Source organism: Pedococcus sp. P3_C7 (assembly GCF_056402615.1).
On sequence record NZ_JBFUHC010000008.1, the window covers coordinates 54792 to 112462 of the forward strand.

51 protein-coding genes and 1 pseudogene (2 of these 52 cut by a window edge) are annotated in these 57671 nt (G+C 70.5%); 37 read left to right on the plus strand and 15 right to left on the minus strand.

The features are described from left to right. A protein-coding gene (locus tag AC1DS4_RS12105) for a PGAP1-like alpha/beta domain-containing protein (RefSeq protein WP_477633235.1) crosses the window boundary here: on the plus strand, positions 1-949 show its 3' portion. Its footprint begins 629 nt before the window's first position; only the last 949 of its 1578 coding nucleotides appear in the window; its start codon lies off the left edge, out of view; the stop codon is at positions 947-949. A 40-nt stretch (positions 950-989) separates the two neighbouring features. Further along, the gene (menD, locus tag AC1DS4_RS12110; RefSeq protein ID WP_477633234.1) at positions 990-2762 is read left to right on the plus strand and encodes a 2-succinyl-5-enolpyruvyl-6-hydroxy-3-cyclohexene-1-carboxylic-acid synthase; all 1773 of its coding nucleotides are present in this window, start codon (positions 990-992) and stop codon (positions 2760-2762) included. Positions 2763-2979: 217 nt separating this feature from the next. Here menD and AC1DS4_RS12115 read toward each other — a convergent pair whose 3' ends face one another. Together AC1DS4_RS12115 and AC1DS4_RS12120 are read right to left on the minus strand one after the other, a co-directional pair. After that, the gene (locus AC1DS4_RS12115; RefSeq protein ID WP_477623834.1) at positions 2980-3636 is read right to left on the minus strand and encodes an HAD family hydrolase; all 657 of its coding nucleotides are present in this window, start codon (positions 3634-3636) and stop codon (positions 2980-2982) included. Continuing rightward, positions 3633-4925, minus strand: coding sequence for an isochorismate synthase (locus tag AC1DS4_RS12120; protein ID WP_477623835.1), 1293 nt, complete (start codon positions 4923-4925; stop codon positions 3633-3635). Before AC1DS4_RS12120 ends, AC1DS4_RS12115 begins: the two co-directional genes overlap by 4 nt. Before the next feature lie 120 nt (positions 4926-5045). Between AC1DS4_RS12120 and AC1DS4_RS12125 the strand changes: the two genes are divergently transcribed. The 17 genes from AC1DS4_RS12125 to AC1DS4_RS12205 all read left to right on the plus strand — a co-directional run bounded on the left by AC1DS4_RS12125 (position 5046) and on the right by AC1DS4_RS12205 (position 24443). Continuing rightward, positions 5046-5741, plus strand: a complete 696-nt coding sequence (locus AC1DS4_RS12125) for a demethylmenaquinone methyltransferase (RefSeq protein WP_477623836.1) — start codon at positions 5046-5048, stop codon at positions 5739-5741. A 103-nt stretch (positions 5742-5844) separates the two neighbouring features. Further along, entirely contained in the window at positions 5845-7179 is a 1335-nt protein-coding gene (locus AC1DS4_RS12130; RefSeq protein ID WP_477633233.1) for a geranylgeranyl reductase family protein, read from the plus strand. Between the two features lie 133 nt (positions 7180-7312). Then, positions 7313-7675 (plus strand): NADH-quinone oxidoreductase subunit A, encoded by a 363-nt coding sequence (locus tag AC1DS4_RS12135; RefSeq protein ID WP_477613719.1) that lies wholly within the window; start codon positions 7313-7315, stop codon positions 7673-7675. 20 nt (positions 7676-7695) lie between these two features. Further along, a complete protein-coding gene (locus AC1DS4_RS12140; RefSeq protein WP_477633232.1) occupies positions 7696-8325 on the plus strand; it encodes a NuoB/complex I 20 kDa subunit family protein in 630 nt (209 codons plus the stop codon). After that, positions 8322-9122 (plus strand): NADH-quinone oxidoreductase subunit C, encoded by an 801-nt coding sequence (locus tag AC1DS4_RS12145; RefSeq protein WP_477623839.1) that lies wholly within the window; start codon positions 8322-8324, stop codon positions 9120-9122. Before AC1DS4_RS12140 ends, AC1DS4_RS12145 begins: the two co-directional genes overlap by 4 nt. Continuing rightward, a complete protein-coding gene (locus AC1DS4_RS12150) occupies positions 9122-10483 on the plus strand; it encodes an NADH-quinone oxidoreductase subunit D (RefSeq protein ID WP_477613716.1) in 1362 nt (453 codons plus the stop codon). The genes AC1DS4_RS12145 and AC1DS4_RS12150 overlap by 1 nt, the downstream gene beginning before the upstream one ends. Beyond that, complete coding sequence (gene nuoE, locus AC1DS4_RS12155) at positions 10483-11400, plus strand: NADH-quinone oxidoreductase subunit NuoE (RefSeq protein ID WP_477623840.1); 918 nt, start codon at positions 10483-10485, stop codon at positions 11398-11400. The genes AC1DS4_RS12150 and nuoE overlap by 1 nt, the downstream gene beginning before the upstream one ends. Then, a complete protein-coding gene (gene nuoF / locus AC1DS4_RS12160) occupies positions 11397-12710 on the plus strand; it encodes an NADH-quinone oxidoreductase subunit NuoF (RefSeq protein WP_477613714.1) in 1314 nt (437 codons plus the stop codon). The genes nuoE and nuoF overlap by 4 nt, the downstream gene beginning before the upstream one ends. Next, positions 12707-15202 (plus strand): NADH-quinone oxidoreductase subunit G, encoded by a 2496-nt coding sequence (locus AC1DS4_RS12165; RefSeq protein ID WP_477623841.1) that lies wholly within the window; start codon positions 12707-12709, stop codon positions 15200-15202. The genes nuoF and AC1DS4_RS12165 overlap by 4 nt, the downstream gene beginning before the upstream one ends. Positions 15203-15237: 35 nt before the next feature. Next, positions 15238-16605: an NADH-quinone oxidoreductase subunit NuoH gene (gene nuoH / locus AC1DS4_RS12170; RefSeq protein ID WP_477613911.1), complete on the plus strand. Its 1368-nt coding sequence runs from the start codon at positions 15238-15240 to the stop codon at positions 16603-16605. Further along, positions 16598-17206 (plus strand): NADH-quinone oxidoreductase subunit NuoI, encoded by a 609-nt coding sequence (gene nuoI, locus AC1DS4_RS12175; protein ID WP_477613712.1) that lies wholly within the window; start codon positions 16598-16600, stop codon positions 17204-17206. The genes nuoH and nuoI overlap by 8 nt, the downstream gene beginning before the upstream one ends. Positions 17207-17282: 76 nt before the next feature. Then, positions 17283-18053 (plus strand): NADH-quinone oxidoreductase subunit J, encoded by a 771-nt coding sequence (locus AC1DS4_RS12180; RefSeq protein ID WP_477633231.1) that lies wholly within the window; start codon positions 17283-17285, stop codon positions 18051-18053. Continuing rightward, positions 18050-18349, plus strand: coding sequence for an NADH-quinone oxidoreductase subunit NuoK (nuoK, locus tag AC1DS4_RS12185; protein ID WP_140741957.1), 300 nt, complete (start codon positions 18050-18052; stop codon positions 18347-18349). Before AC1DS4_RS12180 ends, nuoK begins: the two co-directional genes overlap by 4 nt. Before the next feature lie 13 nt (positions 18350-18362). Next, on the plus strand, positions 18363-20300 hold the full coding sequence (gene nuoL, locus AC1DS4_RS12190; protein ID WP_477633230.1) for an NADH-quinone oxidoreductase subunit L: 1938 nt from the start codon (positions 18363-18365) through the stop codon (positions 20298-20300). Beyond that, positions 20300-21829, plus strand: a complete 1530-nt coding sequence (locus AC1DS4_RS12195) for an NADH-quinone oxidoreductase subunit M (RefSeq protein ID WP_477623844.1) — start codon at positions 20300-20302, stop codon at positions 21827-21829. The genes nuoL and AC1DS4_RS12195 overlap by 1 nt, the downstream gene beginning before the upstream one ends. Beyond that, on the plus strand, positions 21829-23427 hold the full coding sequence (gene nuoN / locus AC1DS4_RS12200; RefSeq protein ID WP_477633229.1) for an NADH-quinone oxidoreductase subunit NuoN: 1599 nt from the start codon (positions 21829-21831) through the stop codon (positions 23425-23427). Before AC1DS4_RS12195 ends, nuoN begins: the two co-directional genes overlap by 1 nt. Beyond that, the gene (locus AC1DS4_RS12205; RefSeq protein ID WP_477633228.1) at positions 23424-24443 is read left to right on the plus strand and encodes a polyprenyl synthetase family protein; all 1020 of its coding nucleotides are present in this window, start codon (positions 23424-23426) and stop codon (positions 24441-24443) included. The genes nuoN and AC1DS4_RS12205 overlap by 4 nt, the downstream gene beginning before the upstream one ends. Before the next feature lie 18 nt (positions 24444-24461). On the opposite strand, the pseudogene AC1DS4_RS12210 reads toward AC1DS4_RS12205, so the two are convergent. Further along, a pseudogene (locus AC1DS4_RS12210) lies at positions 24462-26480 on the minus strand (PhoX family protein); the annotation flags it as partial. A gap of 163 nt (positions 26481-26643) precedes the next feature. Between AC1DS4_RS12210 and AC1DS4_RS12215 the strand changes: the two are divergent. The 13 genes from AC1DS4_RS12215 (at position 26644) to AC1DS4_RS12275 (ending at position 43452) form a co-directional block, all read left to right on the plus strand. Beyond that, positions 26644-27789 (plus strand): amino acid deaminase/aldolase, encoded by a 1146-nt coding sequence (locus AC1DS4_RS12215; RefSeq protein WP_477633226.1) that lies wholly within the window; start codon positions 26644-26646, stop codon positions 27787-27789. After that, entirely contained in the window at positions 27786-29087 is a 1302-nt protein-coding gene (locus AC1DS4_RS12220; protein ID WP_477623849.1) for a D-arabinono-1,4-lactone oxidase, read from the plus strand. The genes AC1DS4_RS12215 and AC1DS4_RS12220 overlap by 4 nt, the downstream gene beginning before the upstream one ends. A 91-nt stretch (positions 29088-29178) precedes the next feature. Further along, positions 29179-29538, plus strand: a complete 360-nt coding sequence (locus AC1DS4_RS12225; protein WP_477613703.1) for a response regulator — start codon at positions 29179-29181, stop codon at positions 29536-29538. Beyond that, positions 29508-32720: a hypothetical protein gene (locus AC1DS4_RS12230; protein ID WP_477633225.1), complete on the plus strand. Its 3213-nt coding sequence runs from the start codon at positions 29508-29510 to the stop codon at positions 32718-32720. The genes AC1DS4_RS12225 and AC1DS4_RS12230 overlap by 31 nt, the downstream gene beginning before the upstream one ends. 66 nt (positions 32721-32786) lie before the next feature. Further along, positions 32787-34376, plus strand: a complete 1590-nt coding sequence (locus AC1DS4_RS12235; protein WP_477633224.1) for a histidine kinase — start codon at positions 32787-32789, stop codon at positions 34374-34376. Beyond that, positions 34364-35032, plus strand: a complete 669-nt coding sequence (locus AC1DS4_RS12240) for a response regulator transcription factor (protein ID WP_477633223.1) — start codon at positions 34364-34366, stop codon at positions 35030-35032. The genes AC1DS4_RS12235 and AC1DS4_RS12240 overlap by 13 nt, the downstream gene beginning before the upstream one ends. Before the next feature lie 25 nt (positions 35033-35057). Beyond that, positions 35058-35570, plus strand: coding sequence for a DinB family protein (locus AC1DS4_RS12245; protein WP_477633222.1), 513 nt, complete (start codon positions 35058-35060; stop codon positions 35568-35570). Between the two features lie 100 nt (positions 35571-35670). Continuing rightward, entirely contained in the window at positions 35671-36885 is a 1215-nt protein-coding gene (locus AC1DS4_RS12250; RefSeq protein WP_477613698.1) for an ROK family protein, read from the plus strand. Continuing rightward, on the plus strand, positions 36882-37763 hold the full coding sequence (locus AC1DS4_RS12255; RefSeq protein ID WP_477633221.1) for a carbohydrate ABC transporter permease: 882 nt from the start codon (positions 36882-36884) through the stop codon (positions 37761-37763). Before AC1DS4_RS12250 ends, AC1DS4_RS12255 begins: the two co-directional genes overlap by 4 nt. Then, positions 37756-38637, plus strand: coding sequence for a carbohydrate ABC transporter permease (locus AC1DS4_RS12260; RefSeq protein WP_477633220.1), 882 nt, complete (start codon positions 37756-37758; stop codon positions 38635-38637). The genes AC1DS4_RS12255 and AC1DS4_RS12260 overlap by 8 nt, the downstream gene beginning before the upstream one ends. 68 nt (positions 38638-38705) lie before the next feature. Further along, on the plus strand, positions 38706-39971 hold the full coding sequence (locus AC1DS4_RS12265) for an ABC transporter substrate-binding protein (protein WP_477633219.1): 1266 nt from the start codon (positions 38706-38708) through the stop codon (positions 39969-39971). A 68-nt stretch (positions 39972-40039) separates the two neighbouring features. Beyond that, the gene (locus tag AC1DS4_RS12270; RefSeq protein WP_477633218.1) at positions 40040-41191 is read left to right on the plus strand and encodes a glycoside hydrolase family 15 protein; all 1152 of its coding nucleotides are present in this window, start codon (positions 40040-40042) and stop codon (positions 41189-41191) included. Then, complete coding sequence (locus tag AC1DS4_RS12275; RefSeq protein ID WP_477633217.1) at positions 41188-43452, plus strand: glycoside hydrolase family 31 protein; 2265 nt, start codon at positions 41188-41190, stop codon at positions 43450-43452. Before AC1DS4_RS12270 ends, AC1DS4_RS12275 begins: the two co-directional genes overlap by 4 nt. Positions 43453-43492: 40 nt before the next feature. Here AC1DS4_RS12275 and rarD read toward each other — a convergent pair whose 3' ends face one another. From rarD to AC1DS4_RS12320, 9 genes are all read right to left on the minus strand, one after another. After that, positions 43493-44413 (minus strand): EamA family transporter RarD, encoded by a 921-nt coding sequence (rarD, locus tag AC1DS4_RS12280; protein WP_477633216.1) that lies wholly within the window; start codon positions 44411-44413, stop codon positions 43493-43495. A 1-nt stretch (position 44414) separates the two neighbouring features. Next, a complete protein-coding gene (locus AC1DS4_RS12285) occupies positions 44415-45449 on the minus strand; it encodes a 2-oxoacid:ferredoxin oxidoreductase subunit beta (RefSeq protein WP_477646045.1) in 1035 nt (344 codons plus the stop codon). Continuing rightward, entirely contained in the window at positions 45446-47374 is a 1929-nt protein-coding gene (locus AC1DS4_RS12290) for a 2-oxoacid:acceptor oxidoreductase subunit alpha (RefSeq protein WP_477633215.1), read from the minus strand. Before AC1DS4_RS12290 ends, AC1DS4_RS12285 begins: the two co-directional genes overlap by 4 nt. A 159-nt stretch (positions 47375-47533) precedes the next feature. After that, positions 47534-48244 carry an urease accessory protein UreD gene (locus AC1DS4_RS12295; RefSeq protein WP_477623863.1) on the minus strand — a complete coding sequence of 237 codons (711 nt, stop codon included), beginning with the start codon at positions 48242-48244 and terminating at the stop codon, positions 47534-47536. After that, the gene (ureG, locus tag AC1DS4_RS12300) at positions 48228-49013 is read right to left on the minus strand and encodes an urease accessory protein UreG (RefSeq protein WP_477633214.1); all 786 of its coding nucleotides are present in this window, start codon (positions 49011-49013) and stop codon (positions 48228-48230) included. The genes AC1DS4_RS12295 and ureG overlap by 17 nt, the downstream gene beginning before the upstream one ends. Next, positions 49006-49674 (minus strand): urease accessory protein UreF, encoded by a 669-nt coding sequence (locus tag AC1DS4_RS12305; protein WP_477623865.1) that lies wholly within the window; start codon positions 49672-49674, stop codon positions 49006-49008. Before AC1DS4_RS12305 ends, ureG begins: the two co-directional genes overlap by 8 nt. Before the next feature lie 13 nt (positions 49675-49687). Next, entirely contained in the window at positions 49688-51397 is a 1710-nt protein-coding gene (locus AC1DS4_RS12310) for an urease subunit alpha (RefSeq protein ID WP_477633213.1), read from the minus strand. Further along, entirely contained in the window at positions 51390-51698 is a 309-nt protein-coding gene (gene ureB, locus AC1DS4_RS12315; protein ID WP_477623867.1) for an urease subunit beta, read from the minus strand. The genes AC1DS4_RS12310 and ureB overlap by 8 nt, the downstream gene beginning before the upstream one ends. A 66-nt stretch (positions 51699-51764) precedes the next feature. Continuing rightward, positions 51765-52067, minus strand: coding sequence for an urease subunit gamma (locus AC1DS4_RS12320; protein ID WP_477613684.1), 303 nt, complete (start codon positions 52065-52067; stop codon positions 51765-51767). Positions 52068-52203: 136 nt separating this feature from the next. Here AC1DS4_RS12320 and AC1DS4_RS12325 point away from each other — a divergent pair, with 136 nt between their 5' ends. Continuing rightward, positions 52204-52887, plus strand: a complete 684-nt coding sequence (locus AC1DS4_RS12325; protein WP_477623868.1) for an alpha/beta hydrolase — start codon at positions 52204-52206, stop codon at positions 52885-52887. Positions 52888-52916: 29 nt separating this feature from the next. Here the strand turns inward: AC1DS4_RS12325 and AC1DS4_RS12330 are convergent, their stop codons facing one another. After that, positions 52917-54464, minus strand: coding sequence for an HNH endonuclease signature motif containing protein (locus AC1DS4_RS12330; RefSeq protein ID WP_477633212.1), 1548 nt, complete (start codon positions 54462-54464; stop codon positions 52917-52919). A gap of 122 nt (positions 54465-54586) precedes the next feature. Here AC1DS4_RS12330 and AC1DS4_RS12335 point away from each other — a divergent pair, with 122 nt between their 5' ends. Both AC1DS4_RS12335 and AC1DS4_RS12340 read left to right on the plus strand, forming a co-directional pair. Next, the gene (locus AC1DS4_RS12335; RefSeq protein WP_477623870.1) at positions 54587-54898 is read left to right on the plus strand and encodes a DUF2087 domain-containing protein; all 312 of its coding nucleotides are present in this window, start codon (positions 54587-54589) and stop codon (positions 54896-54898) included. 101 nt (positions 54899-54999) lie between these two features. After that, on the plus strand, positions 55000-55983 hold the full coding sequence (locus AC1DS4_RS12340) for a glycosyl hydrolase (protein WP_477633211.1): 984 nt from the start codon (positions 55000-55002) through the stop codon (positions 55981-55983). A gap of 45 nt (positions 55984-56028) precedes the next feature. On the opposite strand, the gene AC1DS4_RS12345 is transcribed toward AC1DS4_RS12340, so the two are convergent. Together AC1DS4_RS12345 and AC1DS4_RS12350 are read right to left on the minus strand one after the other, a co-directional pair. Continuing rightward, complete coding sequence (locus tag AC1DS4_RS12345; protein WP_477613679.1) at positions 56029-56532, minus strand: DinB family protein; 504 nt, start codon at positions 56530-56532, stop codon at positions 56029-56031. A 40-nt stretch (positions 56533-56572) separates the two neighbouring features. Continuing rightward, on the minus strand, positions 56573-57220 hold the full coding sequence (locus AC1DS4_RS12350) for an LON peptidase substrate-binding domain-containing protein (RefSeq protein ID WP_477633210.1): 648 nt from the start codon (positions 57218-57220) through the stop codon (positions 56573-56575). A gap of 70 nt (positions 57221-57290) precedes the next feature. On the opposite strand from AC1DS4_RS12350, the gene AC1DS4_RS12355 reads away from it, so the two are divergent. After that, positions 57291-57647, plus strand: coding sequence for an NADH-quinone oxidoreductase subunit A (locus AC1DS4_RS12355; protein WP_477623873.1), 357 nt, complete (start codon positions 57291-57293; stop codon positions 57645-57647). Further along, positions 57647-57671, plus strand: the 5' portion of a protein-coding gene (locus AC1DS4_RS12360) for an NADH-quinone oxidoreductase subunit B (RefSeq protein ID WP_477633209.1). 572 nt of this gene lie beyond the right edge of the window; 25 of the gene's 597 nt are visible here — the first part of the coding sequence; the start codon lies at positions 57647-57649; its stop codon lies off the right edge, out of view. Before AC1DS4_RS12355 ends, AC1DS4_RS12360 begins: the two co-directional genes overlap by 1 nt.

Genomic DNA, 57671 nt, shown 5'->3' on the forward strand with positions numbered 1-57671 from the left:
CGGTTCCGAGCAGGACCACGAGGCGGACCTGGACTACGAGGTGGCTCTGCGCCTTCTCGCGGACTCAGCCGCCCTGTGGGGGTTGCTGTCCGACGGTGGTCGCGCGCGGGTCACCGCAGAAGCCCGGCCGCGCCCCGGAGCCCGCGTCCCTCGCACCCTCCGGGACCTGGCGGTGGACCAACGCAACGTGGGCGACGGCGAGGACTACGCCGGGCACGTTCGGGTGATCGAGGTCCCGCAGCCCCAAGGCTCTGCCTGGATCGTCGAGATCAGTGGCACCCAGGTGTGGGATCCCACGGCCGGCGCCAACCCGTTCGACGTCACGACCGACGTCCGTTCGATGGCCCAGGACGCGACGGTTCTCGCCGACGGTGTCCACCGGGCACTGGAGCAGGCGCAGGCCGCATCGGCGGCGACGGCCACCGGGACGGGCGGTCGCGACCGGAGCGATGGACCGGTCATGCTGGTCGGGCACAGCCTCGGCGGGATCGCCGCGGCCGGGCTCGCCTCGTCGCCACGGTTCACCGAGGCCCACCCGGTGACCCACGTCGTGACGATGGGCTCACCCGTGGGACGGATGCCCGTGCCGGACGACATCGCCGTCCTCTCCCTCGAACACTCGCAGGACGCCGTGCCTCGCCTTGACGGTGCGCCCAACCCCGATCGCTCGACGTGGGTCACCGTGTCGCGCGACCTGGGCGCCACTGACTCGGGTCGGACGCAGCTGGACCGGGCTGAGCTGGACCGGGCTGAGCTGGACCGGGCTGAGCTGGACCGGGCGAGCGAGGCCCACGACGCCCGGTTGTATGCCGCCACCGCAGCGCTCGTCGACGACTCCACCGATCCGTCGGTGTCCACCTGGCGGGCCGGCAGCGCACGCTTCTTCGCCGGTGACGCGCATGGCGATCCGGTCGTCCGCGACTACGCGATCGAGCGGGTCGTGCCATGAGGCGCGGTCCGGCCGGACAGCGGGTGGCACAATCCGACCCGTGAACCCGTCCACCGCGCTCGCGACGGTCCTGGTGGACGAGCTGGTCCGACAAGGGGTCCGCCACGCCGTGCTCTGCCCAGGCTCCCGCTCGGCTCCCTTGGCCTATGCCTTGCGCGAGGCCGAGCGCGCCGGCCTGATCGAGTTGCACGTGCGCGTCGACGAGCGGTCGGCAGGCTTCGTGGCGTTGGGACTGGCCAAGCTCACCCGGGTGCCGGCGGTCGTCGTGACCACCTCGGGCACGGCGGTCGCGAACCTCCACCCCGCCGTCCTCGAGGCGCACCACGGGGTCGTCCCGCTTGTCGTTCTCTCGGCCGACCGGCCGGTCGAGCTGCGCGGCACTGGTGCCAACCAGACCACCGTGCAGCCGGGCATCTTCGCCGGGGCCGTCCGCTGGTCCGTGGACGCCGCCGCCCCGCAGCGCGCCCCAGGCGAGGTCGCGCGCTGGCGGCGGATCGCTGCCGACGCAGTCCGGCATGCCACCGGCGCCACCGACGTCGGCGAGCCCGGACCGGTCCACGTCAACGTCCAGCTGCGCGAACCGCTGGTCCCGACCGGCGACGACGGACCCTGGCCGGAGTCCCTCGATGGCGTGCTGCCCGAAGCTGCCGACGGCTCCATGGCGGCGACGCCGACAGCGACTCCGGTGGCGACTGCGCCCTCGACCTCCACGCCGTCTTCCGGGGAGCCCGGGCCGGACGCGGCGTACGACGTCGCGCGTCAGCCTGCACGGACCCTGGTCGTGGTGGGCGACCTCCCTGAGCCCGACCAGTTCGACCGCGCCGTCCGTTGGGCAACGGCCAGGGGCTGGCCGGTCCTCGCCGAACCGTTCGGCACCCACCCGCGGGGCGACGCGCTGCCGCACGGCCCGCTGGTCCTGTCCGACCCGCGATGGCTCGACGAGCACACCCCGGACCGCGTGATCGCGGTCGGACGGCTGACCCTGTCGCGGCCGGTCGCGGCTCTCCTGCGCCGACCCGGCGTCCGGGTGGAGGCCGTGGGTGCCCACGCCTGGATCGTGTCGCGTCCCGATGTCCAGGTCGTCCACCCGGTCTCGGTGCTCGAGGCTCCCGTCGCTCCCGCCGACGACCTCGACGGCGAAGCCGACGAGGCGTGGAGCGACGCGTGGCGCTCAGCGGGCAAGCGTGTGGCCAGCGCCCTGGCCGGCGAGAAGTCGCCCTGGCCCAGTGGCGCGGCCGTGGCCAACGCAGTCATGGAGGGTCTACCGGCTGGTGCCACCCTCTTCCTCGGCTCGTCGAACACCGCTCGCGACGTCGACCTCGCGGCCCCTCGGTCCGAATCGCTGCGTGTGGTGGCCGGTCGCGGGCTCGCGGGCATCGACGGCTGCGTGTCCACCGCGAGCGGCCTGGCCCTGGCCGACGGGACGCCGACCTACGCCCTGATGGGTGACCTGACGTTCCTCCACGACGCCAACGGGTTGCTCGTCGGACCACTGGAGCGTCGACCGGACCTCACCGTGGTCGTCACGAACGACGACGGGGGCGGCATCTTCACCCTGCTCGAGCCGGGCGAGCCGGCGCGGGCCGCCGAGTTCGAGCGCCTCTTCGGCACTCCGACCGGCGCCGACCTGGCCGCACTGTGCGCCGCACACCACGTCAGGCACCAGCAGGTCTCGACCCGTGACGAGCTCGTCACGGCCCTCGGAGCACGGCCGTCCGGCCTCAGCGTCCTCGAGGTGAGGGTCGACCGCGACGGCCATCGCGACCTCCATGCCCGGCTGCGCGAGCGCGCCGCCGCCGCCATCGCGACCTGAGCTATCGGCGCGGTTCGGGCCTACCGCAGCTCCTACAGCCGACCGCTCAAGGCGAATCGCGACAGGAGTGGCGCGGATCGACTCCGCCGAGGGGGATCAGGGGCGATCTGTGCCACTTCTGCCACGAGTCATCGTGGTCAGATGCCGACTCATCGCGGTCAGGTCCGGTGAGGAGCGGGGCGCAGGTGCGGTCAGGGCCACGTGCGGCACGTGGCGCTCAGGGGTGGCGGCGCAGCGGCATACCGCGGGCGATGAGGTCCTCGCGGAGGTGGTCGGGACCCGTGAAGTGGACCGCGTCCATCCCGGTCTCGGCCGCGGCGACGACGTTGGCGAGGCTGTCGTCGATGAAGATGCAGTCGTCGAGGCCGGCGCGGTGGCTGACGCGTTCCTCCAGGACCTCGAAGATCTCGGGGTCGGGCTTGGCCACGCCCTCCTCGCCCGACACGACGATGTCCTCGAACAGCTCGAGGAAGTCGAACCGGTCCAGGGCCACCGGGAACAGGTCGGCGGACCAGTTCGTCAGCGCGAACAGGGGCACCTCGGCCGCGTGCAGCTCGCGCAGGATCTGCACGCTGCCTGCTATCTCGCCGACGAGCGAGGCGCCGAAGTGCTCGCGGTAGGCGACGATCTCCTCGGCGTACTGCGGGTGTGACGCCAGCGCGACCTGCTCCGCCTCGTCGAGCCCCCGCCCGGCGTCGTTGGCGTGGTTCCAGGCGGCGAAGTCGAAGTCATGGTCCGCCACGAAGGCGCGAGCCCTCTCGGGACCGACCGCGACCTCGACGGCCCGCACCGGGTCCCAGGAGATCAGGACGTTGCCCAGGTCGAACACGACCGCGTCGGCGGGTCGGGGGACGAGGTCGGAGGACATGGTCATTCGGCGGTGAGTGCGTCGCGCATCGGGACGAGCTTGGCGTCGGACTCGGCGACCTCGGACTCCGGGTCCGAACCCGCGACGATCCCGCAGCCGGCGAACAGCCGCATGGCCGAGGCGTCCTCGCGCTCGAAGGCACCGCACCGCAGGGCGATACCCCATTCCCCGTCGCCGGTCGCGTCCATCCAGCCGACCGGACCGGCATAGCGTCCGCGGTCCATCTCCTCGAGCTCGGTGATGAGGGCGTCGGCAGCGGCCGAGGGCGTGCCGCAGACGGCGGCGCTCGGGTGCAGCGACGCGGCGAGGGTCAGCGACGTCGCGTGGTCGGCGAGCACACCGGCGACATCGGTCGCCAGGTGCATGACGTTCGACAGGTGGAGGACGAACGGCGCCTCGGGCACGTTCATCGACGAGCAGTGCGGGCGCAGGGCGTCGGCGACGGACCGGACGGCGTACTCGTGCTCCTCGAGGTCCTTGCTCGAGCGCGCCAGCGACGCCGCCAGGGCGAGGTCGTGCTCGTCGTCACCGGTGCGGCGGATGGTCCCGGCGAGGACCCGCGACGTGACCAGGCCCTTCTCGAGGCGAACGAGCATCTCGGGCGTCGCGCCCACGAGCCCGTCGACGGCAAAGACCCAGGTCGTGTCGTAGCGCTCGGCCAGCCGGGTCAGCAGCCAGCGCGGGTCGATCGGCGCCTCGGCGCTGACCCTGAGGTCACGCGCCAGAACCACCTTGTCGAGGCTGCCGCCGGTGATGCGCTCGACCGCGCGCTCCACGGCGCCGGCCCACTGCGCCGGAGGCAGCGCACCGTCCGCGAACGCCACCCCGGACGGCTCACGAGGCTGTGACTGCTGCGGTATGACGGGCGTGGGCAGCTCGTCGCCGGTCCCGATGGTGGTCACCCACCATCGACCGTCCCGCGCACCCACGACCACCTCGGGGACGACGAGGGTGGCGCCGGACGGTGAGTCCGCGGCATACGAGATGGACCCGAAGGCGACCGGTCCGGTGCCGGGCAGGGCGACGTCGTTGCGCACGACCGCTCCGTCGACGACGTCGCGCCACCACGCCTCGGCCAGCTCGAACCGGTCGGGGCCCACAGCGGTGAACTCCAGCGCGCGACCCCACCCGACCAGACCCTCACCGCGGCGCACCCAGCTGAACAGCTCGGTCGGGTCGACGCGGTCGGGCAGGAGGGAGAGCAGCATGCCGGGGTCGTGCAGTGCCACGGTTCGGGCGACCACGGGCGAGCCGTGGGGTCGGCTCGCAGGCTGGGGCGTGGGAAGGCTGGTCATGTCGGGGAAAGCCTACGGCGCACCCACCTCCACCCGGCGGGAGGTGGGCGTGAGCCCGCGCGGGATGGGCGACAGCAGCCGCGGGGAGAGGGCGCCGGGCCGGATGGGAGGATGGCGACCATGACCCGCGCCAGCCTCGACAAGGATCCCCGCGACGTCGCCGCGATGTTCGACGACGTGGCCGGCAAGTACGACCTCACCAACGACGTCCTCTCCCTGGGCCAGGACCGGCTGTGGCGACGGGCAGTCCTCAAGGCGGTGGCCGCCCAGCCCGGCGAGACCGTGCTGGACATCGCCGCGGGCACGGGCACGAGCAGCGAGCCGTTCGCCGACCACGGTGTCAACGTCGTGCCGGCCGACTTCTCCCTCGGCATGCTGAGGGTGGGCAACCGGCGGCGTCCCGACCTGGGCTTCACGGCGGCCGACGCGATGCGGCTTCCCTTCGCGGACAACAGCTTCGACGCGGTGACGATGTCGTTCGGCCTGCGCAACGTCTCAGGGGTCGAGGGGGCGCTGGCGGAGTTCCTGCGGGTGACCAGGCCCGGTGGCAGGCTCGTGGTCTGCGAGTTCAGCCAGCCGGTCAACGGCGCGTTCCGCAAGGTCTACAGCGAGTACCTCATGCGGTCGCTGCCCCCCATCGCGCGCAAGGTCAGCAGCAACCCCGAGTCCTACGTCTACCTGGCCGAGTCGATCCAGGCCTGGCCCGCGCAGCGCGAGCTGGGGGAGCGCATCGCCGCGGCCGGGTGGAGCGAGGTCGGCTGGCGCAACCTGACGGGCGGCATCGTCGCGCTGCACCGAGCGACGAAGCCGGCGTGACGGGCGAGGGGTAAGGGTCGCCTTACTGGTGACCGGACGGCGGGTCGGGAATAGACTCCGCAGTTGAAGTTCGTGAAGACGTTCACAAGCGGGTGAGGCAGGCGTGACAGACACCATCAGCGAGGCCGCCGGAGGCATCTCTGCGAGCCGGGCTCCCACGGAGACGGCCGACGTCATCGTCGTCGGTGCCGGTCCTGCGGGGTCGGCCACCGCGGCATACCTCGCCATGGCGGGGCTCGACGTCCTCGTCCTCGAGAAGACGAGCTTCCCCCGCGAGAAGGTGTGTGGCGACGGGCTCACTCCGCGCGCCGTGAAGGAGCTGATCACCCTCGGCATCCCCACGCCCGAGGACGACGGCTGGATCAAGAACCACGGCCTGCGGATCATCGGCGGCGGCATGCGGCTGTCCCTGCCCTGGCCCGACCTCGCGAGCTTCCCGCCCTACGGCCTGGTGCGCACGCGGCAGGACTTCGACGACATCCTCGCCAAGCACGCGGTGAAGCACGGTGCGCGGCTGCGCGAGTCCACGAACGTGACCGGTCCCATTCTCGACTCCAAGGGCGCGATCGTGGGCGTGACCGCCAAGGCGGTCGACGAGAAGGGCCGGTCGACCGGCCCCGAGCTCCGGTATGCCGCGCCGCTGGTCGTCGCTGCCGATGGCAACTCCTCGAGGTTGTCCCTGTCGATGGGCCGCGAGAAGCGCGAGGACCGTCCGATGGGCGTGGCCGTGCGCACCTACTACACGAGCCCCCGCCACGACGACGACTACCTCGAGTCCTGGCTCGAGCTGTGGTCCACCGACGACAACGGCAAGAAGGTGCTGCTGCCCGGGTACGGCTGGATCTTCGGCGTCGGCGACGGGACCTCCAACGTCGGCCTCGGGATCCTTAACACCTCCAGCGCCTTCGGCAAGACCGACTACAAGGACGTCATGCGTCGTTGGGTCGCGACGATGCCCGAGGACTGGACCTACAACGACGCGACGATGGTCGGCCCGATCCGCGGCGCAGCCTTGCCGATGGGCTTCAACCGGCAGCCGCACTACGACAACGGGCTGCTGCTCGTCGGTGACGCCGGCGGCATGGTCAACCCGTTCAACGGCGAGGGCATCGCCTACGCGATGGAGTCCGGGCGCCTGGCCGCCGAGGTGATCGCGCAGGCGTTCGCGCGCGGCACCGACGCCCAGCGCGAGCGCGTCCTCCAGTCCTACCCCAAGGTCATGGCTGACGCGCTGGGCGGCTACTACACGCTCGGCCGCTACTTCGCGAAGATGATCGGCAACCCCGAGATCATGCGTCTGGCCACCAAGTACGGGCTGCCCCGCACCACCTTGATGAAGTTCCTCCTGAAGGTGATGGCCAACCTCGCCGAGCCGCACGGCGGCGACGCGAGCGACCGCCTGATCACCGCCCTGTCCAAGATGGCGCCGGACGCATGACCCGGCGTGCATTCTCTGGCGGCGCCCCTAGGATTGGGCCGCACCGCAAGGATGTGACCGGTGCCACAGTCGGCAGGGACGACGACGGCAGCACCCACGGCAGTAGCAACCACAGAAAGGGAGTGGCACGGCGATGAGCAACCCCTACGTCCCGTTGCTTTTCCTGTTGGCCATCGGTGGCGGCTTCGCCGTCTTCTCGGTCGGCGCCGCGGCCGTCTCGGGCCCCAAGCGCTACAACCGCGCCAAGCTGGACGCCTACGAGTGCGGCATCGAGCCGACCCCCCACGCCGTCGGCGGTGGACGCGTGCCGATCAAGTACTACCTGACCGCAATGCTCTTCATCATCTTCGACATCGAGTCGGTGTTCCTCTACCCGTTCGCGGTGGCCTTCAACCAGCTCGGCCTGTTCGCGCTCGTGGAGATGGTGCTGTTCATCCTGACCGTGTTCGTGGCCTACGCGTACGTGTGGCGCCGCGGCGGCCTCGAGTGGGACTGACGAGGGACTAGGACCAACCAATGGGAATCGAAGATAAGCTGCCCGCCGGCTTCCTGCTGACCACGGTCGAGCAGGTCGCCGGCTACATGCGCAAGAGCTCGGTCTGGCCGGCCACGTTCGGCCTCGCCTGCTGCGCCATCGAGATGATGGCCGTCGGCACACCCGACTACGACATCGCCCGGTTCGGGATGGAGCGGTTCTCCGCGACGCCGCGCCAGGCCGACCTGATGATCGTCGCCGGTCGCGTGAGCCAGAAGATGGCACCCGTCGTCCGCCAGGTCTACGACCAGATGCCCGAGCCCAAGTGGGTCATCTCGATGGGCGTCTGCGCGAGCTCCGGCGGCATGTTCAACAACTACGCGATCGTGCAGGGCGTCGACCACATCATCCCCGTCGACGTCTACCTGCCCGGCTGTCCGCCCCGCCCCGAGATGCTGCTCAACGCGATCATCACGCTGCACGATCAGATCCAGAACTCCAAGCTGGGCGTCAACCGCGTGGCCGCCGCGCGTGCTGCTGAGGCGGCTGCGCTGTCCGCTACGCCGACCCACCAGATGACCGGCCTGCTCGCCCAGGGCGCCGGCAGCGGCCACACCCACGCGCACGGCCACTTGCACGGGACCGACGTGACGCAGGGCGGTGTCGCATGAGCGAAGAGAAGAAGGACGCTCCCGACCAGCCGGCCCCCGAAGCGGCTGCGGCCACGATCGGCGTCCAGCCCGGCGAGGTTGTCGACCGCGCGGACGACGAGCGCCTGCCTGCCGCCCCCGGCACCACTCCCGACCCCGTCGTCGTCGGCGAGCGCCGCGGCATGTTCGGCGCGACCGACACCGGTGACACCACCGGCTACGGCGGCATGGTCAGCCCGATCCTGTTCCCCGGTGCGGCGGTCCGTCCCTACGGCAGCTACTTCGACACCATCGCCGACCAGCTCGAGCGTGGCCTGAACGGCGGCACCGCCTCCTATGCCGAGGCCGTCGAGCGGGTCGTCGTCGACCGCGGCGAGATGACCCTCTTCGTCCGACGCGAGCACCTGCCGGCCGTCGCCCGCTCCCTGCGCGACGACCCGTCGCTGCGCTTCGAGATGTGCACGGGCGTCTCCGGTGTGCACTACCCGCACGAGTCCGGTCGCGAGCTGCACGCCGTCTACCACTTCCTGTCCATCACCCACGGCGGTCGCCGGGTCCGCGTCGAGGTCACCGCACCCGACGACGACCCGCACATCCCGTCGATCGTCGAGATCTACCCGGCGAACGACTGGCACGAGCGCGAGACCTGGGACATGTTCGGCATCAAGTTCGACGGTCACCCGTCACTCACCCGCATCCTCATGCCCGACGACTGGCCGGGCCACCCGCAGCGGAAGGACTACCCCCTCGGCGGCATCCCCGTCGAGTACAAGGGCGCCACCGTCCCGCCGCCGGACCAGCGGAGGTCTTACAGCTGATGACTGCCAACTCACTCAAGGACAAGGACATCTACGCCACCTCGGGCGCGGACGCGGCGGCCTCAGCGGGTGCGCACGTCTTCAACGCCACCGGTGGCGACTGGGACCAGCTGGTCGACGAGGCGGCGGCCCTCCACGAGGAGCGGATCGTCGTCAACATGGGTCCGCAGCACCCGTCGACGCACGGCGTGCTCCGCCTCATCCTCGAGCTCGACGGCGAGACGGTGACCGAGACCCGCGCGGGGATCGGCTACCTGCACACCGGCATCGAGAAGAACATGGAGTTCCGCACCTGGACCCAGGGCGTGACGTTCTGCACCCGCATGGACTACCTCACGCCGTTCTTCAACGAGGCCGTGTTCTGCCTCGGGGTCGAGAAGCTGCTCGGCATCACCGACCAGATCCCCGAGCGCGCCAGCGTCATCCGGGTCCTCATGATGGAGCTCAACCGGATCACCTCCCACCTCGTCGCCCTGGCGACCGGTGGCATGGAGATGGGTGCCACCACCGTCATGACGGTCGGGTTCCGCGAGCGCGAGCGGATCCTGTCGATCTTCGAGATGGTCACCGGCCTGCGCATGAACAACGCGTTCATCCGTCCCGGCGGTGTCGCCCAAGACCTGCCGCCTGGCGCCATCGACAAGGTGCGCGACACGATTCCGTTGGTGCGCAAGGGACTTGGCGAGCTGGAGCTCCTGCTCAACGAGAACCCCATCCTCAAGGGCCGCACCGTCGACGTCGGCTACCTCGACCTGTCGGGCTGCATGGCGCTGGGCATCACGGGCCCGATGCTGCGTTCGACCGGTCTGCCCCACGACCTGCGCAAGCTGGACCCCTACTGCGGCTACGAGACCTACGACTTCGAGGTCATCACGCGCACGGAGTCCGACGCCTACGCCCGGCTGCGGATCCGCATCGACGAGATGTACGAGTCCCTCAAGATCGCCGAGCAGTGCATCGACCGGCTCCAGTCCGAGGCCGGCCCGGTCATGGTCGAGGACAAGAAGATCGCCTGGCCCGCACAGCTGGCCATCGGCGGCGACGGCATGGGCAACAGCCTCGACCACATCCGCGAGATCATGGGCACCTCGATGGAGTCCCTCATTCACCACTTCAAGCTGGTGACCGAGGGCTTCCGGGTCCCCCCGGGCCAGGCGTATGCCGCGGTGGAGAGCCCCAAGGGCGAGCTCGGCTGCCACGTGGTGTCCGACGGCGGCACGCGCCCCTACCGCGCGCACTTCCGCGACCCGTCGTTCAACAACCTTCAGGCCACGGCCGTGATGTGCGAAGGCAGCCAGATCGCCGACGTCATCGTCGCCGTCGCCTCGATCGACCCCGTCATGGGAGGCGTGGACCGCTGATGGAGCACTACGGGATCCAGACGGCGGCAGGGCACCTGACCGTCGCTCCAGAGTCCAAGGAGCCGTATGCCGCCGACGTGCTGGCCGGTCTCCACGAGGACGCTGCGCTGGTCGTCGCGAAGTACCCGCAGAAGCGTTCGGCGCTGCTGCCGCTGCTGCACCTCGTGCAGTCGGTCGACGGCTACGTCACGGGTCGGGGCATCGACTTCTGCGCCGAGGTCCTCGACCTGAGCACCGCCGAGGTCTCGGGTGTCGCGACGTTCTACACGCAGTACAAGCGGCACCCCAACGGCGAGTACACCGTCGGCATCTGCACCAACACCCTCTGCGCGATCATGGGCGGTGACCAGATCTGGGACGAGGTCTCCGAGCACCTCGGCATCGGCCATGACGAGACGACGCCGGACGGCAAAGTCACCCTCGAGCGGGTCGAGTGCAACGCGGCCTGCGACTTCGCCCCGGTGGTGATGGCCAACTGGGAGTTCTTCGACAACCAGACTCCCGAGTCGACCAAGCAGCTGGTGGACGACCTGCGCTCCGGCAAGGACGTCAAGCCCAGCCGCGGCCCCGACAAAGTGTGTTCCTTCAAGCAGGTCTCGCGCGTCCTCGCCGGTTTCCACGACGGGCTCGCGGATGAGGGCGTGGGCGCCGGGCCCGCATCGCTGGAGGGCCTGAGGATCGCCAACGAGCGCGGCTGGACCGCGCCGGACGGTGACGCCGGCGAGGCCGGCGAGGCCGGCGAGGCCCGAGAGGCGCCCAAGGAGGAGCACGCCCCCGAGGCGACGTCCGACGAGGTGGCGCCGGGACGGCATACCTCCACCGACTCGACGGCCAACGAGCCCGACGAGGTGGTCGACGACAAGCCGGCCACCCTCTTCGACGAGACCACCAAGGCAGATGGAAAGGACGAGGCATGAGCACCACGCTGACCCCGATCCTCACGAAGTTCTGGGATGACCCCCAGTCGTGGACGCTCGAGACCTACGAGCGCAACGAGGGCTACCAGGCGCTGAAGAAGGCGCTCGGCATGAAGCCCGCCGACCTCGTCCAGATGACCAAGGACTCCGGCCTGCGCGGCCGTGGCGGCGCAGGCTTCCCGACCGGCATGAAGTGGGGCTTCCTGCCCCCGCCGGACGGCGGCCCCCGCTACCTCGTGGTCAACGCCGACGAGTCCGAGCCGGGCACCTGCAAGGACATCCCGCTGATGATGGCGGCGCCGCAGTTCCTCATCGAGGGCGTGGCGATCACGTCGTTCGCGATCGGCTGCAACCACGCCTTCATCTACCTGCGCGGCGAGGTCGTGCACGTCTACCGCCGCCTGCTGCGCGCGGTGGAGGAGGCGTATGCCGCGGGCTACCTCGGCAAGAACATCCAGGGTTCGGGGTTCGACCTCGACGTGACCGTGCACGCCGGTGCCGGTGCCTACATCTGTGGCGAGGAGACTGCGCTGCTCGACAGCCTCGAGGGCCGTCGCGGCCAACCGCGCCTCAAGCCGCCGTTCCCGGCCGTGGCGGGTCTCTACGCCCGCCCGACCGTGGTCAACAACGTCGAGTCGATCGCCTCGGTGCCGCCGATCCTGCTCCACGGCGCGGACTGGTTCTCGGGCATGGGCACGGAGAAGTCGCAGGGCTTCGGCATCTTCAGCCTCTCCGGCCACGTCAAGCGTCCCGGCCAGTACGAAGCACCGCTCGGCATCACGCTGCGCGAGCTGCTCGACCTGGCCGGTGGCATGCGCGACCCCAACAAGAAGCTCAAGTTCTGGACGCCGGGTGGTTCGTCCACGCCGTTGTTCACCGACGAGCACCTCGACACCCCGCTCGACTTCGAGTCAGTGGCCGCCGCCGGCTCGATGCTCGGCACCAGGGCCCTGCAGATCTTCGACGAGACGACCTGCGTGGTCCGGGCGGTCGACCGCTGGACCGACTTCTACAAGCACGAGTCCTGTGGCAAGTGCACCCCGTGCCGTGAGGGCACCTGGTGGCTCAAGCAGATCCTCGGCCGGCTCGAGCACGGACAGGGGTCCGAGGAGGACCTCGAGAAGCTGCTCGACATCTGTGACAACATCCTCGGCCGCAGCTTCTGCGCGCTGGGTGACGGCGCGACCAGCCCGATCACCAGCAGCATCCAGTACTTCCGCGAGGAGTACCTCGCCCACCTGACGCACGGCGGCTGCCCGTTCGACCCACGAGACTCCACCCTGTTCGCAAAGGATGCGGTGTCCGCATGAGCGTGACCACGAGCCCCAGCGCCGGCGGCAACGCCGTCAGCACCGGGGGCAACGCCTCGGCACCCCCGGCCGCCGACCTGGTGACCCTCACCATCGACGGTGTCTCGGTGTCGGTCCCCAAGAACACGCTGGTGATCCGGGCCGCCGAGGAGGTCGGCGTCGAGATCCCGCGGTTCTGCGACCACCCGCTCCTCGAGCCGGTCGGCGCCTGCCGCCAGTGCCTCGTCGACATCGCCACCCCCGGTCCGGACGGCACCCTCCGACCGATGCCCAAGCCGCAGGCCTCCTGCACCATCACGGCCACCGAGGGCATGGAGGTCAAGACCCAGATGACCTCCCCGGTCGCCGACAAGGCGCAGCAGGGCGTGATGGAGCTGCTGCTCATCAACCACCCGCTCGACTGCCCGGTCTGCGACAAGGGTGGCGAGTGCCCCCTGCAGAACCAGGCCATGAGCAACGGTCGCGCGAAGTCCCGTTTCGAGGACGTCAAGCGCACCTATCCCAAGCCGATCAACATCTCCTCGCAGGTGCTGCTCGACCGCGAACGCTGTGTCCTGTGCGCCCGCTGCACCCGCTTCTCCGACCAGATCGCGGGTGACCCGTTCATCGCCCTGGTCGAACGCGGTGCCCTCCAGCAGGTCGGCATCTACGAGGAGCAGCCGTTCGAGTCCTACTTCTCGGGCAACACCGTCCAGATCTGCCCCGTGGGCGCGCTGACCGGTGCTGCCTACCGCTTCCGCAGCCGCCCGTTCGACCTGATGTCGACCAAGAGCGTCTGTGAGCACTGCGCGTCCGGCTGCTCGATCCGCACCGACCACCGCCGCGGTGCGGTGCTGCGGCGGATGGCCATCAACGACGTGGCGGTCAACGAGGAGTGGAACTGCGACAAGGGTCGCTGGGCCTTCCAGTACGCCAGCACCGGCGACAGGTTCGACTACCCGATGGTGCGCGACCAGGACGGCGAGCTGCAGGTCGCCTCGTGGCCCGAGGCGCTGGCCGCCGCTGCCGCAGGACTGCGCGCCTCCAAGGGTGTCGGGGTGCTGACCGGTGGACGCCTGTCCGTCGAGGACGCCTACGCCTACGGCAAGTTCGCCCGCGCCGTGCTCGCGACCAACGACATCGACTTCCGTGCCCGCCCGCACTCGGCGGAGGAGGCCGACTTCCTCGCGTCCACGGTGGTCGCCACCGGTCCGGAGGGCGACGCGGTCACCTACGCCGACCTCGAGGCCGCCAAGACCGTCGTCCTGGTCGGCTTCGAGCCCGAGGAGGAGAGCCCGATCGTCTTCCTGCGGCTGCGCAAGGCAGTGCGCCGCACCAAGACGGCCGTGTATGCCGTGGCGCCCTTCGAGACGCGCGGCCTCACCAAGCTGAACGGCACCCTCATCCCGGCCGCACCGGGCACCGAGGCCGAGGTGCTGCGTGCCCTGGCCGACGGGGTCACCGGTGACGGGGCAGCCGCACGCGCGGCCCAGGCCCTCGAGCAGCCGGGCGCCATCGTGATCGTGGGCGAGCGCCTCGCCACCGTCCCCGGCGCACTGTCAGCGGCAGCCGCGCTGGCCACGTCGGACAACGTCCGCCTGGCCTGGGTGCCGCGTCGGGCCGGTGAGCGCGGCGCGCTCGAGGCCGGCGCGTTGCCGACCATGCTGCCCGGCGGCCGCCTGGTCGCCGACGCAGCCGCTCGTGAGCGGGTCGCCGAACTGTGGGACGTCGTCGGCCTCCCGGACGTGCCCGGCCGCGACGGTGCCGGCATCCTCCGAGCCGCCACGACCGGCTCGGTCAACGCCTTGGTCGTCGGTGGCGTGGATGCAGCCGACCTGGCCAGCCCGCACACCGAGGAAGCCCTCGCCAAGACCTTCGTGGTCTCGCTCGACTTCCGGCCCTCGTCGGTGACCGCCGTGGCCGACGTCGTGCTCCCGGTCGCTCCGCACGCGGAGAAGGGCGGGACGTTCGTCGACTGGGAGGGACGTCCGCGGGCCTTCGAGGCTGCGCTGGACAGCGCCGCCCAGTCCGACTTCCGCGTCCTGGACATGCTCGCCTCCGAGATGGGTGCCTTCCTGGGCACCCGCACGCTCGGGGAGATCCGCCGCGAGATGACGGCACTCGGCCCGGCGACGGGCGAGCGCGCCGCTGCCCCGTCGGTGCAGGTCGGCGACCTGCCGAGTGCAGGGGCGGGCGAGCTCGTGCTGGCGACCTGGCACCACCTGCTCGACCGTGGTTCGCTGCAGGACGGCGAGCCGTTCCTCGCAGGCACGGCTGCCAAGGCGTTCGCCCGCGTGTCCGCCGCGACCGCCGAGTCCTTCGACCTCGTCGACGGCGACACGGTCACCGTGTCCACCGCCGCCGGCTCGGTGTCGGCGCCGGTCGCGGTCACCGCAGGCATGGTCGACCACGTCGTCTGGCTGCCGACCAACTCCGACGGCTCCACCGTCCGTGCCGCCCTGGGGGCGGTCGCCGGTGACGTCGTGACCCTCACGAAGGGAGGCGCCCAGTGAGCACCCTGACGTATGCCGCGGACGCCGTCGCCGGCATACCGCACCTCGCGGTCGGGCTCGGGGCCTCGGCGCCCTTCGCCGACAACCCGAGCGCGGACTTCAGCGACACCCCGTGGTGGCTGCACCTGGTGAAGGCGCTGCTCGTCTTCGTCTTCCTGCTGGTCAACACCCTCGTCGTCATCTGGTTCGAGCGCCGCGTGATCGGCCGGATGCAACAGCGTCCGGGCCCCAACCGCACCGGGCCGTTCGGCCTGCTGCAGACCCTCGCCGACGGCGTGAAGCTGGCCCTCAAGGAGGACCTCACGCCCAAGAACGCCGACAAGGTCGTCTTCGCGCTGGCCCCCGCCATCGCGGGTGCGATGGCCTTCGTGTCGTTCGCGATCATCCCCATGGGGCCGACCGTCTCGATGTTCGGTCACCGGACTCCGTTGCAGCTGACCGACATCCCCGTTGCCGTGCTGCTGGTGCTCGCGGTGGCCGGTGTCGGGGTCTACGGCATCGTGCTGGCCGGCTGGTCCTCGGGCTCGACCTACCCGCTGCTCGGTGGGCTGCGCTCCACGGCCCAGGTCATCTCCTACGAGATCGCCATGGGCCTGTCGCTCGTCGCGGTCTTCCTCTACAGCGGGTCGATGTCGACCTCGCAGATCGTCGGTGCCCAGAAGAGCCTCTGGTACATCCTGCCGCTGGTGCCCAGCTTCCTGGTCTACGTCGTCACCATGGTCGGCGAGACCAACCGTCTGCCGTTCGACCTCGCCGAGGGCGAGGGCGAGCTGACCGGTGGCTTCCACACCGAGTACTCGTCGCTGAAGTTCGCCATGTTCTTCCTCGGTGAGTACGTCAACATGTTCACCGTCTCGGCCCTGGCCACGACGATGTTCCTCGGGGGCTGGATGGCCCCTCCCGGCATCGCCGCCATCAACGACGGCATGTTCAACCACGGCTGGTGGGGCCTGCTCTGGTTCGTCATCAAGCTCTGGCTCTTCATGTTCTTCTTCGTCTGGCTGCGCGGCTCGCTGCCCCGTGTCCGCTACGACCAGTTCATGCGGTTCGGCTGGAAGTTCCTCATCCCCGTCACGCTCACCTGGGTGGTGGTCGCTTCGTTCATGAAGGCCAGCCAGCTCGGCTTCATCCACGGGCCGAGCGTCACCTTCCGCGGCCGGGAGTTCCCCGTCCTCAGCATCGCCTTCGTCGTCATCCTCGCCGGGGCGGTCCTGGTCATCGCCTGGCTGCGTGACAACCGCAAGATCGAACAGGACGCCATCCGCAACATGCCCCCGCCGGAGGAGATCGACCCCTTCGCCGGCGGCTACCCGGTGCCCCCGCTGCCCGGGCAGCGGCTCAAGGAGCCGTCGCTCGCGATCGGCGAGCGCGCCACCGACAAGGAGGAGGCCACTCGTGGCTGACGACCAGAAGAAGCCCGGGTTCCTCGCGGACCTCTTCGCTCCCGTCGGCGGGTTCGGCGTCACGTTCGCCACGATGTTCCGCAAGCTGGAGACCGAGGAGTACCCCGAGGAGAAGCGGCCGACCCAGCCGCGGTTCCACGGACGTCACCAGCTCAACCGGCACGCCGACGGGCTCGAGAAGTGCGTCGGGTGCGAGCTGTGCGCCTGGGCCTGCCCGGCTGACGCGATCCTCGTCGAAGGCGCCTCGAACGACGACTCCGAAGGCGGCTCCGGCCGGTTCTCTCCCGGTGAGCGTTACGGCCGCGTCTACCAGATCAACTACCTGCGCTGCATCTTCTGCGGGCTGTGCATCGAGGCCTGCCCGACCCGGGCGCTGACGATGACCAACTTCTACGAGCTGGCCGACAACAACCGTGCCGACCTCATCTTCACCAAGGAGCAGCTGCTCGCGCCGCTCTCCGAGGGCATGCTCCCGGCTCCGCACCCGATGGTCGAGGGCCTCGAGGAGCGCGACTACTACCTGGGCAAGGTGGCCCGCGCCACGCCCGACCAGGAGGAGTGGGCGGCAGCACACGCCGCCGAGGGTGGTGAGTCCGCATGACCACGTTCACTTGGCCATGCTCGTCGTCCTTCCGGGCCTCGCTCGTTCCTCGCTCGTGTCCTCAGGAGGTCCTCGCATGACCAGCCTCGGTGAGCAGATCATGTTCTGGATCCTCGCGCCGATCAGCGTGCTCGGCGCACTCGGCCTGATCTTTGCCAAGAAGGCCGTCCACGCCGCGCTCGGCATGGCCCTGGTGATGATCAACCTGGGCATCTTCTACATCGCGGAGGAGGCTGAGTTCCTCGGCATCATCCAGATCTTCGTCTACACCGGCGCGGTCATGATGCTGTTCCTCTTCGTGCTGATGCTCGTCGGCGTCGACTCCTCGGACTCCCTCGTCGAGACCCTCAAGGGCCAGAAGTGGGCGAGCCTCCTGCTCGCGTTCGGACTGGCCGGCCTGCTCTTCACCGCCATCGGCCGGGCCGAGTTCGGACCGATGAAGGGCCTGTCGGGCGTCAACGACAGCACGGGCAACGTCTCGGGCGTCGCGGACCTGATCTTCGGCAAGTACGTCTGGACGTTCGAGATCACGTCGGCCCTGCTCATCACGGCCGCCCTGGGTGCCATGGTGCTGGCCCACCGCGAGCGCATCGGCACCAAGCCCAGCCAGCGCGCGTGGTCCGAGCGCCGCGTCCTCGAGAACCGCAACGTCGCAGGCCTTCCTGCTCCCGGTGTCTACGCCCGCAGCAACGCGGTCGACACCCCGGCGCTGCTGCCCGACGGGTCGCCCAGCGAGCTGTCCGTGTCGCGGGTGCTCACCGCCCGTGAGCAGAACGTCGCGCCTGCACGCCACATCGAGTTCGAACACGACACGGAGCACGAGATCGAGGAGGGCTCGCAGCGATGAACCTCGTCAACTACATCTACCTCGCGACCCTGCTGTTCGCGATCGGTGGTGCGGCAGTCCTCATGCGGCGCAACGCCATCATCGTGTTCATGGGTGTCGAGCTGATGCTCAACTCGACCAACCTGATGTTCGTGACGTTCTCCCGGATGCGCGGCAACCTCGACGGCCAGGTGATCGCCCTGTTCGTCATGGTGGTCGCCGCTGCCGAGGTCGTCGTGGGCCTGGCCATCATCATGGCCATCTTCCGTGCCCGCCGGTCGGCCTCGGTCGACGACGCCAACCTGCTGAAGCTGTAGAAGGAGCCACCAGTTGACCTCCCTCGCCCACCTCGCCGCCGCTGATGGGGCCGCAACAGCGGCCACCGGCGTCACGGCATACGCCTGGCTCTTGGTAGCCCTCCCGCTGCTCGGTGCTGCCGTGCTGCTGTTCGGTGGCCGCGCCACCGACAAGTGGGGGCCGCTGTTCGCCGTCGCGATGTCATGGGCGGCCTTCGTCGTCGGCCTCGTCGTCTGGATCTCGATGCTCGGTCGCGGCGCCGAGGAGCGTGCCGCGCACCTGCACCTGTTCAACTGGGTGCCGGCGGGGTCGTTCAACCTCGACGCAGGGATGCTCGTCGACCAGCTGTCGGTGACCTTCGTGCTGCTGGTGACCTTCGTCGGGTCGCTGATCCACGTGTACTCGCTCGGCTACATGGATCACGACCCCGACAAGCGCCGGTTCTTCGCCTACCTCAACCTGTTCGTGGCCGCGATGCTGCTGCTGGTGCTGGCCGACTCCTATCTGCTGCTCTACGTCGGCTGGGAAGGCGTGGGTCTGGCGTCCTACCTGCTCATCGGGTTCTGGAACCACAACCCCACCTACGCCACCGCCGCCAACAAGGCGTTCGTCGTCAACCGCGTCGGTGACTTCGGCCTGTCCGTCGGGATCATGGTCATGTTCGCGGCCTTCGGCACGGTCACCTTCGCGGGCGTCCAGGAGGCCGCCAAGGGCGGTGCGGGCGAGGGCGTGCTCACGGCGATCGGCCTGCTGCTGCTGCTCGGTGCCTGCGGCAAGTCTGCTCAGTTCCCGCTGCAGAGCTGGCTCGGCGACGCCATGGCCGGCCCGACCCCGGTGTCCGCGCTGATCCACGCGGCGACCATGGTCACCGCCGGCGTCTACCTCGTGGTGCGCAGCAGCTTCATCTTCGACAACGCGCCCAACGCCCAGCTGGCGGTCGTCGCCGTGGGTGCCGTGACGCTGATCTTCGGAGCCATCGTCGGCTGCGCCAAGGACGACATCAAGAAGGCACTGGCTGCTTCGACCATGTCGCAGATCGGCTACATGATGCTCGCCGCCGGCCTCGGCCCGGTCGGCTACGCCTTCGCGATCTTCCACCTGCTGACCCACGGCTTCTTCAAGGCCGGCATGTTCCTCGGCGCAGGCTCGGTCATGCACGGCATGAACGACCAGGTCGACATGCGCCGCTTCGGTGGGCTCTCCGGCGCGATGAAGATCACCTGGCTGACCTTCGGGCTCGGCTGGCTCGCGATCCTCGGGGTGCCGCCGTTCTCGGGCTTCTGGTCCAAGGACAAGATCATCGAGGCGGCCTTCATCGGCGAGGGCTGGCGGCCGTGGGTGTTCGGCGGTGCCGCCCTCATCGGTGCCGGCATCACGGCCTTCTACATGTCCCGCCTGTTCTTCATGACCTTCCACGGCAAGAAGCGCTGGACCGACGACGTGCACCCCCACGAGTCGCCCCTCACCATCACCGTCCCGATGATCGTGCTCGCGGTGGGCTCGGCCCTGCTCGGCCTCGTCCTGTCGATCGGCGGGACGTTCACCTCCTGGCTCGAGCCGGTGGTGGGGGCACACGAGGGGGAGGAGCCGGTCCTGCCGGTGTGGCTGCTCATGACGCTGACCCTGCTGCTGGTCGCCGGCGGCATCGCCCTCGCGTGGATGCGCTACTGGCGCGACGAGGTGCCGCACGCCCAGCCCGCGGGCTCGCTCGTCACCCGTGCCGCGCGCCGTGACCTCTACCAGGACGACGTCAACGAAGGAGTCTTCATGCGACCCGGTGTCCACCTGACCCGGGCGCTGGTCTTCGCCGACAACCGCGGCGTCGACGGCGCGGTCGGTGGTCTGGCCGCCCTCGTCGGTGGCACGTCCAGCCGCCTGCGTCGCCTCCAGAACGGCTTTGCACGCTCGTACGCCCTGACGATGCTCGCCGGCGTCGTCGTGATCCTCGGTGCCATGTGGGTGATCCAGTGATGACGAACTTCCCCTGGCTGACCGTGATCGGGCTGATCCCGCTCATCGGTGCTGCCGTCGTGGCCGGCCTTCCGGCCGGGCTGACCGACCGGGCCAAGCACGTCGCCCTGGGCTTCTCGCTGGTCACGCTGGTGTTCGGCATCGCCGCCGCGCTCCAGTTCGACAACGGTTCGGGCGCGCAGTTCCAGCTCACCGAGCAGCACGAGTGGATCCCTCAGTTCGGGGTGTCCTACGCGCTGGGCGTCGACGGCATCGCGCTCGTCATGATCCTGATGGCCCTGGTGCTGACCCCCGTCTGCATCCTGGCCGCCTGGCACGACGTGCCCGAGGGCGGCAAGCGCGAGAAGAACTACTTCGCGCTGATGCTGGTGCTGGCCACGTTCATGGTCGGCGTCTTCGCCGCCACCGACGTCTTCCTCTTCTACGTCTTCTTCGAGGCGATGCTCATACCGGTGTACTTCCTGATCGGCTCCTTCGGGGGATCGCGCAGGCAGTATGCCGCGGTCAAGTTCCTGCTCTTCTCGCTCGCGGGTGGGCTGGTCATGCTGGTGGGCGTCATCGCGCTCTACCACTACGGGCCGGGTGGGTCCGACGGCTTCCTCGTGTCCAAGCTCACCGGCCTGTCGCTGGGTGCGACGCCGGAGCGGCTGATGTTCGTGGCGTTCTTCATCGCGTTCGCCGTCAAGGCTCCGATGTGGCCCGTCCACACCTGGCTGCCCGACGCCGCCACCGAGGCGCGCCCCGCGACAGCAGTGCTGCTCGTCGGCGTGCTCGACAAGGTCGGCACCTACGGGATGATCCGGTTCTGCCTCCAGCTGTTCCCTGAGGCGTCCAAGTGGGCGACCCCGGTGGTGCTGACGCTGGCGGTCATCTCGATCCTCTACGGTGCGCTGCTGGCGATCGGCCAGACCGACATCATGCGACTGATCGCCTACACCTCGATCAGCCACTTCGGCTTCATCGTCCTCGGCATCTTCGCCCTGACGAAGACCGGCGGGGCGGGTTCGACGCTCTACATGCTGAACCACGGGTTCTCGACGGCCGCCCTGTTCCTCATCGGAGCCATGCTGGTCGCCCGTCGGGGCAGCAAGCGGATCCCCGACTTCGGTGGCTGGCAACGGATCACGCCCGGACTGGCCGGTGTCTTCCTGGTGGCCGGCCTGTCGGGCCTGGCCCTGCCCGGACTGAGCTCGTTCATCTCCGAGATCATGGTGCTCGTCGGGACGTTCCAGCGTTACCCGGTCCCCGCGGTCATCGCGACGGCAGGCATCGTGCTGGCGGCGCTCTACATCCTGCTCATGTACAAGCGGATGATGACCGGTCCCCGGCCGGAGCTCGATGCGCCGGTCCGCGACATCACGGTGCGGGAGAAGCTCGTCGTGGCCCCACTCATCGCGGCGTTCCTGGTGCTCGGGTTCTACCCCAAGCCCGCCCTCGACATGCTCAACCCGGCGGTGACCGCCACGTTGAAGCACGTCGGCGTGACCGACCCGAACCCCACCTCCGCTGCTGACGGGAGCACGAAGTAATGCCCGCCATGACGGTCCTGTCGCCGCCGATGCTCACGTCCGCCTTCAAGGCTGCCGACGTCGACTACGGCGCCATCGCGCCGATGCTCATCGTGGTCGCGGGAGCCATGATCGGCGTGCTCGTCGAGGCCTTCGCCCCGCGTCGGCTGCGGCACGCGATCCAGGTCAGCCTGGCCCTCGTGACGCTCGTCGCGGCCTTCGTCGTCCTCGTGGCGGTGTCGACCCAGGCGAGCCACCGCGGGGGCACGCTGGCCCAGGCGGTCATCATCGACGGCCCCGCGCTGTTCCTCCAGGGCGCGATCCTGGCGATGGCTGCCCTCGGCATCCTCACGATGGCCGAGAAGTTCGGCGGCCAGGGTGCGGATGCGTTCACCCCCATGGGTGCGGCCGTCCCCGGGTCGCCCCACGAGGCAGCAGCACTGCGCGCCGGGCTGGCGACCAGCGAGGTCTTCCCGCTGACCCTGTTCTCGGTCGTCGGCATGCTGCTGTTCCCTGCCGCGGGCGACCTCCTGACGATGTTCGTGGCGCTCGAGGTCCTGTCCCTCCCGCTCTACCTGCTGTGCGGGTTGGCCCGTCGTCGCCGGCTCCTGTCCCAGGAGGCCTCGCTCAAGTACTTCCTGCTCGGCGCCTTCAGCTCCGCGTTCTTCCTCTTCGGTGCGGCACTGCTCTACGGCTACGCCGGATCGCTCTACCTCGCCGACATCGCGACCGCGGTCAGCGCGGCCAACGGAGCGCTCGAGGGCCTGCTGCTGCCCGGGGTGCTTCTCGTACTGATCGGCCTGCTGTTCAAGGTCGGCGCGGTGCCGTTCCACTCGTGGACCCCCGACGTCTACCAGGGTGCGCCAACCCCGGTGACCGGCTTCATGGCGGCGTGCACCAAGGTCGCCGCCTTCGGCGCGATCCTGCGCGTCGTCTACGTGGGCATCGAGGCCAACCGCTGGGACTGGCGTGGTGGAGTCATCGCCGTCGCCGCCCTGACGATGGTCGTGGGCGCGGTCCTGTCGGTCACCCAGACCGACGTCAAGCGGCTGCTCGCCTATTCCTCCATCGCGCACGCGGGCTTCATCCTCGTCGCCGTGCTGTCCTTCGACCGCACCGGCGTCTCGGGCACGATGTTCTACCTCGTCGCCTACGGCTTCATGACGATCGCCGGTTTCGCCGTGGTGTCCCTCGTGCGCCAGGGCGGCTCCGAGGCCTCCCACCTCTCGCAGTGGGCGGGTCTGGGTCGCAACCACCCCGTGGTCGCCGGGGTCTTCGCCTTCCTGCTGCTGGCGTTCGCGGGGATCCCCCTGACCTCCGGCTTCGCCGCGAAGTATGCCGCCTTCTCGCCGGCGATCAGCTTCGGCGGGCGTTCGGGGCTGGCCCTGGTCATCATCGGTGTCCTGTGCAGCGTGATCACGGCGTTCGTCTACGTCCGCCTGATCGTGCTCATGTACTTCACCGACCCGCCGGCAGGTGAGGCAGTGGTGGCCGAGACGGCCTCGCCGTTCACCACGATCGCGATCACGATCGGCACGCTCGTGACGCTCGCCCTCGGGGTGCTCCCGTCGCAGGCCCTCGACCTCGCCGAGCGGTCGTCGCAGTTCTTGGTGAAATGACACAACCTCGCCGGGCGAGCTCGACTCCTCCCGTCATCGTCCTGCCCGGCACGTCGGAACGGCTTTCAGCGCGCCTGCAGGTCGGCCTCGACGAGGTCGACGCGCTGTTGCGCCGCGAGGTCGACCACGACGACGACTTCATCGCCGAGGCGAACACCCACCTCATCGAGGCCGGGGGCAAGCGGTTCCGTCCGCTGCTGACCCTGCTGGCCTCCGAGCTGGGGACCGGTATCAACGCGGACGTCGTCGCGGCCGCGGCCGGGGTGGAGCTGACCCACGTCGCTTCGCTGTGCCACGACGACGTGATGGACGAGGCCGAGGTCCGTCGCGGCGCCCCCAGCGCCAATGCGAAGTACGGCAACTCCACCGCGATCCTCGTCGGCGACATGCTCTTCGGCACCGCGTCGTCGATCATCGCCGACCTCGGCGCCGACGCTGTGAAGATCCAGGCCGAGACCTTCGTGCGCCTGTGCGCCGGACAGATCCGGGACGACCGCCCCAGCCCCAGCGGGCAGGACCCCGTCGACTACTACCTCGGGGTGCTGGCCGACAAGACCGGCGTCCTGATCGCGACGGCCGCACGCTATGGCGCCATGTTCTCGGGGTGTGACGAGCAGACCGTCGAGATCATGCGCGAGTACGGCGAACGGCTCGGCATGGCCTTCCAGCTCGCCGACGACCTCATCGACGTCTCGTCGGAGGCCGAGGACCTGGGCAAGACCCCCGGCACGGACCTGCGCGAAGGCAAGCGGACCCTTCCGGTGCTCTATGCCCTCGCCTCGACAGACCCCGCGGACGACCGGCTCCGCGAGCTGGTGCGGACCGAGCTGCGCGACCAGGCGCTGCTCGACGAGGCGCTCGGGCTGTTGCGCGTGCACCCGGCCATGGAGCAGGCCCGCGAACACACCGCCGCCGTGGCCAGAGCCGCCCAGGACGTCCTCGACCCGTTGCCCGACAGCGAGGCCAAGGCGGCGCTGCGGGCCCTGGCGACGAGCGTCGTCTCCCGCGTCGGCTGAGGTATGCCGCGGACCTGAGTCTCGGTGGATCTGGATGACTGCCGGGCGGGGCTGGCCGCCACCGAGGTAGGGGAACTGGCTGCGCGGCGCGGCGGGTGAGGCGCCGGTCGTCTCACCCGGGTGCTGGATGGCGGCCAGCACCGTCTGCTGGTCCCAGGTGACGAGTGGCCCGCAGCACTCGGAGTAGGCCGGCACCGACAGGAACTGCTGCAGGTGACCCTGGTGCGGGCCCGACAGCGGGAAGAGGTACATGGCGTCGCACGCGCCGAGGGCGTTGCCGTCCGTGGCGATCCACATGTTGCCGTCGTGGTCGAAGGCGATGTTGTCGGGGCAGGAGATGGGCGAGACCTCGGACCGGTCGTAGCCGTTGAAGTAGGTCGTCGGGTCGTTCGGGTCACCGGCGATGAGGACGATCTTCCAGGTGAACGTGGTCGTCGTGTCGTCGCCCAGGGCCGGCGTGATCTCGATGATGTGGCCGTGCTTGTTGTTGGCGCGCGGGTTGGCCTCGTCGATCTGGCTCGGCTGGCGGCTGGTGTTGTTCGTGCAGACGACATACGTGCGGCCGTTGACCAGGTTGGGCTCGACGTCCTCGGGCCGGTCCATCTTCGTGGGGCCCACCTTGTCTGCGGCGAGCCGCGTCCAGATGAGCACCTCCTCGGCAGTGAACCCGGCGACCTGGCTCTGGTTGTCGACGACCAGGGGCAGCCACTGGCCGGAGCCGTCGCTGATGCCGTCCTCGAAACCGTCCCCGGTGAACTTCGCGACGTAGAGGTCGCCCGAGGACAGCAGCGTCAGGTTGTGCGCCCGTGCCTTCGGGGAGCTGCCGGGGCGGAACCGGCCGTGCGAGACGAACTTGTAGAGGTAGTCGAACCGCTCGTCGTCGCCCAGGTAGGCGACCACGCGGCCGTCGGGAGCAACGGTGACGTTGGCTCCCTCGTGCTTGAGCCGGCCGAGCGCGGTGTGCTTGACCGGGGTGGAGGACGGATCCGACGGGTCGAGCTCGACGATCCAGCCAAACCTGTTGACCTCATTGGGTTCCTGGGTCGCATCGAATCGGCCGTCCACCCGCTCCCAGCCGCGGCCCTTGGAACCCGTGAGGCCGTAGCGCTTGTAGGCGTCCGCCTGGTCGGCGGGGGCAGCTGCCGCGGAGAAGTAGCCGTTGAAGTTCTCCTCGCCGGACAGGACGGTTCCCCACGGGGTGAGGCCTCCCGAGCAGTTGCCGAACGTGCCGAGCACCTTGGTGCCGGAGACGTCCTTGCTGGTCCGGAGGAGCCGGTGGCCGGCAGCAGGGCCGTCGAAGTGGAACGGCGTGGTGGCGGTGACGCGACGGTTCGCCGCGGCGCCCTTCACGTGGCTCCACGGTGCGGTGGCGTTCGTGCGGCGCAGCTCGACGACCGACATCCCGTGCGCGGCCATGGTGATGCGGATCTGTTCGGGGGTGAGGGAGGCAGACCCGGTGTAGCCCCGGAACATGAGCTCGTCGTTGGTGTACTCGTTGTTGCACACCAGGGTCGCGTGGTTCTCGTCGCGGCCGCGAACCAACGTCGTGTAGTCGTTGTTGTAGCCGAACTGCCCCTCCTGCGCGGCCGCGCTCTGGTGCTCGAAGTCGAAGTCGGGAGCATCGGCCAGGATCGGGTCGCCCCACGCGATGATCGTCGACCACTCGAAGCCGTCGGGGATGACGACCTTGTCGGTGCCCGCGGGCTGGGGCGCGATGGCCGTGAAGCCGAAGGGGGACTTGGTGCCGCCGGCGGTGGACGGCGCCGGGGGAGTCGACGCGGGCGCGGCGGCGGCGGACTGCACTCCGGCCAGGGTGCCGAGGCCGACGACCGCTGCGATCACGCCGCTGCCCTTGAGGACCGCTCGCCGAGAGGCTCCGGCCGCGACGAGGTCGCCGAAGTAGCCGTTGCGGGTCTCGTTCGGGACGGGCTTGCTGCACGCGTCGTCGCACTTGAAGTGGCAGGTCATCGCGCTGCGGCCGCCCTGGTGGACAGTCAGGAGGGGGAGGGTGCTGCGCTCGGGCGAAACTGCTGACATTGAGGGTTCCTCCGGGTCTCGGGTCGCGCACTGGGCGCGGGCTCGCGCGGGAGGCGCGGTCACCGGCCAACCTAGGAACACGCGGCCGACTGTCGGGGGCGCCAAGGTGAAGGTCCGGTGACTTTCGGTGAACAGGAGGTACGCCGTCGATAGGGTCGCGTGTGTGACCCTCCTGTGGGACGCGGCGACCGCGGCCGTGCAACCTCCGTTCGCCGTCGTCGACCTCGACGCCTTCGACGCCAACGCGTCCGACCTCGTGCGGCGTGCTGCGGGGACGCCGATCCGCGTGGCGTCCAAGTCGGTGCGTTGTCGAAGCCTCTTGTCCCGGGCGCTGGCGCAACCCGGCTTCGCCGGTGTGATGGCGTATGCCGTGCCGGAAGCCCGCTGGCTGGTCGCCGCAGGCTTCGAGGACGTCTTCGTGGCCTACCCCAGCGTCGACCGCGCTGCACTCGCGGCGGTGGCATCCGACGAGCGGGAGGCTGCGCAGGTCACCGTGACCGCGGACTCGCTCGAGCACGTGGACTTCCTCGCCGGGCTCGACCGGCCGCACGGGCTGCGGGTGGCCCTCGACGTCGACGCCTCGCTCCGGGTCGGGCGCGTGCACCTCGGTGTCCGGCGGTCGCCCTTGCGGGAGCCCTCTGACGCCGTTGCCGTGGCGCGAGCCGCTGCGGCTGCTGGCCTTTCGGTGGTGGGGCTGATGTTCTACGACGCCCAGATCGCGGGGCTGCCCGACTCCTCGCCTGTCGTGCGGCTCGTGAAGAAGCGCTCGGCCGAGTCCCTCCTCCAACGCCGCGGCGAGGTCGTCGCTGCCGTGCGCGAAGTGGCGGACCTCGAGTTCGTCAACGGTGGCGGTACCGGGTCGCTGCACATCACGGGCCAGGACCCTGCGGTGACCGAGCTCGCGGCCGGGTCAGGGTTGTACGGCCCGACCTTGTTCGACGGCTACGACGACTTCACCCCGCGACCCGCGGCGGCCTTTGCCCTCCCCGTCGTGCGACACCCCGGCGCGGGGTTCGTCACGGCGTTCGGCGGCGGCTACGTGGCGTCGGGGCCGCCGGGGTGGGCGCGGGTGCCCTCGCCGTTCGGCCGTCGGGGCGTCAAGCTGGTCAGGTCAGAGGGCGTTGGTGAGGTGCAGACCCCCTTGCAGGGCAACGGAGTTCGTGGCCTCAAGCTGGGCGACCGGGTGTGGTTCCGGTATGCCAAGGCAGGGGAGATGTGTGAGCGGTTCGACGCCCTCCACCTGGTGAGGGGGGACCAGCTGGTCGAGACGGTCCCGACCTACCGCGGTGAGGGAAAGAACTTCGGATGACGGCCTGGACCAACTGGGCCGGCAACCAGACGAGCAACCCGGCGGAGGTTGCCACCCCTCGACGTCCGGACGAGGTGTCGGCGGCGATCCTGCGGGCGCAGGCACGCGGCATACCGGTGAGGGCGGTGGGGGCGGGGCACTCGTTCACGGCCGTTGCGGCCACGGACGGCCTCCAGCTGCGCCTCGACCTGCTGAGCGGGATCACCCACGTGGACCGGGATCGCCGCCGGGTCCGGGTGCTCGCAGGGACTCCTCTGCACGTCCTGAACCCGGCGCTGCAGGCGCTCGGGCTGGCGCTCCCCAACCTCGGCGACATCGACCGGCAGTCGATCGCGGGGGCGATCTCGACGGGTACGCACGGCACCGGCCTGCGACTGCAGGGCATCGCCGCGGCGGTCTCGGGGCTGGTGCTGGCGCTGGCCGACGGTTCGTTGCTGGAGTGCTCGATCGAGGTCGAGCCAGAGGTGTTCCAGGCTGCGCGGGTGGGCCTGGGGGCCCTGGGGGTGATCACCGAGGTGGAGCTCCAGTGCGTGCCGGCCTTTCGCTTGCACGCCAAGGAGTTCGGCGCCCACCTGTTCGAGGTCCTGGAACGCATCGAGGAGGACGTCGAGCGCCACGACCACGTCGACATGCACTGGTTCCCGTTGACCGACCGGGTCCTCGTCAAGCACAACGACCGCATCGACGACGACCACCCTGGCAGCCCCCTGCCGCGGTGGCGCGCGGTCCTGGACGACGACTTGCTCTCCAACCGCCTCTTCGAGCTCACCAACCGCGGCGCGAGGCGCTGGCCGGGGATCGTCCCGCGGCTCAACGCGGTGAGCGCGCGACTGCTCGGCGCACGTGAGTACACCGACGACTCGTGGCGCGTCTTCGTCGCCGAGCGTACGGTGCGCTTCAGGGAGAGCGAGTATGCCGTGCCCCGGGCCGCCGTCGCGGATGTCGTTGTGGCCGTGCGCAACTGGCTCGAGAAGCACAGGGCGCCACTGACCTTTCCGTTGGAGATCCGGTTCATCGGCGCCGACGACATCTGGTTGTCGACCGCTTACGAGCGGGAGAACGCCTACCTCGCGATCCACCAGTACCACCGGATGGACGACTACGGTGCCTTCGCCGCATTCGAGGCGATCGTGGCCGAGCATGCCGGTCGCCCCCACTGGGGCAAGCTGCACACCCTCGACGCCGACCGGCTGGCGGAGCTCTATCCGCGGTTCGGTGACTTCCTCGCGGTGCGAGACCGCCTGGACCCGCAGCGCCTGTTCGCCAACGCACACCTGGACCACGTCCTGGGGAGGTGAGCACCCGGCATACCGCGGGATCGCAAAGGGGCAAAGGCGACTAAGGGGAAACCCCGAGGTGAGGGTGTCTCCGCGCGCGTAGCGTTGGCCCATGACGGGCCACCGCGTCCTCCTGGTCGACGACCACGCCCAGTTCCGGGCGTCGGCGAGTGCGTGGCTGAGTCGTGAGGGGTTCACGGTCGTGGGGGCCGCCGCCAGCAGCGCAGAGGCCTTGGAACAGGCCCGGGAGCTGGACCCCGAGGTGGTTCTGCTCGACCTCAACCTGCCCGACTCCGAGGCTGGTCTGAGGCTCGCGGGCGCCTTGGCCGAGGCCAACCCCCGCCGAATCCTGATCATCATCTCGAGCGACGCCGATGCGGCCTCCGATCCCCGGGTCGTCGCAGCGCCAGTGGCGGGCTTCATCGCCAAGCAGGACCTGGCATGCGACGCGATCACGGCCTTGCTGGGCTGACCGCACCGCTCGTCGCGAGCGGTGTGGTCGGCGTGGTCGCCCTGGCGGGATGGCTGGCACCGGGAGTCGCCCAAGCGCCGCAGCCGTTGTTCGGCGATCGTTTCGCCGGGTGGGCCCTCCTCGCCGCAGGGGCCGGTGCTGCCTGGCGTGGTCGGCTGCGGGTGGCCTGGCTGCTGCTGGTGGCGGGTCTCCTGTGGGTCGTCGTCGGGCTCGCGGGTCTGCTCCCGACTCCCCTCGAGGAACCGGTGCTGCGCCTCGGCCTCCTGCCCGGAGGCCTCGTGGTCGTGGCGGCCCTCCTCGGACTGTCGAGGGCCGCCGGGCTGTCGACCGCCGCCGGGCTCTCGACTGCCGCCACGCAGGTGCCCTCTCGCTGGGTGCGCTGGGCGCCGGGACTGGTGCTGCTGCCGGCCTGCGTGGCGGCCCTCGGCTACGGCCGGTGGGCGCACACGGCCACCGGCGCGGCGGGGGTGGCCTTCGTCCTGCTCGTCCTTCGTCAGCGGACAGCCCCCCACGGCACAGTCCCCCCTCACGGCACAGACCTTCGTCACGGCGCAGTCGTGCGTCGTCCCGGGCAGGACGCCCTCCGGGGCGCCGCCGTCATCGCCGTGGGGGTCGCCGGCGCCCTGGCGTTGGCGGGTCTGGTGACCGCTGGGGTCGGGGATGCCGCAGCGGCCACGGCAAGCACCCTGCTGGAGGGAGCGCTGGGGCTCGGAGCGCTCGTGGTGGCCGCCGGCCCGGAGCCGCGGGAGTGGCGACCAGGTCAGGAAGGGGAGGCGCCACACGGCCTGGAGGACGCCCTGGCCAGGACGTTGGGGTGGGACCAGGTGCAGGTGGCCTTTCCCTTGGCCGGCGCCTTCGTCGACTCCGGTGGTTCGCCGACGACTCCGCCCGCCGACGGTGAGGAGGTGGTGGACCCTGACGGCCGGCTGGTGGCCGTCCTCGCCCCCGGACTCGGCGGTGACCCCGGTGTCGCCGACTCGGTCCGGGAGGTGCTCCGGCTGGCCCGACGTGGCGCCCTGCTGCAGGCCGAGCTCAGGGACCGGGCCACCGAGCTCGCCGCCTCGAGGGAGCGGTTGGTGCGGGCGGCGGAGGCGGAGCGGGAGCGATTCGTGGCCAGCCTGGCTCGGGGACCGGTCGCGCGGATGGACCAGGTGGTTGCCGCCCTGGAGGGGTGTGGGCGATCCGTACCCGAGCTGCCCGATGCGCCGTCAGGGCTGTCTGCGCGTGCGGCCGGCGCGCGCGACGAGCTGCTGCGGGTCGCCCGCGGTGTCGACCCGGTGGGCGCGGAAAGCCTGGAGGATGCGCTGACCGGACTCGTCGCGCGCAGCGGCACCGGTGCGCGACTGGCCTGCGACCTGCCCCATGGCTGGCGGCCGCGGGCCTCGGTGGCTCGCGCTGCCTGGTTCACGTGCGCCGAGGGACTGGCCAATGCGACCAAGCACGCTCCGGGTGCCGCGGTCGTCATCAGCGCCCGGCTCAGCGGTGACCAGCTCTGGTTGCTGGTCCGCGACGACGGGCCGGGTGGGGTCGACGTGGGCGGTCACGGGCTGGGCGGCCTGGTGGAGCGCGCGACCGCCCTGGGGGGAACCCTCACCGCGCGGTCCGGAGCGAGCGGCGGCTCGGAGCTCGAGCTCCGGCTCCCCGTCACGTCGAACGGATCGGGTCCGACGTCGCACGACCGGCGATCGGACCGTGACGCGCAGGCGCGCGCAACGCGCCGCGCCCAGTCAGGAGTCGTCGCACTGCTGGGTCTGTGCCTTGCCCTGGTGCTGTCGGCGTGCGCGGGTCCGCCCGCCCGCAGCGGGCGCGATGCCGACCCGGTCCTGCTGCGGACCATGTACGGCAACGGACCCGGCGGGATCGGCGCCGACGTGCTCGAGGAGCTGGTCCGGGCCTCCGCCGGCTCGTCGGTGGTCCTGGGCGCGGGGACGCAGCTTCCCTCGGCCGCCCAGTCAGAGGACGAGGAAGGCGGCACGCTGGCCGCCCTCCGGGCGGGGCGGGCGGACATCAGCGTGATCCGGGCCGACCGTCTCGTCGGGGCCGGGGTTGCGTCACTGACACCGCTCCAGCTCCCGCTGCTCGTCGAGGCCCCGGAACACGCGGCTCGCGTCGCCGCGGATCCGGTCGCCGCGGCCCTGATGGCCGACCTTGACCGCATCGGGCTCGTCGGGCTCGCGCTGGTGCCGGGTGGCGCGCGGCATCCGTTCACGCACGGCGCCAAGGCGTTCCGCACTCCGGCCGACTACCGCGGAGAGGTCGTGAACACTCGCGTCGGCCCCGGGGTCGAAGCCATGGTCACGGCCCTGGGCGCCAGGAGCGACCACAGCGTGGGCGAGGTCCGGACCCGGAAGGTGGAGAAGCGCGCGGTGACGGGAATCGAGACGTCACTGCAACAGGTGGGAGCAGTGACCCTCCCCGCCGTGCTCACCTCGAACCTCACGCTCTACGCCAAGTTCGACGTCGTGGTCATTCGTCGTAGCGCGCACGCCGCCCTCTCCGCCGAGCAACGGCGACGGCTGGGCGCAGTCGTGCGCGACGGCATACGTGCTGGGGTGGCGCGACGGGACACCGAGGCGCGTGGCCTGCAGCGCTGGTGCAACACACCCTCGGCGGCGTCCGTGCAGCTCACGCCGACCGAGCTCGAGGCTTTCGGTGCCGCGCTCGCGCCCGTCGTCGCGGCGGCCCGCCGGGACACCACGGTCGCGAAGCTGGTGGACCGGATCGTGGCCCTCAGAGGATCGGAACCCGCACCGGTGGGGGCCACCTGCGACAACCTCCATACTGCCGGCACCGACGTCTACTCCCTTGCGCCGCAAGGGCCTCAGACCCTGCTCGATGGCACCTGGCGGGTCGACGCCGACATCGAGGTCCTCCGGGCGGCGGGGGTTTCGGACGCCGAAGCCGTCAGCAACGCCGGGGTGTGGACCTTCGTGGTCCGCAACGGTCAGGTGGCCGTCGACCAGCCCCATGGCGCCGACTGCACCGCCGTGTTCGTCACCGCGGGTGAGAAGGTGACCCTGCACTTCGGGGTCGACGGCAACACCGAGTGCTACGGCTTGATCGCCGGCACCTACCACCGTCACGGAGACGTCGTGTCGTTCACGTGGCTGGCCGAGAGGTTCTACGACGTCGCGCTCGACCAGGCGTTCTTCGCCGGAGGGATGCACCGTGTCACCCCGTAGCGCCATCGACCACGGGTCCAACCGCTCGGCCGGTCGACCGTGGCCAGCCCTCGCCGGACGTGGCTGATGGCTGACTTCGCGATGACCGTGGGACTGGGCGTGGCCGTCGTGGTGGCCGGCGCCCTCGGCCTCGTCGTCGGACGGCAGCGGCGCCGGTATGCCGTCCTCGTCCTGGGCGGCGTTGCCCTCGTTGCTCTTTCGGCGGTCGACGACCCCACGACGGCCCTGCGGGCGCGTGACCTCGGCATCGCCCTGGGCCCGATGGCGGGGCTGTTGGGGGCGACTGCCGTGCTCGTGCCGCGGCGGGGCGCGTGGGCCGCCGTGTCGGGGGCCCTGCTCGCTGGACCCGTGCGCGCGCTCGTCTACGACCCCTTCCTGCAGCTGGGCTGTGTCGATTGCCGTAGGAGCGGAGTCGTCCTCGCACCACACCCGGTCGTGGCGGCATGGTTGTCGGCCGTCGGTCCGGTCCTGGGGGTCGTGGCCCTGGGGGTCCACGCCGCGAGACCAGACCTGGCCGGAAGATGGGCCGGAAGATGGGCCGGAGCATGGACCGGAGCGTGGGCCAGGAGGTGGCAGAGGGGATCGGCGGCGGGAGCCGGCCTCGTGGCCGCGGGCCTGCTTGCCGTCCTCGTCAGCGCCGAGGTCGGGGGCGCCACGGCCCTCGTGGCAGCCACCGGTGTGGTCGCCGTCGAGGACTATCGCGGCGCGATCGCCCAGCGCCGGCTGAGGGGCCTCGTGGACACCCTTCGCTCAGGGCGCCCCTTTGCGGACGTCCTTCGGGAGGCCTGGGGCGACGAGGATGTCGAGGTGTCCTACTGGGTGCCCGACGAGGGTGGCTGGGTCACGCCGGCGGGGGTGGCCCGGCGCCCGCCGACCCCGGGAGCGACGCGGTTGCGCTGGGCCGGCGCGGTCACCGCAGCCGTCGAACAGGGTTCGCGCGATGCCCTCCCCGACCTCGAGCACGCACTCGACGTGCCCGCTCGGCTCACCCTGGACAACGAGCGGCTGTCCGCGGCGCTGGCAGCGCGCGTCCGCCGGGTGTCGAGGTCCCGCTCGCTGGTGGTCGAGCTGGGCGACCGCGAGCGCCGCCGCCTCGAGCGGGACCTTCACGACGGAGTCCAGCAACAGCTCCTCGCCCTCGGCCTCGATCTGCGCGGCGCGCTCGCGGACCTGCCGCCCGGGCATCCCGAACGGCCCGTCCTCGAGAGCTGCCTGGGTCAGGCCAAGCAGGCACTGGAGGACCTGCGCGAGCTGTCGCACGGGCTGTACCCCCCGCTGCTGGCCACCAGCGGGCTGGGCCCCGCGCTGCGCAGCCTGGCCCGCCGGTCGGCTGTGCCGCTCGTGGTCGGCACAGTGCCTGAGGGGCTTCCCCACGGACGCCTCCCAGCGCCGGTCGAGCGTGCCGCGTATGCCGTGGTGTCCGACTCGGTCTCACGGGGGGATCCCGCGGGGGTCGCCGTGGAGGTCGAGGTGACTTTCGCTGGGGCGGTGGAGGTGGCGAGCCAAGCGCGGGGTGGTGCCACCGCGATGACGCTGCGCGTCACGGGGGGTCCCCCGGACCTCGCCGGGGTGCTCCCCGACATGGTGGAGGCGCTCGGTGGACGGGTCGGCCATGCTGACGGGGTGCTGACCGTGGTGCTGCCGTGCGCGTCGTAGTCGTGGAGGACCAGCTGCTGACACGCGAGGGGATCGTGCGCACCCTCGAGCGTGCGGGCGTCGACGTGGTGGCCGAGGTGGGTGACCTCGAGGGGCTGATGGCCGTCGTGGCGGTGGACCGGCCGGACGTCGCCCTGCTCGACATCCGGTTGCCCCCGACGTTCACCGACGAGGGACTTCGGGCCGCTGCCACGATCCGTTCGCTGTACCCCTCGACGGGGGTGCTCGTCCTGTCCCAGCACGTCGAGGTGGAGTTCGTCCTGCCCCTGCTCGAGGGTGCGTCCGGAGGCGTGGGCTACCTCCTCAAGGACCGGGTGCTCGAGGCGAGCACGCTGGTCGACGCCCTGAGGCGCATCGCCGCCGGCGAGTGCGTCGTCGACCCCTCGATCGTCGCCGACCTGCTGCCGGGCGGGCCGGACCAAGGGCCGAGCGGGCTCACGGATCGTGAGCGCGAGGTCCTCGGCCTGATTGCCGAGGGCATGACCAACGCTGGCATCGCCCGACGACTCGACATCAGTGAGCGCACCGTCGAGGTGCACGCCCAGCACGTCTTCACCAAGCTGGAGCTGCCGGACGGCCAGTTCGCCAACCGTCGGGTCCTGTCTGCGCTCGCCTGGCTCGGCTCGGGCGACAACAGCCGTCGCCGGCTCGGGTGACACCAGCCGTCGCTAGCCTCGGGGGATGACGCCAGAATCCGCGGAGACCTCTCCGTTCGTCGCCGACGAGAAGGCCGTCCTCCTGGCGGCGCTGCAGAGCCACCGCGACGTGATGGTGTGGAAGCTGGAGGGCCTGTCGGACCAGGACATCCGCCGACCCATGGTGCCCAGCGGCACCAACCTCGTGGGGCTGGTCAAGCACCTCGCCAACGCCGAGTACGGCTGGTTCTGCGAGACGTTCGGGCGCGCCGCCGAGCCGCTCACGGACATCTCCGACGACCCCGAGGCCGACATGCGGGCGGCTGAGGGCGAGGCCACCGAGGAGATCGTGGCCTTCTACCGACGGGCCTGGGCAGCCGCAGACGCCGCGATCCACGAGCTGTCGCTCGACCACACCGGCACGGCCTACACCGGTCGGACGGTGAGCCTGCGCTGGGTGCTCGTGCACATGATCGAGGACACCGTCCGCCATGCCGGTCACGCCGACATCCTGCGCGAGCTGATCGACGGCTGCACCGGCCACCACGTGCCGAGCTGACCCTGCGCCCCTGCGGCAATTTCGTCGAGGGGGTTGACAGCAGTGTGATCGCGACTTAGGTTCACCCTAAATTTAGTATCAAACAAAGGGTGAGCCAAAGATGTCTCCGACCGGACCAGTTGCCGCACGTGGCAACCTCGTGCGTGCCGCCGTCCTCGGCCTCCTCGGCACCCGTGGTCCCTCGTCCCGTGCCGACATCGCCCGAGTGCTGGGGGTCAGCCCGGCGACCGTGACCCAGACGATCAAGGAGCTCCTCGCCCGCGAGCTCGTGACCGAGCTCGAGTCGGTGCCGAGCCAGGGCGGTCGTCCGGCCACGCTCCTGGGACTGGTGCGCAGTGCCGGCGGTGCCATCGGCGCCAAGGTCACCCCGAACCACGTCGCGCTCGTGTCCATCGACCTCGACGGCACGGTGCGTTCCTCCAGGGCGGTGCCGTTCGACGCCGCCCGACCGGCCGCGCTGGACGCCTTGGCGGACATCCTGCGCGAGGCAGTGGCGCAGCACGAGGGTCGACTGCTCGGGGTCGGCGTCGGGTTGCCCGGCGCGGTCGACTCCCAGGCATCGGGCATCGTCGACGCCCCCACGCTCGGATGGGACCGGGCGCCGGTGGGTCCTCGACTGCGGGAGGCGCTCGGAGTGCCCGTCCTCGTGGACAACGACGTGAACACGCTCGCGGCGGCGGAGAGCGTCTACGGGATCGGGCGCTCACACGAGTCCTACCTCGTCGTGACGATCGGTTTCGGGGTCGGGCTCGGCATCGTCCAGCAGGGATCGGTCAGCCGGGGGGCCCACGGTGGAGCCGGCGAGATCGGCCACATCCCCGTGACCGTCGACGGCCCAGTGTGCGGCTGCGGAAACACCGGCTGCCTCGAGGCGCACATCGGCGAGTCCGGGCTGGTCGCCGCTGCCACGGAGCGCGGTGTGATCCACGCCGGTGACACCATCAAGGACCTCGTCCGCGAGGCCCGCGGAGGCAACGCCGATGCCCTTGCCGTCTATCGCGAGGCGGGCCGGATGCTCGGCAGCGCGCTCGCCGGCGTCGTGAACGTCCTCGATCCCGAGCTGGTCCTCCTCATGGGCGAGGGCATGACCGAGTGGGAGTTCTGGGAGAACGGTTTCGAGGACTCCTTCCGCGCCTGCCTGATGCCGACTCGTCGCGGAATCCGTTGTGCCGTCGAGTCCTGGACCGAGGACCAGTGGGCGGTCGGCGCCGCATCGCTCGTCCTCGCAGCACCATTCGACGCCGAGACGGCCGGGGCGCAGGGCGAGCTGGTGCGCGAGCGCATGCAGACGGCTGCCGTGGGCGGTGTCTCGTGACCGGCCGGGCCCGGTGGCGCAACCTGGGCTGGGTCGTGTTCTTCCTCGCGCCGAGCGCCATCCCCCTCGTCCTGTTCACCGCGACCCCGATGGCCTCCTCGATCTGGGTCAGCCTGCACGAGTGGAACCTCATCTCCCCGATGCGCTGGGTGGGCCTCGACAACTACCGCGGCCTGCTGACCGACCCCGGCCCGCGCAGCGTCTTCCTGCACACGTTGATCTACTGCGCCGGCTACCTGCCGCTGGTCTTCACGGGCGGGCTCGCGCTCGCGGTGGCCCTCAACCAGAAGCTCGCGGGACGGTCGTTCTTCCGCGCGGCCTACTTCCTGCCCGTCGTGACGAGCTGGGTGGTCGTGGCGCTGGTCTGGAAGTGGCTGCTCAACCCCACCAACGGCCTGGTCAACACCCTGCTCGGAGCCGTCGGCGCGCCGCAGCCCGGGTGGTGGACCGACCCGAACTGGGCGCTGCCCGCCGTCATCCTCTCCTCGGCGTGGAAGGACCTGGGCTTCGTCATGGTCATCATGCTGGCCGGGCTGCAGGCGATCCCCCAGGACGTCCTCGAGGCGGCCTGGGCTGACGGCGCCAACTCGTGGCAGCGCTTCTGGCGGATCACCCTGCCGTTGCTGTCCCCGTCGACGTTCTTCGTCGTGGTCATCTCGCTGATCAACGGGTTCCAGGTCTTCGACCAGGTCTACGTCATGACGGGCGGGGGCCCGTCCGGGTCGAGCCAGGTCGTCGTCGGCCAGGTCTACGACCTCACCTTCCGCTATGGCCGGGCCGGCGAGGCGAGCGCGCTCTCGTGGATCCTGTTCGCGGTCATCCTGCTCATCACCGTGGTCCAGATCCGCGGCCAGCGCCGGTGGGTGAACTATGCCTGACACGCTGACGCCGTTGGCCCCGCCTGCCACCCAGGTCACCCCGCCATCGCGACCGCGCCGACCGCTGTCGGCCTGGACCGTCCTTCGGTATGCCGCGGTGCTGGTCGGCGCGGTCGTCATGCTCTTCCCGTTCCTGTGGACCGTCGTCACCTCGATCACGCCGGAGGGAAGTCTCGCGGGCGGGCCCAAGCTGTTCGTCGAGAACCCGACGCTGGCGGCATACCGGACGCTGTTGGACGCGTTGCCGATGTGGCGCATCGTCGCCAACTCGCTGTGGGTCGCGGTGTTGTCGACGCTGCTGCAGCTCGTGACCGGGTCGATGGCGGCCTATGGCTTCGCGCGGCTCAAGTTCCGCGGCAAGGGCGTCGTCTTCGCGCTGTACCTCGCCACGCTGATGGTGCCGATGCAGGTCCTGGTCGTGCCGCTGTTCATCGAGATGAAGTCGCTCAACCTGCAGGACACCTACATGGCGCTGCTCGCGCCGTCGATCGCCTCGGCGTTCGGGGTGTTCCTGCTGCGGCAGGCAGTGGAGTCCGTGCCGCGTGAGCTCGACGAGGCAGCCACGATCGACGGTGCCGGACACCTGCGCATCTTCGTCACGATCATCCTGCCGCTCATCCGACCCGCGCTGGCGACGGTCGCGGTGTTCGCCTTCATGGGCAGCTGGAACAGCTTCCTGTGGCCCCTGGTCGTCATCCGCTCTCCCGAGTTCATGACCCTGCCGCTCGGGCTGGCGACCCTGCAGGGCCAGTTCACGACGCAGTGGGACGTCGTCATGGCTGGCTCGGTCTTCTCCATCCTCCCCATCGCCGTGGTCTACCTCCTGGCCCAGCGGCACATCATCGCCGGCGTCGCGCACACCGGCATCAAGTAGTCACCCGCACCCCCAAGCAGTCCCGACCGCGCGCCAACCGGAACGCGGCAGGCCCGAAAGGAAACACCATGAGGAACATCGCCAGGCGCAGCGTCGCGCCTGTCATCGCTGCCGGTCTGGTGCTGGCGCTCGGCGCCTGCGCGCAGGGGTCGGCCACCAAGTCGGTCGACGCCGCGGCGTCCGGTGGGAAGACCACCATCCGCTACATGAACTTCTCCGCCAACGGCGGACACGAGAAGGACCTCGACGCGATCAAGGCAGCCTTCGAGAAGGCCAACCCGGACATCACCGTGCAGATCGAGACCACCCCCTACGACGCCTACTTCACCAAGCTCCAGACCGCCGTGGCGGGCGGGACGGCGGGCGACGCCTTCGAGCTCAACTACGAGAACTTCGTGACGTACTCCTCCAACGGCTCGCTCGCCGAGCTCAAGGGCGTCAAGGGCACGGCGTACAAGAAGTCCCTGCTCGACGCGTTCAGCGCGGACGGCAAGCAGTACGGGCTGCCGGAGTCGTTCTCCAACGTCGTCCTGTTCTACAACAAGGACCTCTTCAAGGCGGCCGGGGTTGCCGAGCCCACGTCGTCGTGGACCTGGGCTGACGAGCAGGCCGCGGCCAAGAAGCTGACCAACAAGGCCAAGGGTGTCTGGGGCGACTACCAGCCGGTGTCCTTCTTCGAGTTCTACAAGGCGCTGGCGCAGTCCGGTGGCGAGTTCCTCTCGGCTGACAAGAAGTCCGCGACCTTCAACTCCGACGCCGGCAAGCAGGCCGCGACCTTCCTGGTCGCCAAGTCGGGCACCACGATGCCGACCGAGGCCCAGGGCGCCGGCACGCCCGACTTCGACTCGAAGCTGTTCAAGGACGGCAAGCTGGCGATGTGGCACTCGGGGATCTGGATGTTCTCCGGCATGGCCGATGCCAAGTTCGACTGGGACATCGCGGTCGAGCCGGGCAACACCACCAAGGCCTCCGCGATGTTCACCAACGGGGCAGTCGTCTCGGCCAAGAGCAAGAACCAGGCCGCGGCCCAGAAGTGGGTCACCTTCCTGACGTCGTCCGACGACATGGTCTCGGCACGGCTCGCGACCAGCTGGGAGCTGCCGCCGGTCGCAGACCAGGCCAAGCTGTCGAGCTACCTCGATGCAGGCAAGCCGGCCAACCGCAAGGCGGTCTTCGACTCGCTCGAGGCCACCGCGCTCCCGCCCGTCATCGAGCGGCAGCAGGAGATGCAGGACGCGGTCAACAAGGAGCTCACCGCGGCCGCTGCCGGGCGCAAGGACGTGTCTGCGGCGCTGGCCGACGCCCAGAAAGCCGTCGACGCGCTGCTCAAGTAGCCCGTCCGTCGCTGCCGGGGCCTCGGCCCCCTACGAGGTCCCGGCAGCTCCTCGACCACGAGAGACCCATGACTCTTCTCCACGACACCGCTGCGCTCCCGGCGCCCGGTGAGCGCACTCGCCTGCAGGACCTGGCACGCCACAGCCACGCCGTCATCACGGCGCACCAGGACGAGGGCGGCGCCTATCCGGCATCGCCGACCTTCTCCGCCTATCGCGGCTATGCGTGGTTGCGTGACGGATCCTTTACGGCCGAAGGAATCTCGCGCTTCGGCGACGTCGCCTCCGCCGAGGCGTTCCACGACTGGGTATGCCGGGTGCTCGCCGGCCGTCGTGGCCAGGTGGACGACCTGCTCGCGCTCAAGGCCTCCGGCGCCGCAGTCCCGCTGGACCGGATGCTGCCCACGCGGTTCACCTTCGCGGGCAAGGACGGGTCGGACCCCTGGTGGGACTTCCAGACCGACGGCTACGGCATGTGGCTCTGGTCGGTGGTCACGCACGCTCAGCGTCACGGGCGCGACCTGGGTCGGTGGCTCCCCGGCATCGAGGTCGCCCTCGACTTCACCGCTGCGTTCTGGGACCTCCCCTGCTACGACTGGTGGGAGGAGCACGTCGAGCACCGACACACCTCGACCTTGGGAGCCATCCACGGCGGCCTCGTCGCAATCGCTGACTCGGACGTCCTCGACCCGGACCGCGCCGTGACGGCGCGCGAAACGGCCGCGCAGACACGGGCCCTCATCCTGGGCGAGGGCGTCGTCGACGGCCACCTGTCGAAGTGGCTCGGCTCGGCCGCGGTCGACGGGTCGCTGCCGGCCTGCATCGTGCCGTTCGGGGTCGTCGCAGTCGACGACCCGATCGCTGTCGCGACCATCGCGGCAGTCGGGACCGACCTCGACGTCGACGGTGGCGTCCACCGGTTCCGCGCCGACGTCTTCTACGGCGGCGGGCAGTGGCTCCTGCTCAGTGCCCTGCTCGGCTGGAACAAGGCCAGCGCCGGAGACCTCGCCGGCGCTTGGCATCACCTGCGGTGGATCGCCGACCACGCCACCGCCGAGGGCGACCTCCCGGAGCAGGTCCCCGACGACCTGCGGCACCCGGACGCTCGCCAGGAGTGGCTCGACCGCTGGGGCCCGGTCGCGACCCCCCTGCTGTGGTCCCACGGCATGTACCTGATCCTCGCCGACGAGCTCGGCCTCCTCGAAGGGCTCCACCCGTGACCACCTCAGGCCCCCTGCTCACGCACCGACCCCACGGCATCGAGCACCCCTACTCAACCACGCTCGACCAGCGCATCCCCGTGCTTCCGGAGACCGGCCAGAGCGTGCTCCTCGGCGTCGTCGCCGATCCCGCCATCGTCAGCGTCACCTGTGAGTGGCGGGACGCGGCCGGCCACGTCACGAGCCTGCCGCTGACCCCACGCCGCGCTGACGCAGCCTCGGCCGCGGCGCTTGCGGGCGGCGAGGGACACCTGGCCGAAGCCCAGGCCGCGTCGCTGGGAGGCGACGGCGGGTGGGCAGTGCAGAGCCCGCCCGTCGAGGACGACGCGGGCTACACCTACCGCTTCACGGCGGTGGGTGACGAAGCCGCTGCCACCGACTGGTTCGAGGTGCGGCCGGCCCACTGGACCCGCACGCTTCCCGACGGGCTCGAGGCGAGGTTCTCCGGCGGCGGCACGCGACTGGTCGCCGACTCGGTCGAGTGGCTGGTCACCACCACCGGGGTGCATCGGGCCAGGTTCGCCCTGGCGCTGGCCCCAGGCGACCACGTCGTCGGGTTCGGCGAGCGGTTCGACCACCTCGACCAGCAGGGCCGTCGCCTCGACGCCGTCGTCTTCGAGCAGTACAAGTCGCAGGGTGCTCATGGGCGCACCTACCTGCCCATGCCCTTCGCGCACGTGGTCGGGACGGATGGCGGGGGATGGGGCTTCCACCTCCGCACCACCCGTCGCTCCTGGTACGACGTCGGGGCGAGTGCGCAGGACGAGCTGCGCGTCGAGGTCGAGGTGGGGGGCGGCCCCGTGGCCCAGGTCGATCTGGGCACCTATGACGGGTCGCCGACCGAGGTGCTGTCGGCCTTCCTGGACGAGGCGGGCCGAGCCGAGGAGCTCCCCGACTGGGTCTTCCGGCTCTGGGCCTCCGGCAACGAGTGGAACACCCAGGAGCTCGTCATGGCGCGGATGGACACGCATCGCGAGCTGGACATCCCGGTCGGTGCCGTGGTGATCGAGGCGTGGAGCGACGAGGAGGGGATCATGATCCCCCGCGATGCGACGTACGACGTTCGTCCCGACGGGACACCCTTCGCAGCAACGGATTTCACCTACCCGGAGGGTGGCGCGTGGTCGGATCCCAAGGCGATGGTGGACGAGCTCCACAGCCGGGACGTCAAGGTGCTGCTCTGGCAGATCCCCCTGCTCAAGACGGCGCGTTCCGAGGAGGGCCTGCACGAGCAGGTGCTCGCGGAGGGGGCCGCGATGGTCGACGGCGGGCACGCTGTGCGCGAAGCCGACGGCACGGCCTACCTCAACCGTGGCTGGTGGTTCCCCCAGTCGCTGATGCCGGACCTGTCGACCCAGCGCACCCGCGACTGGTGGACCGCGAAGCGGGACTACCTCGTCGAGGGACTGGGGATCGACGGGTTCAAGACCGATGGCGGCGAGCACGCCTGGGGCCACGACCTCGAGTACGCCGACGGGCGCCGGGGCGACGAGGGCAACAACCTGTATCCGGTGCACTACGCCAAGGCTTTCGGCGACCTCCTGCGCAAGCACGGCAAGGCGCCGGTGACGTTCTCGCGCAGCGGGTTCACCGGATCGCAGGCACATGGCGTGTTCTGGGCGGGCGACGAGGACTCGACGTGGGAGGCCTTCGGCAACTCCATCACCGCAGGACTCACGGCCGCATCGTGCGGGATCGTCTACTGGGGCTGGGACCTTGCAGGCTTCTCCGGACCGGTGCCCGATGCCGAGCTCTACCTGCGGGCAGCGGGCGCGTCGACGTTCATGCCGATCATGCAGTACCACTCCGAGTTCAACCACCACCAGCTCCCGCTGCGCGACCGGACTCCCTGGCACGTCGCCGACGTGACAGGTGACGAGCGCATCGTGCCGGTCTTCCGCCGTTTCGCCAAGCTCCGCGAACGCCTGGTCTCCTACCTCGCGGCGCAGGCCGCGGTGACGGTCGCGACCGACCGGCCGCTGATGCGCCCGCTGTTCTTCGACCAACCTGACGACTCGTACGTCTGGCAGCACCCGCGCCAGTGGATGCTCGGGGCCGACCTGTTGGTCAACCCCGTGACCGAGCCCGGGCACGACTCCTGGGCCACCTACCTCCCCGAGGGTGACTGGGTCGACGTGTGGACGGGTGGGGCGGTCAGCGGCGGCCAGGTCGTCGACCGAGCAGTGCCGATCGACGTCGTCCCCGTCTATGCGCGGGCTCAGGCGTGGGCGGGTGGCCTTGCCGACGTCTTCACCGACTGACGTCCCCTTGCTCGCGAGGTCGACTCCTCGTCGGGGGCGCTCAGGGAAGGACGGCCTCGACGTCCGGGCGGCCGCGGCCCGGGAGGTTGCGCAGCGAGTCAAAACTCAGCACTGCCAACGCAATCCAGACGATGCCGAAGCCGACCCAGCGGGTGCCCGACATGTGCTCGTCGAGCAGCAGCACCCCGCAGAGGAGCTGGAGCACCGGCGTGATGAACTGCAGCAGCCCGATCGTGACCAACGGCACCCGGCGTGCGGCGGCGGCGAAGAGCAGCAGCGGCGTGGCCGTCGCGACACCGGCCGCGACGAGCAGCGTGGTGTGCCAGCCGCCGTCGGTCGTGAAGGTGGTGTCTCCCCGGGCAGTGAGCACCACCAGCATCACCAGGGCGACTGGTCCGAGCACCGCCGTCTCGGCGGCGAGGGAGTGCATGGCCTCCAGGGACGCGCCGACCTTCTTCTTCACCAAGCCATAGAGCCCGAACGACATCGCGAGGCTGACGGCGACGACCGGAACCGAGCCCGCGGCGATGCTCAGGTAGATGCCGGCGATCGCCCCGATGGCGACGGCCACCCACTGCAGGGGGCGCAGCCGTTCGCGCAGGACGACGACGCCCAGCGCCACCGTGACGATCGGGTTGAGGAAGTAGCCCAGCGCGGCCTCGGTCGTCCTGCCGCCCAGCACCGCCGCCACGTAGATCACCCAGTTCGCGGCGATGAGCAGGGCGGCCGCCGTGACGCCAAGACCGAGCCGAGGTCGCTGCCACAGCTGCCGGGTCCAGCCGAGGTCGCGGCGCACGACCAGGACCAGGGCGCAGAGCAGCAGCGTCCACAGGATGCGGTGCGACAGGATCTCCCAGGCGCCGGCGGGTTTCAGCGCCGCGAAGTAGAGGGGGAAGATCCCCCAGATGGCATAGGCGAGCAGGCCGTATGCCGCGCCGCGCTGTTCGTCGTCCCGCGGCACCTCAGGCGGTGGCAGGGCAGGGAGAAGTCGAGAGAGCGCGACACGCTGGCGCCGCAGCCGATTCGCCAGCGCTGCGGAAGATGCCCATCGGGACGTGCGTCATCTGGGGGGAGTCGAGCCGCGAGAGCGCGAAAGCCTGGGTGGGGTCGGCCGCGCCGGCGTCGTGCACGACCACGTCACGGCCCGAGGACTCCGCCCGCGGCACGAACTCCATCGCGCCGCCCTCGCCGCGTACCAGAACCTGCCGGTCGTCCTCGGGTCCGACGGCCACGGGCTCGCCGTCGACCAGGTGGACGATGCGGGCCTCCTGCTCGGAGCGGTCCTTGATCAGGTCGAAGGCGCCGTCGTTGAAGATCGGGCAGTTCTGGTAGATCTCGACGAGGGAGGTGCCGCGGTGCTCGGCTGCCGCGCGCAGGATCCCGGTGAGGTGCTTGCGGTCCGTGTCGGTCGTCCGGGCGACGAAGCTGGCCTCGGCTCCCAGTGCCAGTGACACCGGGTTGAAGGGGTGGTCGACCGAACCCATCGGGGTGGACTTGGTGATCTTGCCGACCTCGGAGGTGGGCGAGTACTGCCCCTTGGTCAGGCCGTAGATCTGGTTGTTGAACAACAGGATCGTGAGGTTGACGTTGCGGCGCAGCGCGTGGATGAGGTGGTTGCCACCGATCGACAGGGCGTCGCCGTCGCCGGTCACGACCCACACCGACAGGTCCGGACGGCTCGTCGCGAGCCCGGTGGCGATCGCGGGGGCGCGGCCGTGGATCGAGTGCAGGCCGTAGGTGTCGAGGTAGTAGGGGAAGCGTGACGAGCAGCCGATCCCGGAGACGAACACGGTGTTCTCGCGCTTGAGGCCGAGCTCGGGCAGGAAGCCCTGCACGGCGGCGAGGATCGCGTAGTCGCCGCAGCCCGGGCACCAGCGCACCTCCTGGTCGGAGGTGAACTCCTTCTTCGTCTGCTTGGGGTCGTCGTCGGCGAGGCGCGGCACCCCGGCGGTGCCGCTGCGGACGCCGATGGACGGCATACCGAGTTCGGTGGTCATGCGTGACCTCCCTTGGCAGCCACCGCGTCGGGGGCTGGGTGATCGTCGCCGACGGCGAGCGACACGATGGCGTCGGCGAGCTCGACGGTGGTGAACGGCAGGCCACGCACCTGGGTGAAGGAGTGCACGTCGACGAGGAACTTGGCGCGCAGCAGCAGGGCGAGCTGCCCCATGTTCATCTCGGGGACGAGGACCTTGTCATAGCGCCGCAGCACCTCGCCGGTGTTGGCCGGGAACGGGTTGAGGTGCCGCAGGTGGGCGGTGGCGACGTCGGTGCCGGAGTTGCGGACGTTGCGGGCCGCAGCGGCGATCGGGCCGTAGGTCGAGCCCCAGCCGAGGACGAGCACCCGTGCCGCGCCGCTCGGGTCGTCGACCTCGAGGTCGCCGATGGTGTCGGCGATGCGTTCGACCTTGGCGGCCCGCAGGCGGGTCATCAGGTCGTGGTTGTCGGGGTCGTAGGAGATGTTGCCGGTGATGTTGGCCTTCTCGATGCCTCCGATGCGGTGCTCGAGACCGGGAGTGCCGGGGACCGCCCACGGCCGGGCGAGGGTCGCCTCGTCGCGCAGGAACGGGTGGAAGACCGGCTGACCCGAGTCGTCGGTGTCGTTGGGCTCCGTGGCGAACTCGACGGTCAGGTCGGGGAGCTCGGCCACCGAGGGGATCGACCACGGCTCGGAACCGTTGGCGAGGTAGCCGTCGGACAGCAGGAAGACCGGGGTGCGGTAGGCCGTCGCGATGCGCACCGCCTCGACAGCGGCGTCGAAGCAGTCTGCCGGCGACTTCGGGGCGATGATCGGCACCGGCGACTCGCCGTTGCGGCCGAACATCGCCTGAAGCAGGTCGGACTGCTCGGTCTTGGTCGGCAGACCCGTCGAGGGGCCTCCGCGCTGCACGTCGACGATGACGAGGGGGAGCTCGAGCGAGACGCCCAGCCCAATGGTCTCGGACTTGAGGGCGACGCCGGGTCCCGAGGTCGTGGTGACGCCGATGGCGCCGCCGAACGAGGCGCCGAGGGCGGCTCCGATGCCGGCGATCTCGTCCTCGGCCTGCAGGGTCGTCACGCCGTAGCGCTTGAGCCCCGACAGGGTGTGCAGGATGTCGGAGGCGGGGGTGATGGGGTAGGACCCGAGCACGAGCGGGATGCCGGCGCGGTGAGCGGCGGTCACCAGCCCGAGCGCGAGGGCGGCGTTGCCGGTGATGTTGCGGTAGGTGCCGGGAGCCATCTTGGCCGGCGCGATCTCGTAGGACACCACGAAGTCCTCGGTGGTCTCGCCATAGTTCAGACCGGCCCTCAGGGCAGCGAGGTTGGCGGCCAGGATGTCGGGCTTGGAGCCGAACTTCTTCTCCAGGAACGACTCGGTGCCGGTGGTCGGGCGGTGGTACATCCACGACAGCAGCCCGAGCGCGAACATGTTCTTGGCGCGCTCCTTGTCCTTGCGGGACAGGGTCTCGAACGCCGCGAGGGCCTCCACGGTGATCGAGGTCAGGGCCACGGCGTGCACGTGCCATGACTCGAGGCTGCCGTCCTCGAGGGGGTTGGCCGCGTAGCCCACCTTGGCGAGGTTTCGCTTGGAGAACTCGTCGGTGTTGGCGATGATCGTCGCGCCGCGGGGCAGGTCGCGCAGGTTGGCCTTGAGCGCCGCGGGGTTCATGGCGACGAGGACGTCAGGGGCGTCGCCGGGGGTGAGCACGTCGTGGTCGGCGAAGTGCAGCTGGAAGCTGGAGACGCCGGGAAGGGTGCCCTGGGGCGCCCTGATCTCCGCCGGGAAGTTGGGGAGGGTGGACAGGTCGTTGCCCAGCGCGGCGGTCTCCGATGTGAAGCGGTCCCCCGTGAGCTGCATGCCGTCGCCCGAGTCACCCGCAAACCGGATCACGACCCGATCGAGGCGCTTGACCGACTTGCTGCTCGACTGTGTCTGCGTCACTACGTGTTTCCGCCACCTGTTCATCTGCTGTTTCTTGCGCGTCGCGCTCCTCCTGCGGACGTTCTTCCATGGTATGACTGCCGCCGTCGCCGCATGCGGGCAACCCGCATTTCGGACACCCGGGCATGTCGTTATTGGCGGCCGGCAGCTGCCGGGGCGTCAGAGCTGGCGGTTCCAGTCGGCCCACAGGGCCGCCAGGGTCGAGTCGTGCGCCTGGGTCAGCAGCTGCCTGCTCACCGCTCCCGGTTCGTGCAGCCGGTATGCCGCGTGGCCGGGCGGGGTCTCGGGTCGCCACCCGATCGCGGTCACCGAGTCGACCACCCGCGCTGTGCCGAGCGCCCCGGTGCCCAGCCCCGCTCGCACCTCGAGGTGCTCCACGAGGGCCGGCCGGCCGGCATACGTCATGGTGGTGTGGCAGTCGAGGCGACCACCCTCCTGGCCGCTGCGTCCCAGTGAAACCTGGTCGTGCAGCAGGAGCCGGCCTCCCTCGGCGACGTCCACGTGCAGGCTACGCGTGACCTCGGCACCATCCGCCACGACCAGCGGTTGGCAGGCCCAGGTGAGCGTGCCTCCCGCGTGGACTCGCAGGGAGACGTCGATGACGCAGCCCAGGCCACGACCGTGGTAGGCCACGGTGCCGGCGACGTCGCGCAGGTCGAGCCGCAGGCCGGGGCCCACGTCGACGCAGAGGCGCAGGGCGTCGCCGCCGAGGAGGGTGGCGGTGGTGGCGATGAGGGCGACCTCGGCGCCGGACGCGTCGTGCCGGACGACGCGGGGGGTCAGCAGGCCGGCGGCCAGCACCAGCCGGCTGCGCTCCTGACCCGGCCAGAGCTCGACCCTGGCGGTGTTGACCTCAGTGTGCGTGGACACCCTCACCGCCGTCGTGGGGGTGGGCGTGGGCGTCGTCGCCGTGCACCTGTTCGAGGTGGCTGTGGGGCGCCATGGGGCCGGGGTCGACGGGGACATGGCGGCCGCCGCGGTGGGACGCGAGCATGGCCAGCACCCAGGCGCGCAGCTCGGCCACCGATGCCGCGTCCGTGCGGGACAGGCCGATGACGGGGCGTCCGTCGCGGGCGTCCCGGCCCTCGCGCTGCATCAGGTCGGCGTCGACTCCGACGTGCGGCGCCAGGTCGGTCTTGTTGACCACGAGCAGGTCGGCCCGCGAGATGCCGGGACCGCCCTTGCGGACGACGTCGCCGCCGCCGGCAACGTCGAGCACGAAGATCTGGGCATCGACCAGGGCGGGCGAGAACGTCGCCGTGAGGTTGTCCCCGCCGGACTCGACCAGGACGAGGTCCAGCGGGGCGAAGTCGGCTTCGAGGTCTTCCACGGCGAGGAGGTTGGCCGTCACGTCGTCCCGGATCGCGGTGTGGGGGCATGCGCCGGTCTCCACCGCGCGAATCCGGTCGGGGTCGAGGACTCCGGCGGCGCGCAGCATCCGGGCGTCCTCGTCGGTGTAGATGTCGTTGGTGACGACGCCCAGCTCGAGCTCTGAGCCGAGCTCGCGGCAGACCATGGCGATGAGCGAGGACTTGCCCGTGCCGACCGGCCCGGCCACGCCGAGTCGGAACGCGCGCGTGCTGGCACGCGTGGTCTCGCGGGTCGTCTCGGAGGTCGTCTCCCGGGTGGTCTCAGGCACTGAACAGCCTCCGTGGGTGGGTGGGGTGGGCGTGCTGCCACTGCTCCAGGAGCGGCGCTGACGGCGCGGGTATGCCGTCCGGCTCGGTGAGGTGCGCGACCGCGCCGACGACCTCCTCGATCTCGGGCCCTGCGTGCAGCAGCCACTCCGTCGTCTCGACGGGGTCGAGCGGGCAGAGCTTGAGGGCGGCCGCGCAGAGCGACTGCACGTCGTCGTAGGCGACCAGCCGGGCCGTCCGGGCGCCGTCCAGGCCCGCGGCGGCAGCCATCGAGCCCACGGCCACAGGTCGCGCGGGGGCAGGCATCGTCGCCAGGGCGGAGGCGGTCGCGGTGCCGGGCCAGAGCCGCTGCGCCAGGCGGCGTTGTCCGCGGCCCACGGAGACCGAGGCGGCCCGCGTCACCTCGCTGGGGGTGCGGGCGGCCCAGGCGAGCTGGACGTCGTCGAGGGGCAGGCCGGCCAGGGTGTGGTGGCGCGCCACGACGGCCGTCGCCGCGTCGACGAGCACGACGGTGCGCAGCCTGGTGGAGATGAGTCCGGGGACGTCGCGCGGCTCGAGGCCGCCGAGGAGTGCGGGCTCGAGCCCGGAGGACTGGGTGTGAGCGCCGACAGGGAGGCGTCCGTCGGCCAGCAGCATCGCGGCGAACTCGGGGTGGGGGAGCATCGACAGTCGACTCTCAGAAGAGTGAATAGCGTTGGGCGAGTGGGAGCTCCGTCGCGGGGGCGGGCTCGACGAGCTCTCCGTCGATGCGGATCGCAAACGACTCGGGGTCGACCTCGATGACCGGGAGCGTGTCGTTGTTGATCATGTCCGCCTTGGTGACCTCCCGGGTGGGACGCACCGGGGTGAGGGTGCGTCGCAGGCCGAGGCGCTGGCCCAGCCCGTCCTGGAGCGCGGCGGGGGCGACGAACACCAGTGAGTGGTCAGCCCCGGCACCTCCCTCGCCGACCAGCGCGGGGCGCATGAGGACCGGCTGGGGCGTGGGGATCGACGCGTTCGGGTCGCCGAGCGCGGCATACACGATCGCTCCTCCCTTGAGGACGACGTCGGGGCGCCACCCGAAGAACTTCGGGTCCCAGAGGACGAGGTCGGCGAGCTTGCCCGCTTCGATCGAGCCGACCTCGTGGTCGATGCCGTGGGCGATGGCCGGGTTGATCGTGTACTTGGCCACGTAGCGACGGGCCCGCTCGTTGTCGGCGGGCATGGTGCCGCCCAGGGGGCCGAGGCGTGCCTTCATGACGTGGGCCACCTGCCACGTGCGGGTGACGACCTCGCCGATCCTCCCCATGGCCTGGGCATCCGAGCTCGTCATCGACAGCGCGCCGAGGTCGTGCAGGATGTCTTCTGCCGCAATGGTGCTGGCCCGGATCCTGCTCTCTGCGAAGGCGAGGTCCTCCGGCACGGACGGGTTGAGGTGGTGACAGACCATCAACATGTCGAGGTGCTCGGCGACGGTGTTGACGGTGTGGGGGAGCGTCGGGTTGGTCGAGCCGGGTAGCACGTTGGCGTGACCGGCGATGGTGATGATGTCGGGGGCGTGGCCACCGCCGGCGCCCTCGGTGTGGAACGCGTGGATGCTCCGCCCACTGATCGCTCGCAAGGTCGACTCGACGAAGCCAGCCTCGTTGAGGCTGTCGCTGTGCAGCGCCACCTGGAGGCCGTACTCGTCCGCCGCGCGCAGGGCCGCGTCGATGGCGGCCGGGGTGCTGCCCCAGTCCTCGTGCACCTTGTATGCCGCCGCTCCGCCCAGCGCCTGCTCGCGCAGCCCCTCGGCGCTGACGGTGTTGCCCTTGCCCATGAGGAGCAGGTTGACCGGGAGGTGGTCGAGCCCCCGCAGGACCGACTGGAGGTGCCACGGTCCGGGCGTGACGGTCGTGGCCTTGGAACCCTCGGAGGGTCCCGTACCGCCGCCGCCGAGCGTGGTGATCCCTGCGGCGAGCGCCTCGTGCACCTGGCTGGTCGACAGGAAGTGGACGTGCAGGTCGACCCCGCCGGCCGTGAGGATCCGGCCCTCGCCGGAGATCACGTCGGTGCCGGGGCCGATCTCGAGGTCGGGGTGCACTCCGTCGGCGATGTCGGGGTTGCCACTGCGGCCGAGCGCGACGATGCGGCCGTGGCGGATGCCGACGTCGGCGCGGATGACTCCCCAGTGGTCGAGCACGACCGCGTTGGTGATGACGGTGTCCAGCGCGCCGCCGGCGCTGGTGCGGGTGCCCTGGGCCATCGACTCCCGGATGGACTTGCCCCCACCGAAGACTGCTTCTTCGCCCCCGAACGTGAGGTCGTCCTCGATCTCGACCCACAGGTCGGTGTCGCCGAGGCGCACCTGGTCGCCGGTGGTGGGGCCGTAGATCGCCGCGTAGCGCTCCCGGTCGAGGTCAGCCATCGAGCTCACCGTCCGGCCCGCGCTCGCCGACCCGCTGTCCTGGCACCTGCAGGCCCGGGACGCGGCGTCGTCCACGGAGCGCCACCGCGGCGACCTCTCGGCTGACGCCCGGCTCGAACCGGACGGACGTCCCGCTCGGGATGTCGAGCCGGAAGCCGTACGCTGCCGCCCGGTCGAACTCCAGCGCCGTGTTGCTGTCGGGCAGGTGCAGGTGCGAGCCGATCTGCACGGGACGGTCGCCCGTGTTCACGATGACGAGGGTGAGCCGCTCGGCGTCGGTGCGGTCGGCGTTGATGGTCACGGTGCCTGGCTGGACCCTGATCGCACCGGGTCCAGAACTGTTGCTGCTCAACGGAGTTCCGTTCTCTCAGGCGATCGGGTGGTGGAGGGTCACGAGCTTGCGACCATCGGGGAAGGTCGCCTCGACCTGCACATCGCTGACCATCTCGGCGACTCCCTCCATGACCTGGTCGCGGTGCAGGACATCGCGACCCTGCTCCATCAGGTCGGCGACGGTCGAGCCTTCGCGAGCGCGCTCGATGACCCAGGTGGACAGCAGCGCCACGGCCTCGGGGTGGTTGAGCTTCACGCCGCGCGAGAGCCGGTCACGGGCGACCATCCCGGCCACCGCGAGCAGGAGCTTCTCGGTGTCCGCGGGGGACAGGTGCATGCGGCCTCCTTGGCGGGTGCTGGCCCAGTAGACCAAGGCAGTGTTTCGCGGGCGTTTCATCAGCGCCACCCGGGGCTCACACCGACTCACACCGACCCGTCGCGTCGAGCACTTTCGCTGGACTAGCGTGCCGAGGATGTCGCCCCGTCTTGTCGTCCTGCCCAGCCCGCTGCTGGGTCCGGCGACCTATGCGCCCCTCGCTGCGGCACTGACGGCTGGCGCGATGGCGACCACCGTCGCCGAGCTACCGGACCGCGACTTCTCCCCGTCAGAGGTGCTGTCCTGCTTCCGGTCGCAGGTCGCGGACCAGGGCGCGACGGTGGTCGTCGCGCACAGCAATGCCGGGTACTACGCGCCGGCCGCGGCGTTGGATCTTGGCGTGCCGACCATCTTCATGGATGCTGGCCTGCCTGCCGTGGGTGAGTCCGAGACCCGCCTGGCGCCTCCGGCCTTTGCCGAGTTCATCGGCTCCCTGCCGCTGTGCGACGGACTGCTGCCGCCGTGGCCCCTCTGGTGGGACCGCGCCGACGTCGCTGCGCTCTTCCCCGACGACGACTGGCTCGACCTGGTGGTCCGCGAGGCGCCACGCCTGTCGCCCGCCTACTTCACGACGCCCCTCCAGGTGCCACGCGGCTGGGCGGTGCGGCCGGCGGCATACCTCGCCTTCGGTGACACGTATGCCGCCGAGCTGGCCTTCGCGCGCAGCGCGGGCTGGCTGGTCCGTCAGGGGGCTGGTCACCACCTGACGCACCTCGCCGAGCCCGACCGCGTCGCCGACGTCGTCGTCGAGCTCTGCGCCGCGCTGCACGTCGGCACCTGAGCGGGTGCCAGAAGAAGGGGTGTGGTGGGTCAGGCCGCGCTAAAGCCGTGGCGGTCCAGCGGCCACGTCGTGTGGGTGCGGCCATCCGGGGCGGTCCACTTGCAGACGCCGAGCGGGTCCATCTCGACCCGCCACCCGGCATGGTGCTTGAACCCGTGATGGGTGGCACAGAGGGACTGCAGGTTGGGGACGGAGGTGGGGCCGTCGGGGTGACGGATGACGTGGTCGAGCTGGCACCGCTTGGCCGCGGTGGCGCAGCCAGGGAAGCGGCAGGTGCCGTCCCGTGAGCGGACAGCGCGCGCCGTCGCCGCGCCGGGTCTGTAGATGGTCGGGTCCTGCCATCGAACGGCTCCGGTGACAGAGTCGCTGCGGGCCAGGCGCAGGACGACGTCTGGGTCGCTCAGCAGGGCGACCACGTCGGACGGGAGCAGCGAGCCGAGCACTGGTACCTCCGTGTGCGAGGACACGAACCACAGGCGGTCCTCGTGGTCGTGCAGGACGCCGTCGTCGAGCTGCTCGCAGCCGCCAAGGTCGTGGTACCAGCCGGACACCGGGGTGAGCTCGACTGCTGCGTCGGTGCCCGCGGAGCCGGGCTCGGCCGGGTCGCGACCGTCGGCGACGCGGTCCGCAGCGTTGGGGATCGGCGGCTGGATGTCTGTGGCGTGGATCCCGGTTGTGTCGGGGGCGTCGTCGCGGACGCCCAAGCACGCCGTCGATACGGGAGGCGCGACGAAGCCCGGCCGCTCGCAGTCAATCGGTGCGACCAGTTCGATCGTGGTGCTGATCGTCGCGTTGGCCTCGATGAGGTCGGACAGTGCGTCGGCGCGAGCGGCGCCCATCCGCAGACCCGGTTCAGCCCGTGCGTACTCCGCGGCGAGCCCGTCCACAGCACTCCACAGCCGGAGGGCGGTCGGGGTCGGCAGGTCGACCACCAGTCGGGTCATGCCGGCACATTCACCCGGACGGATGCTGACGTCACGCCGAGCCCTGGCCCGCTCGGCTGCTTGTGCCGCCTCCTCTCGGTTGCACCGCTCGGCGCTGCGACGCGCTCGACGCCTGAGAGCGGCGCAGGAGAGCTGGGTCGCACCACCCTCCAGCACTCGGGCCTCGAACTCGTGCAACCGGTCGGTCGGTGCGGCAAGGGACTCCGACGCGACCGCATCCACGCGGTAGGGCTCGAGGTCGCCGGACCACGCCAGTGCCTGGATCTGGGGCAGGGAGCAGACGACGCGACGTGCGTGGCTGATGCGGGTCGACATGGTGCGCGGTGAGACATGGAGGAGGGCGGCCAGCGAGCCAGCGGCGACCGCGTGGCCCGACAGGTGGTGGGGGCGCATCCCCACGGCCACGCCATCGGCCACGTCGCGCTCGGACTGCTCGTCGCACCGTCGGGCGACCGTCTCCATGGCCGAACGCTGTCGCGCCGTCGCGGCGCTCACGACGCGCTGGGTGGCGACCGTCAACGCCTCGGCCTGCGCCAGAGACATGCCCTCGATCTCATCGTCGGTGAGGGTGAAGAGCGCGCTCGCGAGGACGGCCGGGTCGGTCGCCTCCACGGTGCGGGCATCTTCGAACATGTGTTCGATCCTATGGGAAGCCACTGACAACGGCTGGACGTGCGCGCGTTCCCCATTCGCGGGAAGCCAGGGAGGGTTTCGAAGGACTGCGGGTTTCAGGCTGTGAGGGTTACGGTCGGTGGATGGATCGACCCGTGCTCGACGACGCGCTGAAGGACCGAGAGGCCATTCTGCGAGCGTTCCTCACGGCGGACGAGAGGCTGTCGAGGATCCCCACGAAGATCCGCAAACGGCTGGTGGTGCTCAACGAGCTGGCCCAGCAGTTCGAGATCGGTAAGACCTATGACGAAACCCAGGTCAACAACATCCTGCGCAGCTGGCACGACGACGTCGCCGCCCTGCGTCGCTACCTCGTCGAGGAGGGCTTCCTCGAGCGCCGCGACGGTCTCTACTGGCGTGCCGGTGGGACGGTCGGAGAAGTCGTCGGGACCTAGCAGCGGCCATCCTCCCCGGCCGTCCAGTGGCCGCTGTCCAGCCCCTGACCACCCTCTGGTTTCGCCGGGTGCCACCGCCTCCGCCCTGCCACACTCTGGTCATGCTGAGGCTGGATGACCTGTGGGTCTGGGACTCCTGGATCGCTGACGACGGCGACCTCTACCACCTGTTCTTCCTCCAGGCGCCGCGCGCGCTGGGGGACCCGGGCAAGCGGCATACCTCGGCGCGGGTGGGGCACGCCACCTCCGCGGACCTCGTGAGCTGGACCGACCTCGGGGAGTGCTTCGGACCCGACCAGAGCGGCGCGGGTCGGTTCGACGACCTCGCCATCTGGACCGGCTCCGTGCTCCACGACGGGGAGCGGTGGCGGATGTTCTACACCGCGGTGTCGACGACCGGCCACCACGTCTACGACCAGCGGATCGGCTCGGCGGTGTCCGACGACCTGCAGCACTGGCAGCGGGGCGGCCCCGACCCCGTCGTGCGCGTGGACGGTCGCTGGTACAAGACACTGGCCAACACGCCGGCCCCCACCGAAGGGCCCGATCTGGAGGGGGCGAGCGAGACCTGGCGCGACCCGCTCGTCTTCGCTGACCCCGCAGGCGACGGCTGGCACATGCTGGTCACCGCCCGGGCCAGGGAAGCGGCGCGCAACGACGACGGGGTCATCGCCCACGCCACCAGCACCGACCTCGAGACCTGGACCCTCGGCGAGCCGCTGTGTGCGCCCGGAGCCGGCTTCGGACAGCTCGAAGTGCTGCAGAACAAGCAGATCGACGGCCGGTGGGTGCTCGTCTTCACCTGCCACCCGCAGGAGATGACACCGGAGCGGATCGAGCGGACCGGCAGCTACTGCACCTGGTCGGTGCCCGGTCCCGGACCGCTCGGCCCGTGGGACATCGACGCCGCCCGTCCGTTCACGGCGGAGCCAGACCTGTTCGCCGCGCCACTGGTGCAGCAGCGCGACGGGTCGTGGGTGCTCGTCGGGTTCCGCAACCTCGAACCGCAAGGGCTCGACGGGTTCGAGATCAGCGACCCCATCCCGGTCACCCTCGACGCCGACGGCTACCTCGTCGCCCGCTGACGCACCGTCCGACCTCCACCGCCGTGCTGCCGGGCCCGAGGCGGGTCAGTCTCCGGTGCGGCCGTCGGCGAGCTCGCGGAGGATGTCCAGGTGGCCGTTGTGCCGGGCGTTCTCCTCGACGAGGTGCAGCAGCACCCAGCGCAGGGTCGGGCGCTCGCCGCTCCTGAACGGTGTGGCCGAGAGGTCGTCGAGGTCGAGCCCGGCGACTATCGCATCGGTGCGGACTGCCTGCGCGGCATACTCCTCCAACGTCTGCGCGAGGGGGGTGGTGGCGCCGAGGCTGAACTCCCGGTCCGGCTCCTCGTCGGTCCAGGGCCCGAGGTCCGGTCCACCGACGAACCTGTTCTCGATCCACGAGTGCTCCACCCAGCGCATGTGGTTGACGACCCCGCCGAGCGTCATCAGCGGTGAGGTCGGCAGGGGCGCGCTCCCGACGTGCTCGTCGGCGAGGCCGTGGCACTTCTCGGCTGCGGTGTCCCGGGTGTACTGGAGCATCGCCAGCAGCGTCGAGCGCTCGTCCCAGGCGTTCGGGGTGTCGGTTCGCGTCATGGTCCGAACCCTGTCGCACCGGCCGGCCGCGCGCCACCGCTTAGTTCAGGTTGAACCCGTGCTCCGGTGACGGCGGCACGACCCCGAGCATCGTGGCCAGCTGCCGTTCGCGCCGGACCAGCTGGAGGCCGAGTCGCAGCCGCGTCTCGGTGTCGTTGGCGGCGAGGAGCTGCTGCCGTTCCCCGAGGTCGAGCCCCACCGCCCCACCCACGGCATACGAGAGTTCGGCGGCGTCGGAGGGCCACGTGGGCTCGTCGGCGCCCACGGTGTGGGCGTACTCGTGGAGCGCCTGCCGCAGCCGCGCGGCGAGCCCCGCGACCTCCTCGGCGTCGCCGGTGTTCTCCTCCAGCATGGTCACCTCGCCCATCAGGTATGCCGTGCCGGCACCTGGCACGAGCGCCTCCAGGTGGAAGCGCTGGATGCCAGTGCTGAGGACGAGGTAGCGACCGTCTCCGACCGGGGCGGCGTTCGTCAGCCGGGCCAGGCAGCCCACCTCGTGCAGGTCGTGCACCGAGTCGGGCCCGACCTCGTGGCCCTGGCGGATCGCCACGACGCCGAACTCCGGTACCTCCATGGAGTTCACCAGGTCGCTGAGCAGCTCGAGGTAGCGCGGCTCGAAGACCTGGAGCGGCAGCGCGGCGCCCGGCACCAGGACCGTGCCGAGCGGAAAGAGCGGGACCCGCGCCATGTCGTCACGGTAGGTGCCCACGACCCGGCGCAACACCCCCTCATGGAGGTGGGCCACTAGGCTGCCAACCGTGTCGCCCTACGTCGTCATCGCCGCGGTGGTCGCTGTCGGCCTGCTGCTGTTCGTGGCCGCGATGGGCGCCCGGGCGCTGCTGGCTCCGAAGGCGCCGACCCGGGCCAAGCTGACGACCTACGAGTCCGGAGTCGATCCAGTGGGTCGGGACTGGGCCCAGACGCAGGTGCGCTACTTCGTCTACGCGTTCCTCTACGTCATCTTCGCCGTCGACGCCGTCTACCTGTTCCCCTGGGCCCTCGTCGTCCGCAGCAACCTCGGTGCGGTGTCGCTGCTCGAGATCGCGGTGTTCATCGGGGTCCTGCTGGTCGGACTCGTCCACGCAGCGCGGCGCGGTCTGCTGAGGTGGCTCTGATGACGACGACGCAGCCCGTCCCCC

Coding starts and splice junctions, on each gene's coding strand:
- AC1DS4_RS12115 (WP_477623834.1), bottom strand. CDS start 3,636: ATGACCATGTCCTCCGACCTCGTCCCCCGACCCGCCGACGCGGTCGTG.
- AC1DS4_RS12120 (WP_477623835.1), bottom strand. CDS start 4,925: ATGACCAGCCTTCCCACGCCCCAGCCTGCGAGCCGACCCCACGGCTCG.
- AC1DS4_RS12125 (WP_477623836.1), top strand. CDS start 5,046: ATGACCCGCGCCAGCCTCGACAAGGATCCCCGCGACGTCGCCGCGATG.
- AC1DS4_RS12135 (WP_477613719.1), top strand. CDS start 7,313: ATGAGCAACCCCTACGTCCCGTTGCTTTTCCTGTTGGCCATCGGTGGC.
- AC1DS4_RS12140 (WP_477633232.1), top strand. CDS start 7,696: ATGGGAATCGAAGATAAGCTGCCCGCCGGCTTCCTGCTGACCACGGTC.
- AC1DS4_RS12145 (WP_477623839.1), top strand. CDS start 8,322: ATGAGCGAAGAGAAGAAGGACGCTCCCGACCAGCCGGCCCCCGAAGCG.
- AC1DS4_RS12150 (WP_477613716.1), top strand. CDS start 9,122: ATGACTGCCAACTCACTCAAGGACAAGGACATCTACGCCACCTCGGGC.
- nuoE (WP_477623840.1), top strand. CDS start 10,483: ATGGAGCACTACGGGATCCAGACGGCGGCAGGGCACCTGACCGTCGCT.
- nuoF (WP_477613714.1), top strand. CDS start 11,397: ATGAGCACCACGCTGACCCCGATCCTCACGAAGTTCTGGGATGACCCC.
- AC1DS4_RS12165 (WP_477623841.1), top strand. CDS start 12,707: ATGAGCGTGACCACGAGCCCCAGCGCCGGCGGCAACGCCGTCAGCACC.
- AC1DS4_RS12180 (WP_477633231.1), top strand. CDS start 17,283: ATGACCAGCCTCGGTGAGCAGATCATGTTCTGGATCCTCGCGCCGATC.
- nuoK (WP_140741957.1), top strand. CDS start 18,050: ATGAACCTCGTCAACTACATCTACCTCGCGACCCTGCTGTTCGCGATC.
- AC1DS4_RS12195 (WP_477623844.1), top strand. CDS start 20,300: ATGACGAACTTCCCCTGGCTGACCGTGATCGGGCTGATCCCGCTCATC.
- nuoN (WP_477633229.1), top strand. CDS start 21,829: ATGCCCGCCATGACGGTCCTGTCGCCGCCGATGCTCACGTCCGCCTTC.
- AC1DS4_RS12205 (WP_477633228.1), top strand. CDS start 23,424: ATGACACAACCTCGCCGGGCGAGCTCGACTCCTCCCGTCATCGTCCTG.
- AC1DS4_RS12220 (WP_477623849.1), top strand. CDS start 27,786: ATGACGGCCTGGACCAACTGGGCCGGCAACCAGACGAGCAACCCGGCG.
- AC1DS4_RS12225 (WP_477613703.1), top strand. CDS start 29,179: ATGACGGGCCACCGCGTCCTCCTGGTCGACGACCACGCCCAGTTCCGG.
- AC1DS4_RS12230 (WP_477633225.1), top strand. CDS start 29,508: ATGCGACGCGATCACGGCCTTGCTGGGCTGACCGCACCGCTCGTCGCG.
- AC1DS4_RS12235 (WP_477633224.1), top strand. CDS start 32,787: ATGGCTGACTTCGCGATGACCGTGGGACTGGGCGTGGCCGTCGTGGTG.
- AC1DS4_RS12245 (WP_477633222.1), top strand. CDS start 35,058: ATGACGCCAGAATCCGCGGAGACCTCTCCGTTCGTCGCCGACGAGAAG.
- AC1DS4_RS12250 (WP_477613698.1), top strand. CDS start 35,671: ATGTCTCCGACCGGACCAGTTGCCGCACGTGGCAACCTCGTGCGTGCC.
- AC1DS4_RS12260 (WP_477633220.1), top strand. CDS start 37,756: ATGCCTGACACGCTGACGCCGTTGGCCCCGCCTGCCACCCAGGTCACC.
- AC1DS4_RS12265 (WP_477633219.1), top strand. CDS start 38,706: ATGAGGAACATCGCCAGGCGCAGCGTCGCGCCTGTCATCGCTGCCGGT.
- AC1DS4_RS12270 (WP_477633218.1), top strand. CDS start 40,040: ATGACTCTTCTCCACGACACCGCTGCGCTCCCGGCGCCCGGTGAGCGC.
- AC1DS4_RS12285 (WP_477646045.1), bottom strand. CDS start 45,449: ATGACCACCGAACTCGGTATGCCGTCCATCGGCGTCCGCAGCGGCACC.
- AC1DS4_RS12305 (WP_477623865.1), bottom strand. CDS start 49,674: ATGCTCCCCCACCCCGAGTTCGCCGCGATGCTGCTGGCCGACGGACGC.
- AC1DS4_RS12310 (WP_477633213.1), bottom strand. CDS start 51,397: ATGGCTGACCTCGACCGGGAGCGCTACGCGGCGATCTACGGCCCCACC.
- AC1DS4_RS12320 (WP_477613684.1), bottom strand. CDS start 52,067: ATGCACCTGTCCCCCGCGGACACCGAGAAGCTCCTGCTCGCGGTGGCC.
- AC1DS4_RS12325 (WP_477623868.1), top strand. CDS start 52,204: ATGTCGCCCCGTCTTGTCGTCCTGCCCAGCCCGCTGCTGGGTCCGGCG.
- AC1DS4_RS12330 (WP_477633212.1), bottom strand. CDS start 54,464: ATGTTCGAAGATGCCCGCACCGTGGAGGCGACCGACCCGGCCGTCCTC.
- AC1DS4_RS12335 (WP_477623870.1), top strand. CDS start 54,587: ATGGATCGACCCGTGCTCGACGACGCGCTGAAGGACCGAGAGGCCATT.
- AC1DS4_RS12340 (WP_477633211.1), top strand. CDS start 55,000: ATGCTGAGGCTGGATGACCTGTGGGTCTGGGACTCCTGGATCGCTGAC.
- AC1DS4_RS12345 (WP_477613679.1), bottom strand. CDS start 56,532: ATGACGCGAACCGACACCCCGAACGCCTGGGACGAGCGCTCGACGCTG.
- AC1DS4_RS12350 (WP_477633210.1), bottom strand. CDS start 57,220: ATGGCGCGGGTCCCGCTCTTTCCGCTCGGCACGGTCCTGGTGCCGGGC.